This window comes from Bacillota bacterium (assembly GCA_023511455.1).
GTDB lineage: Bacteria > Armatimonadota > HRBIN16 > HRBIN16 > HRBIN16 > HRBIN16.
In genome coordinates this window covers 1-57,671 of the sequence record JAIMBJ010000019.1, presented here as the reverse complement: position 1 = coordinate 57,671, position 57,671 = coordinate 1, and the positions used below count along the sequence as shown (strand labels likewise).

The window sequence follows — 57,671 nt, the reverse complement described above, 5'->3', positions numbered from 1 at the left end:
GTATTACCGGTTCCCTTCTGTGTCCACACTGGCGGCGGCACGCGAGGAGGAGCTGTTCGCTTTGGGATTCGGCTATCGGGCGCGGGTGGTGGTGCAGGCGGCGCGCGCGCTGGCCGAACGGGGCGAGCAGTGGCTGTATGCGCTCAGAGATGTTCCCTATGAGGAGGCGCACCGCCAGCTGCTCACCCTGCCCGGCGTGGGACACAAGATAGCTGATTGCGTCTGTCTGTTCTCGCTGGACAAACCGCAGGCGATACCAGTAGATACCCATGTCTGGCAAATCGCCCGGCGCGACTACCTGCCCGAACTGCAGGGGCGCAGCCTTACCGAACGAGTATACTGGCAGGTAGGCGATTTCTTCCGGGCGCGGTTTGGTGCATACGCGGGCTGGGCGCATAACGTGCTGTTCGCGGCGGAATTGGCGGCGTTTCGGCAGAGGGTGCAGGCAGGAGAGGTCTCCGCTTAACGCGAAACCTTGCTGTAGCAATCCTGCAACACACTGGAGGCTTTTTCAGCATGGCACGAGTGGTCGTGGTCGGCAGTGCAAACATGGACATGGTGGTGCGCGCCCCGCGCATTCCACGACCGGGCGAGACCATCGTCGGGACGCAGTTTGTCATGGTGCCCGGCGGAAAGGGCGCGAACCAGGCGGTGGCGGCGGCACGTCTCGGCGCGCACGTGACCTTTGTGGCGCGGGTGGGCAACGACCTCTTTGGCGACCATAATCTGGAAGGCTATCAGCACGAAGGGATCGACTGCCGCTTCATCGTGCGGGATGAAGAGACCCCGTCCGGAGTGGCGTTGATTGCAGTGGACGCGGAAGGGCAAAACGCGATTGTGGTCGCGCCCGGCGCCAATATGCGGCTGGCTCCGGAGGATGTCGAGCGGGCGGAGGAAGCCATCGCAAAGGCGGACGTCGTGCTGGCGCAGCTGGAGGTGCCCATCCCCACCGTGACCCGAACCGCCGATTTGGCACACAAGCACGGCAAGCGGATGATTCTGAACCCAGCCCCTGCGCCCAGACAACCCCTGCCTTCTGAGCTCTTGCGACACGTAGACATCCTGACGCCCAACGAAACCGAGGCACAGAGCATCTGCAACGCGCCCGCGTATGCCTCTGCGGAATCGATGGGGCAGGCGCTGCGTGCGCTGGGCGTGCCGACAGTGATTATCACCCTGGGCGCGGAAGGAGTACTGCTTCAGGACGCCACAGGTGCCCAGCGGATGCCCGCCTACCCAGTTCAAGCCATAGATACAACAGCTGCCGGGGATGCCTTCGCGGGCGCGCTGGCGGTTGCGCTGGCGGAGGGCAAGGGCATCGAGGCCGCCGTGCAGTTTGCCCAGCGCGCCGCTGCCCTGTCGGTGACCCGCCTGGGAGCGCAGCCGTCCCTGCCCTACCGCGCAGAGGTGGAGGAATAGCCTGCCTCCTTTACGGCCAAATCTGGTGGTTGAGGTGTTGCATCACCAGCAGGTTAGGCGTGACGTGCGCGGGCATCTGCAGCAACTGGATGATGGCGTCCGCGACGTCCTCGGGTTGTAACAGCATGTCCGCACGCGGTTTGCCCGGAATGCCTTCCCAGAACGGACTGTCTACGCCCGAAGGACAGATGACGCTGACCCGAATGTTCTGCCGACGCAGCTCGTGCGACAGCGACTGGCACATGCCCACCACCGCGTATTTGCTGGCAGCGTAGATACTGCCGTTCGCCAGCGGCTTGATGCCCAGTATGCCCGCGATGGCGACGATGTGCCCGCCCCCCGCTTGCGTCAGATGGGGCAACGACACCTGAGCGATGTGGTAAAGCCCTTTGACGTTGGTATCGAAAAGGCGGTCGTAGGTCTGTTCATCGGTGTCGGCAAACGCGCCCAGATGCCCCACCCCCGCCGAGTGTATCACCATGTCCAGCCTGCCGAAATCTAACACGACTCGCTCCACAAAGCGCTGGCAGTCCTCACGAGAGCGCACATCCGCCTGCATGGCGATGAGCGAGTCGCCCGAGGGGTCTAACGCCGTCACCCGTGCTATCCCCTCTGCCGACAGCCCACACACGCCCACATTCGCTCCTTCATCCAGCAGGCGTTTGGTGAGCGCAAGCCCGATACCACTCGTGCCTCCCGTGACGATGGCAACCTTCTCCGACAGCATGGTTACTGTGCGTGACCTCCTTTATAGTGAAAAGCGTCGAATAGCAGCAGAAACGCTCCCTGCAAAGTTATACCCCATCCGAAGCCGTGCAGTAGCGCACTGCGTCCCCAAATCACCATGCCCAGCCCTACCAGCACGTAACCCACATCGAGAAAGACGTTCACTTTCAGTAACCGCAGCAGCTTAAGGCGTTCCGCCTCCTCATCGGCGATACCCCGACGCTCCTTTTTCAGCACGCCATACAGTCCTGCCGAAGCGATAAGCAGGTTGACGAACCCCCATGCCGCGTTCATGCCCCCGAAAGCCTGCCAGAACGAACGTTCTGCGGAGAGCAACGCAAGGAGACCGCCTGCGAAGATGCTGAGCAATGACCACGCGGTGAGCTGTTTGAGAAGCCGAAGTTGGAAGGCTAAAATGGGTATTGACGACATGCTTTGAAAATACGTGCAGGAGGATACGTCCTCCTGCACGGGTCGGTAGGTTAGTAGGTCTTCTTCTGTGTCTGCTTCGGAGGCAGAATCACGGTGTCGATGACGTGAATCACGCCATTGGTGCACATGATGTCTGCCTTCACCACGTTCGCTTTGTTGATGCGCACCTTGCCGCGCGAGGTGGCTATCTTAATCTCCGCTCCCTGCAGGGTCTTCGCGCTCTTGAGCTTGACGACCTGGTCGGAGGTAACCTTCCCGCTGACCACATGGTACAGCAACACCTGCCTGAGCGCTTCCTTGTCCTTCAGCAGGGCGTCCACCTGCGCCTTCGGCAGTTTGGCGAACGCCTGGTCGGTCGGAGCAAACACGGTGAAGGGACCCTCACCACGCAGGGCGTCCACCAGCCCCGCTTCCTGCACCAGCTTCACCAGCGTGTTGAACTGACCCGCTGCAATAGCGGTGTCCACGATGTCCTTCTCCGCCGCGCGAGCGGCAGGCATTACCAATATTGCCAGAACCATCGTCACTGCTCCGGCGGCAATCAGCTTCCGCAAAACCTTCATCTCCTCCTCCACGATGCGATTTATTTAGACATGCTAACTACATGTCCGTTTCCTCTATACGGAAGCGCGCCCGCGAAGGTTCCCCACGTGCCACGAAGAAGTGGATTGCTACCCATCATCCAGCGGTGGAAGTTCGCGCGGAATCGAGTTGTGGGAAACGTTCATCTGGGAAACGCAAGATGATGAATCAGCTGCCAAAAGCTTGCCTATCACGAGCTATAATATATCCGTCAATTGAGGCAACGGTGCGACCATGACACCACAAGGCACTGTGCTGTTAGCAGGCGGAGGAGTAACCCTACCTGAGACAGTGCGAGCGTTCATTCGGTTTGCTGGCGGTGTGGACGCGCGTATCGTTATTCTGGCGCACACACAATCGGACCTCCACGAGGCTGGCGAGCAGTCGGTGGCTCTGTTCGAGCAGCATGGCGCCCGCAACGTGGTAGCCCCCGATTCGATGCAGGCAGAGACGCTTGCCAGCCACCTTCACGAAGCCAGTGGGGTATGGATTCCTGGCGGCGACCAGAACCGCTTGATGCGGCTGTTGGGACACTCCAGTGCGTTCCGTCAGGCGATACAGGGGGTGTTGCGTCGCGGCGGCGTCGTTGGCGGAACCAGTGCTGGTGCCTCGCTAATGGGTCGCTGGATGCCAACCGGCGAACGCAACGCCAGAGAGGCTGTGCGACGGGGGGCAGTCTCGCTAGGACGTGGGTTAGACCTGCTGCCGAACACCATCGTGGACCAGCACTTCATCCGCCGCAATCGGTGGGCGCGGCTGCTGTGCGCGGTGCTGGAACATCCCGACTGTGTGGGCATCGGTCTGGACGAAGGGGCATGGGCAGTCGTGCAGGCTAATCAGTTGCGCGTATACAGAGGGCAGGTGGTGGTGCTTCGGGCAGTTACTACCCCGCGTGAAACGGGGCGGCTGATGGGCTGCCGCGACCTTCGGATGAGCCTGCTGTTGGAAGGCGATACTCTCTTGCTGGGCGAGCGGCGTGGCTAAATGTTCATCTTCTTGAACACACGCTCGGGGATGCTGCGCATGACCAGCATCACCAGCCACCACACGGCGGGCACGTAGGCGATGTCTCTGCCGCGCAGGATAGCCTGCACGCTCTCCCGTGCCACCCGCTGTGGCGATGCCAGAAACGGCAGCTTATCCCGCCCCCACGTCATCCGCGTATCGATGAAACCGGGCTTGATGGTCGTGACCTGTACCCCCTTCTTGCTCAGCCGGTTGCGCAGACCCTGCAGGAATAGCGACAAACCACCCTTCGCTGCGCCGTAGGGGTAGTTCTGCCCGCGCCCGCGGTCGCCCGCCACCGAGCTGACCCCCGCGATGAACCCCGTTCCCCGCTGCTCGAAGTAGCAAGCCGCCAGCGTTAGTAGCGACGCTGCGCCAGTGAAGTTGACGTCTATCAGCCGCCGCACCGCCTGTGGTTCACGGAACGCCTCTTCCAGTCCGTCCATGCTACCCGCCACCCACACCACACCGTCCAATCCGTCCATTGCCTGCACCACCTGCTGCCAGAACGCCTCATGCGTCTCGATGGCGGCGGCATCAAAACGTCCGCTGTAAACGGTCGTCCCAAAGCGGATACGCACATCGCTGGCAACGCGCTCCAGCTCGTCCCCATCGCGCGCGGCAAGGAAAAGCGCATCTCCCTGCTTCGCGAACTCGTGCGCCATGTAGCGCGCCAGCGGAGAGGTCGCCCCGACAATCAGCAACCGTCTCATTTGCTCACCTCCACCAGACGCAGGCGTCGCGCCAGGTCGGACTGCAGCAGCCCGTTTGGGTCTACCTGTGCTTTCACCTCGCGCCAGCGCGGCAACAGGGGATACGTGGCGTGGAAGGTCTCTGCCGACATGCGTGCATCTTTTGCCAAATACAGTCGTCCGCCCGCACCCAGCACGATACTGTCCAGCTCGTCCAGCACCTCAAACAGCCCGCGACGCACGGAAAAGTCCAGCGCGATGGTGTAGCCGGGCATGGGGAACGATAGCATCCCGCCGCTGCTCTCACCCATGCGTTTCAGCACCGACAGGAACGGATAGGCGCGTCGCTGCTGGGCAGTTCGCAGGATGTCCTCCAGACTCTTCACGCCGTTCTCATACGGCAGTACACACTGCCACTGCACGAAGCCCCGTTTGCCGTAGGCGCGGTTCCACTGCAGGATGCTGTCCAGCGGATAGAAGTAGGTGTTGTAGTCCACCAGCACGCTGTCACGGGCAGGGTGGGTGGCGTAATACAGGTTGTTGAACACTCGCAACGATAACGGGTTCAGCACGAATTCAGGCACATCGAGAGGAAGCTTTTTGTCCCGCTTGCGCGGAATGCCAAACGGATTTTGCCTCTGGGCATTGGGCAGCTCGCCTGCCCCTGCGTGGCGCCCGAACATCAGCACGCCCCTGCCGAAGCCTCTGCCCTGTGCCACACAGTCCAGCCATGCCACCGAGTAAAGGTAGTCCGCGTCGCGCTCGTGGAAGGTGTTCAAGGTGTCGTCGAGGTCGCGTGTGCGCACGTAATCCACCACAATCCAGGCGGTCTCCACGGGGCGTAGTTGCAGTTCCACCTCCAGAATGATGCCCGTCAACCCCATCCCGCCGACGGTGGCGTAGAAGAGCTCCGAGTTCTGCTTGCGCGAACAGCACACGGTTTCACCACCCGGCAACAACAGCGTCAATGAACGCACGAAGTTGCCGAGGGAGCCGTCGTGGTGGTGGTTCTTGCCATGCACATCGCATGCCACACACGCGCCGACCGTGCAGAACTTGGTGCCGGGCGTCACTGGTAGAAACCAGCCGCGAGGCAGGAAAGTGGCGATGATGTCCGCCAGCGCAACGCCTCCCTCACACCGCAGCAACCCCGTTTCCGTGTCAAATGCGAGGTAACGGTCGAGGCGTTCCATCAGCAGCACGCCCTGCTCGCTGTTGAGCGCGGCGTCGCCGTATGCCCGACCGAGCCCTCTTGGCAGGTAACTGGACATCCCGCCATGCTGCAGCACCTCCGCCACCTCCCGCACCCGCTCGGGGCGAAAGAGGTAGCACAGGGCACTAGCGTAACGACCCCAACCACTAAGGTACACCTGCTTCTTGCAAGGGATTGACTTAAACATTGACTGAGTCCGAACGTGCGAGCGGGGTCTTTTGGGATACACCTTCCAGAGCGGCAATAAGCGACGGCGCGCTTAAGAGAAACACGAGGGGATACAACTCTAGCAACCCGCGAAACTCATCAATCCAAGCAAACATTACGTATAGGGGTAGGAGGAAGACGCAGGAAAGCGCGAAGAGAGTGCGCAAGACTACAGGTTTTTGTCTCCAACGATAGGAAATAAGCAGCAAAGCTGCAGCGATGACGAGTCCAAAACGCACATGTTTGAGACCAAAATCAGTGAAGAATGGTAGATTATAGTCAAACAGGTGAAACTCCATGTTAACTCCTGCGTTACTCCCATAAAAGCGCAGAAGGTAGTATCGCCACACGCCCCACACTGCGAGCTGAAGGGCAGTCTCGCCCAGCAGTTGGCGGCGAGGCGTACCTCTGGCGAACGCAAACCAAAACATGAAGGGCAGCAGCAATGCTGTCTCTTTGTTCAGAACAGCCAAAACAAATGACAAATAGTATAGCTTTCTATAAGTTGTCAACAAGGCGTATGTCGCTAAAGAGAAGCAGAATAGAGTGGTAGGGTCATACGGGTACGGACCGTAAAGCAGCAGTATCGGTGCGAGACCAACAAGCCCCAATACGGGTAAAACCCAGCACAAAGACGGGGAATAGCCATACAGTTGGCTAAGACTGTGCTTCCATACAACGCCTGAAGCCGCCAGACACAGGGTCATAAGTAATACGACGACAAAATACTCGAAGCGATAAACTGGCGCTTTTCCCAATAAAAGCCAACTGTGCTTTTTTGCAAACCGCTCTACAAAATGCACGGTTTGATGCTTGAGAGGTGCAATCTGACCAACCACGAACGCAGTCTTGGGCACTAGCACCCGGTATACAAAAGGTCTCCACGCTGTACCCTCTATCATTTTAGAGAGATACGCCCTTCCATCTACGTAGAAGCCTCTGCGCAACACTACTGCCAGCAGAATAGCAAAACTCAGCCCCACGTAGAATGTTAGCACAAAACCAATTCGGATAACTGGATTCCAAAGGTCTCGCTCAAACATGCTTCACCTGGAAAATAGCATACTCGTTATCTATGAACTTCGGAAAACTACAGTGCAATTCCTGCAAATCGAGGGAACTTGGATATGTCTACAAGTGCCTACCCCACTCCTTGCTCCCGCAGCACTGTACGCACCCACTCTTTATCCTCTTGACGCAGAGGCATGGGCGGCTCCGCAGTGTAGTCCACCAACGCCCAGTAACGACCCTCCCGATACACCCGGTTCAATACCTCCTGCAGGTCTATCACCACATCCGCGTCGCCCTCCGCCAACGGCACACTCACCCGCGGCAACCGGTCCCGCAACGACCACAACCACACCCACGCAGTGCCACCTTCCCAGCCCGCCTTGTGCAAACACACCACGTAGTCCCACTCCCGCTGCACCAGCAACCCGCGCGGCACCAAAACCGTATGCTCCCCCACGTGCAACAGGTCAATCTCCATCAGGTGCGTGGTACTGCGGATGAGGTCGCGCTGCTTTTGCAGATACAACTCCCTGCCCTGCGCGCCGGGCGTCTTATTGGCAGGGCTGAGCAGTTCAATCACGGTAACCAGTTCGCGCCTGCCCTTGCGGATGGCGTAAATCTGGATGAAGGGTTCGCGCACGGGGTAAGGGTGCAGTTCCACCTTCACGGGCGGGTCTGCCAGCGCGACGGTTTGCGCCGCTGGTGGGCTGCCTGGAGAGCCAACGGGGCGCGAGATGGTCACGTCGGGATAAATCACCCGCGCTGTATCCGCACGCTCCACATACACCCGCTCATCGATGTCGGCGGCATAGCCTTCAGGAAGGGAAACGTTCAGCTCATCCGCAAGGTATGTAATGAATCGGTGATGCACCCCCGACCACAGGCGCGGGTCTTCCAGATATGGGTTCATGCCAGGAAACGGGTTCTCGGTCATCAGCAGCCCACCAGCCTCATTATACTCACTCTCAAATCATAGACGTGATGCCCCACGAAAGCGTCAAAGATAGCCCTACCAACACCCATGCCCACCACTTCCACCTGCGCGTCGTGAACACCTGCAGAAGCAGCACCGCCCCCATGATGGTCAGCAGTTCCACCGCAACCCGACCCTGCGGGTGATTTTGGGGTTCACCCAGTACGCCCAGATAGGTGCCCGTCGCCGACAGCCCCGTCAGCATCAGCAGCACTGCGCCTAACCGCTCACCAGAACGAAGCTGCGCTCCTACGGTGATCAATGCCAGCATCGCGCCCAACAATCCTGTTAACTCCAGACCGATAGGCATCCATCGCGCCCATTGCGCCGTACCCAATACCACCGTGAAGAGCGGTATCAGGCAGGCAACATACAGGGGTACATACCAGTGTGCCACCTGCCCGAACTGTGGGCGCGGCGGCAACACCTCCAGCTGTACCGGTATCACAATGCGATGTCCTCCATTGAGGAATTGTACCGTGTCCGCCAGTTTGCCCTGCGCAGAGACCATGCTCGTGTCGGCGGTCAGGGTAACCACCTGCTGTTTGCGGCGTAAGACGGTGGGATGCACATACAGCCATCCCGGTTGCGAGACCAGCTGAGCGTCCAGCGGCTTCCTGTTGGTGGAACGCACCGACACCTTGGCCATACACCGCTCTCCCTGACGGACGGGACCCAGCAGTACCTCCTTTGGCTCCAGACGGACGATGGAAGGCTGTGGGCTATGGGGTGTCCCGCCTGCGTGCTTCCGTTTCTGCTGCACGCCATACGCCTGCGATGAGACGAGGGCGATGGTTTCCCCGTCCTCTGCCGGTAGCAACGCGCGCACCTTGCGCAGGGCATCCGCGAACTCGCTGGCGGTGGCGTAGCGGTCTTCCTTGCGCTTTGCCAGTGCGCGGTCTATCACTGTCTGCAAAGCCGCGGGCACATCGGCTACGGACTCCTGTAAGGGCGACGGCTGCTGTTTCTGCACCGCCTCCTGCCACGAGAAGGGGTTCTTCGGATTGGCGGCGTTAAACGGGCGGCGACCAGTCACCATCTCATACAGCGTCACTCCGACCGCCCACAGATCCGAGCGATAGTCGGAATGCTCTTCTTCTTCGAAGTCCTCGGGCGCCATATACACGTAGGTGCCCGCTCCGCCCGCATATGAGCCTGTGCCCAGAATGGTTGCCAGCCCGAAGTCCACCAGCTTTACCACGTCGTCTTTGCGTATCAGGATGTTACCCGGCTTGATGTCACGGTGGATGGTGTGGTTCTGATGGGCGTAGTCCAGAGCGTCCAGCACCTGAATCGCGATGTCCAGCGCCTTCGAGACAGGTAGTTTGCCCTGCTGCCGCAGCAGTTCCTGCAGGTTGACGCCGGGCACATACTCCATCGCGATGAGGACTTTGCCGTCCACCTTGTCTACGCTGTGCACCTGCACGATGTTCGGGTGACGCAGGCGGTCCAGCAGGCGCGCCTCTTCCAAAAACCGCTCCATATCGCCCGCCTGCACGTTAATCTCCTTCAGCGCGACCTGTTTGCGCAGCAAGGTGTCCCACGCGAGGTAAACGATGCCCGTCGCGCCGTAGCCCAGCACGTCCACACGCTCGTATTTACCGATGGGGCTGAGAGCCATTGTCGGTTCCCTCTGGTATGGCGCGGAAGACGGTCAGCCTGCCCGCATCGATGACGTATACTGAGCCGTCCGAACCCACTGCCAGCGCCGCTGGTCGCTTCAGCTTACCCTGCCCGATGCTTCCCAGCAACGCCCCGTCGGTACGGTACTTGAGAATGCGTCGACCGGTGCGGTCGCACACATAGAAGTTGCCCTGTGGGTCGGTTGCGAAGTAGACCACATCGGGCTTGATTTCGGGGTTTGCTGCCGCGCTGAAAGGCTGGCTGGAAACCGTTAGCAACTTCCCCTCCGGCGAGATGCAAAGCACTCTGCCCTGCTCGCTCATGGCGTAAATCCTGCCCTGCGGGTCGACGGTTAAGGGTGCGCCGCGCAGCGGTTTGTTCAGCAGAACCTTCGGCTCAGCGTAACGCAACCGGGCAAGGTCCAACACTGGCGGGGGCGGCGGCAGCTGTGGGGCGGGTTTCGGTTTTCTGACAACGGATACCCATGCCAGCACGCCTGCCATTATTAAGACCACCACAATCCCAATCGCCGCAGGCCGAGGCGAGATGCGCTTTACCCAGCGGGCTACCTGCCGGAGAGGGTCACGAACCGTAGGCAGTTCGGAGACCGTCTGCAGCTCTTCATCGTCGGATGAAGCGGCTATCTCGCGCATGTCTGCTGCCAGCAACACGGTGATATTATCCTGTCCCCCCTGTGCGTTGGCGGCTTCAATCAGGCTGCGACAGGCGCGTTCGGGGTCGCGACGGTGTTTGCGCAGCAGGCGCACTATCTCCTCTTCCCACACCATATTCGTCAAGCCGTCGGTGCAAAGCATCAGCACATCGCCCGACTCCACCCGCGTGGAAACTACATCCGGCGTGTAATCCACACTGGTGCCGACGGCGCGCGTGAGCATGTGCCGAAAACGGCTGTGGCGAGCCTGCTCAAGGCTCATACCTCCGGCGCGCACCTGCTCGGCGACAAAGGTATGGTCCTCCGTGAGGGGCAGCAGCTGTTCGCCGCGAAGGATATACGCCCGGCTGTCCCCCACGCTGGCTATCCACGCCTCCGTGTCCCGGACCAGCGCCATCACGAGGGTCGTGCCCATACCTTCGTACTCGGGATGCTCTTCTGCGCGTTGCTGGATGGAGATATGCGCCGCTTCCACCGCAAAACGCAGCAGGGAGGAGGCGTCCACATACCTCGCGTTGTTCAATATTGCTTGCGATGCTGCCTCTACCGCCGCACGACTGGCAACCTCCCCGGCGTTACGTCCACCCATGCCGTCCGCAACGATGAGCGCAAAGTCGTACGCACCACGCAGCTGCGCCGAATTCAATATGGCGTAACTGTCTTCGTTATGCGCTCGCACTTTGCCCACGTCTGTGGCGGCAGCAACCTGCCAGAGAGGTTTCTTTCCCGTCACCAGGCTTGCCATTCGTCTACTCCACATCCTGTCGAATAGTCCACGCTACGTACAGCACAAACAATACCAGCGCTGCCAGCAGCACAAACCGAAGCAATCCCGCCAGCACGTTCATGGCGTTGCCTCGACATCGAAGCGTAGAATCGTTTTGCCTACGACAATGAGGGCGCCGGGCTGCAGAGCCAGTGGCTTGCGCGGGGTGAGAATCTTTTCGTTCACGGCGGTGCCCGATGTGCTGCCCAGGTCCTCTATCTGCCACTCGTTGCCGTTCCAGCGAATCACCGCATGGCGCATGGCAACATCCGGCTCTTCGATAACGATGTCCGCCGTCAGCGCACGCCCGATTAACGCCTCGCTGGGCAGAGGGATGACCTCCTCCTGGGGAGTGTCCGGATACAATGTCAGCGTGGCTGCGGGGCGTGCTACCGTCTCTGCTACAGCGGATGTGTCCTGCTGCTGGGAGGGCGGTTCGCTGCTTTCAAAAACGAGCATCGTCTTGCCCAGGCGGATGCGGTCGCCGGAGCGCAGCACCCTGTTGTCCACCCGCTGCTCGTTGACAAACAGCCCGTTGGTGCTTTGCAGGTCATAGATGACATAGTTGCCTGCGGAGGCGTCCCACTCAATTCGTGCGTGTCTGCGGGACACCTGCTGGTCGCCGTCCAGCACCAGGTCGCACCCTGCATTGCGTGACCGCCCGATAATGACCGGACGGTTCGCCAGCGACAGCAACACGTTGCCGTCCGCGCTTTTCAGCACGGCGCGCGCGCCCATGCCCGTTGCCACATCGGTGGTGGCAGTAAAGGGCACGCTGGCGACGTTAGTTGCCTCTTCCGGTGGGATAAACTGCGGAGACGGCGTTACCAATGGCAGGGGGACAGACGGGTCGAACTTCGCGGTAATGCGCAGCGCCTGCCTCGGCGCGTTTGCAGGTGAAACCGGCTGCGCCACCACCTCGCACACGATGCCCCCGCGCAGGCGATAGCCCTCCTCCTGCAGCTCCTGCCACAGCGCATCCGCCAGCTCCTGCGGTTGCAGGAAGGTGAGATGGGCATCCTGTTCTTCCGGGTTCTGCAGGGCGATTTCCAGCCGGTAGCGGTTGGGCACATACATCTCGCCATCCAGCCCCTCGATGCGGTGCTCCTCTGCCGCAATCACCAGCCGACGCAGCACCTCGCGCGGATGCAGCTCGCCGCCCGCGCCGAACAGCCCCTCGTACCAGCTGCCAAACAGTGTGTTGATGCGCTCGAACAGCCTGCGCACGTGGTTCTCACCTTCCTGCAAGGACTGCTTTCCATTATATCCTTTGCCGCACAGGGCGTCAACGTTTGCGATACTCCAGCAACAGTGAACCCGGCGCGCGGTCTATCCGAACCAACAAACCTTGCAGGAGATCGCTGCCGCTCGCCTGACTTACCGTGTGGCGCAGGTTCTCGTCCGTCATGCGTATTTCGTAAGTTTCTTCTGGGTTCAGCGCACGCAGGCTGATCGTCTGCTCGCGCGGCCAGCAACGCGCCCTTCGGAAGACCAGCGCAATGCCCGCATCCTTCTCTGGCAGGTGGAACTGGTAAGCCATCCACGCATCGTCGGCGGTGCTGTAGGGCGTCAGGGGATAGAAGTCGCCAAAGAAATAAGCGCGCACACGGCGAAACTCCGCCGCCAGTGCCTTTGCCCGTCCGCTGGGGAAGCGGTGCCCAGCCTGCCACGTGGCTTCTGGCGGCAGCAACCCCCGGCACTCCTCATCGGGGGCAGCGTTCACCCACGCTTTCCACAGCAGTAAGCCGTTGTTCATCGCGCTGCGCAGGAGGTAGGCGTCGGGATAGCCGCATACGGAGCTGGTAGTGGGCAGGTAGCGACTGATGCCCATGGTGTGGCACTGCTGACTGACGGGCTCGAACGACATGTAATCGGTGCGCCACAGCGCCACACTGCGCGAGACGGTCTCCAAATCAATACGTCTGCCTCCAGAGGCGCAATTGTCGATAAGCAGGTCAGGGTGGCGTTCTCGGAGGGTGTCCCACAGCGTGTACAGTCCCTCCACATAGCGTATCTCGGCGATGCCCTGCCGGTCGGGGGCATCGTGGGCTCGCCAGTATGGTAGCGGCTCGATGTTGAAATCGTGGCGGTAAATATCGATACCTTCTTGCACAATCATTTGCGACAGATGTTCGGTAAGCCAACGCACGGCATCGGGGTTGCCGAGGTTCAGCAAGCCGTTGGGTTCGTTGGGAAGGCGCAGCACCCAGTCAGGATGTTCGCGGTCAATCCAGGTGCTCCGAAAGACGCGCTCGGGCTCAAACCACACCAGCAGCCCCTTCATGCCCACCTCTCGCACGCTATCGGAGAGCGGTCGCAGTCCGCGTGGAAAGGCGTCCTTACGCGGGAACCAGTTGCCCACGCCGTCAGGCCATAGCCCCTCGAACCAGCCCGCGTCCACCCAGAAATACTCCACCCCAAGGGGCGCGAACTGCTGGGCGAGCTCAATCTGGTTCTGCTCGGTGGCGGGGTTCGCCCACTCTGGAGGTCCACAAAAGGTGCAGGTGAAGGGTAGGGTCACCGGCTTGCCTCGACGTTGTGGCACGTGGTGTCGCAACAAAAAGCGGCGCAACCGGTTGAACCCCACGAACTCGTCCTCGCCCTGCCAGAAGAGCAATAGGATACGCGGTGTGCGTATCGCTTCGCCAGGGTGCAGCTTCAGGTGCGTCTGTTCCATACCAGACCGCAGGCGCAGTGTGTTGCCGTCCTCCACCCAGAAGTCTGCCGCCCACTGCCCCGACCAGCCGATGGCGAACGCGACTCCACCGTCGTCCGTTTGCAGGTTGAAGAAGGGCAGGGCAACGGTGTTCGAGGATCGCCCTCCCACCGGCGCAAGGTGCACCGTTTTGCCGGGCGTCAGGTCGTCCACCAGTGGAGCAAAGTCGTCTTTCTCTGCACTGCTGCCCCGTGCCCGGTGCAGCTTCCAGTGGGTTGCGCCCGAAAGCGCGGTGTCTATCGCTTGCAGATTCGCCAGAACAGGGCTCTCCTGCGTGCTGGTGTTGCGAACCCGCAGGAGCCACTCGATGGCGGGGAAATCCGCAAACAGCGTGCATTCGCATTCCACCTGCAAGCCCGTGGCAGGGTCCGTGTAAATGAAGGTGTGCAGAGTACGCGAACGAGCAGGGCGACGGCTGTGATGTTGAAGTTGCCATTGAGGCAAGAGTTCTGCGGACGACCTGTTCCCATACTGAAACGAAAACGGCGGCACCGCCCCAGCGGCGAACTGAGCGAACATCCACTCCTGAACCTCGTCCGGGTCAGTCATGGAAGCTACCAACGAGCGCATGGCTTTGATTCCTCCTGAAAACGGATTTTCGGTGGAGTGATTCCTCACCGGACCGTGTGCTCCTGCACGCGGTTTGAACTTCTGAACCCGCCTGATTACGGAACTTCACACCGCCTTAACATTGCTGGAGGTATAATGAAATTTAGTTAGTGGCGCGGGTTGCAGAATCAAACTGGACAACCACGATTAAACGCGCGGGAGGAGGCAAATGGCATCTTCTACACTGTCACGGCGGGAACTGTTGCAGGCAAGTACGGTAGCCCTGTTCAGCGGTGGTTTGCTGGCGCGGCAATCGTCAGCGCAAGGGCGTTCGCGAGCTCCCAAAAACATCATCTTCATGGTCTCCGACGGCATGAGCATGGGCGTGCCATCGATGGCAGAGCCGTTCTCTCGGATGGCACGTGGCAAAGGCACGCGATGGTTCCAGCTCTTGCAGGACCCGGAGGCGGTTGTGGGGCTTTTCGAGACCAGATCGCTGGACTCGCTGGTGACCGACTCGTCGGCGGCGAGCAGCGCGTGGGGCAGTGGCTCAAGGGTGTTCAACGGAGCCGTCAACGTACTGCCCGACGGCACCAAACTGACCCCGATTGCACACCTGATGAAGCGGGCGGGCAAACGGGTAGGGCTGGTAACCACGACGACCATCACCCACGCCACCCCAGCCGGTTTCGCAGCGGTGACCCCCAACCGCGACGACGAGCATATTATCGCCACGCAGTATTTAGATTTGGTGGACGTGCTGATGGGCGGTGGACGGCGGTTCTTCGACCCTGTGCAGCGCGCGGACAAACGCGACCTTATTGCCGAATACCAGCAGAAGGGCTATGCCTTCTGGGAGAGACGGGAGCAGGTGACCGGGCGCGAACGCCCTGAAAAGGTACTCGGGCTGTTCTGGTCAGGACATGTGCCCTACACCATCGACCACAAGAACGACCCGCAAATCTGGGCGCAGGTGCCAACGCTGGCGGAGATGACACGTGCCGCGCTGGAAATGCTTTCCCGCTCCCCGAAAGGTTTCCTGCTTCAGGTGGAGGGCGGGCGTGTAGACCACGCCGCACATGCCAACGACCCCGCCGCCATCTTGTGGGACCAGCTCGCCTTTGACGATGCCGTGGCAGTAGCGCTGGAGTTCGTGCGCCGAAATCCCGACACGCTGCTCATCGTCACCAGCGACCACGGCAACTCCAACCCCGGCTTGAACGGCATGGGCGAAGAATACCGCGACAGCGAGAAGTGTTTGGAACGCATCACAAAGGCGAAGGGCTCTTACGTCGCCGTTCAGGAACAGCTGCGGAAGGCGGGTGCGCCCACTGCCGACAGGGTTCGCGAGGTCATCCGCGAAGTCATTGGTGTCGAAATCAGTCGTGAAGAGGCGGAGGTTATTGCCAATGTGGCTGCGGGTAAGCCTGCGCCGACACTCAACCGCGCCCATGCTAGTTTAGTCGGGGTGATGGGCGAGGTGCTGGCTAACTACTTCGGCATCGCATGGATTGGCACGCAGCACACGGGCGACTGGACGCTGGTGACCGCATTGGGGGCGGGAAAGGAGATGTTTGCGGGTATTCAGCCCCACAAGGAGGCTTTCCACCGGATGCTGAGGTTGTCCGGTATCTCCTTCCGCAACCCGGAGATGACCCCTGAACAGGCGAAACGCTATCTGGCACGTGCGCCCCGAGTACGCCCGGTACACTGGACCTAAATCCGTCTGCGCACGCACATCCGTTACTCTCAGCCGGTGGCTGCGTTCCGATGTGGCTGCCGGCTGAGACTTAAGCGCGGAAACGCCTTCAGACTCCATCAGGATATGACTTCGCATAGGAGTTCTCCCTCAGGAGCAGGAGATTCAACGTCTTGTAAAGAACCTGTTCTTCCCAAATGCGCCGGAGCGTGGGTTATGAGAACCACAGGTTCGCACCATAGCCCTGCTCCTGGTGGTGGAGAAATGAGTATGGATTAGCAGTGGGTTTCTATCAGGAGGGGCAATGGGAGCTTTTCTGGGCTTGTCGGCGGAGTGTGCGGGGCTGTCTCGCCCCATGTGCGACGATGTCACGCTCGTAGACCAGCTGCTGGGCGAGGTGCTTCAAGAGCAGGAGGGCGAAGAACTGTTGCAAGTCGCGCGTGTGCTGTACGAGGAAAGCGAGACGGAAGACCCTCATACCCTGATGGAGCGCATCCCGCAGTTGAGAAACCCCTACTTTGTGCGTCAACTGTTGCGGGCATATACCGTGCTGTTCCAGCTGCTGAACATGGTGGAACAGAAAGAGATTGTGCGGGTAAACCGCGAGAGACAACTGCAGGCCACAGGTGAACCTCGCCCCGAGTCGATCCGTGAAGCGGTGCTGCGTTTGAAAGAGAGCGGGATGACCGCCGAACAGATGCAGCAACTGCTTTACCAGCTGGACATCTGTCCCACCATTACCGCGCATCCGACCGAAGCCCGTCGTCGTTCCGTGCTGGACAAGCTGTACCGGATTGTGCAACACCTGTCGGAGCGTTCGCTTCCTCCGAGTGCTCCTCGGCTGGACATGCCTCTGGATATGGTGGGCGTCACCGAAAGCGAGCTGAGGCGTGCGCTCACTGCCCTGTGGCAAACCGATGAGTTCGGCTCCGCCACCGTCACCCCCTATGACGAGGTACGCAACGCCCTGTATTTTTTCCAGCACACGATCCTCGACGTGGTGGCGTGGTTGATGGAAGACCTGCGCACTGCCCTTCGACACGCTTATCCAGATACAGTTTTCGAGATACCTCCATTTATTCGCTTCCGTTCGTGGGTGGGTGGCGACCGCGACGGTAACCCCAAGGTCACTCCGGAGGTGACCTGGTGGACGCTGTTAATGCATAAGAAGGTGGTACTTCAGCACTACTTGCGCTGCGTTCGGGAATTGCGGCGCGAGTTGACCCAGAGCACACGCCTGGTGCCTGCGAACGAAGAGTTGTTGCTCGCCCTTGATGACGACCGCGAACAGTTCGCTCTGCCCGCACATATCCTGCACCGTCATGAGCGCGAGCCTTATGCGCTGAAGCTCTGCTTTATCGAGGTTCGCCTCCGTGCCACCCTGCGACACCTCAACGCGCTGACCGACTTCCACGCGGAGGGACCGTCGTTCGTCGCCAGATTTCCTGCCTATCAGAACAGTCAGGAGCTTCTGGCAGACCTGTTGCTGTTGCAGCGGAGCCTGCGCGAGAACCGGGCGCGTGCGCTGGCTGAAGAAGGTCCTCTGGCAAAGATGATTGCCCAGTGTCGGGTGTTCGGTTTCCATCTGGCAACGCTGGACATCCGCCAGCACAGTGATGAACACGCCAAAGTGATTGACGAGATTCTGGAAGTGGCGAAAGTCTTGCCAGGTGACACGCGCTATTCGGATTTGCCGGAAGAAGAGAAGGTGCGTCTACTGACCCGGGAGCTGTGCAATCCGCGCCCCCTGCTGCCTCGCGAATGGACAGGCACGCCGCACGCTCAGTCGGTGATGCAGGTGTTCGAGGTGATGAAGCACGCCCTTCGCTACATTTCACCCGACTCGGTGCGGGCGTACATCATTTCCATGACGCACGGCATCAGCGACGTGCTGGAGGTGTTGCTTCTGGCGAAAGAGGCGGGTTTGGTGTCCTGGCAAAATGGACATATGAAGAGCGATATCGATGTGGTGCCACTCTTTGAAACCATACACGATTTGAGCAACTGCCACACGCTGATGAAGCAGCTGTTTGGTAATCACGCCTATGAACACCACCTGCGGGCACGTGGTCACTTTCAGGAGATTATGCTGGGCTACTCGGACAGCAGCAAAGACGGTGGCTATCTGGCAGCGAACTGGTGGCTTTACGAAACCCAGGCTCGCCTGGCGGATACCTGTCGTAAAGCAGGAGTGGATTTCCGTCTGTTTCACGGGCGGGGCGGCACTGTCGGACGGGGTGGGGGAAGGGCGAACGTAGCCATTCTCTCGCAGCCTCCGGGAAGCTTGAACGGTCGCATCCGCTTCACCGAGCAGGGTGAAGTGGTCTCGTTCCGCTACGGTCTCATACCCTTTGCCCATCGGCATCTGGAACAGGTGGCACACGCGGTGATGCTGGCTACCGCAGGTCGCATCCGTAAGCGCATTCCGCGGCGCTGGTACTCGGCAATGGAAAGCCTTGCCAGACACTCCCTGCAGGTATACCGCGCGCTGGTGTATGAGGATCCGGATTTCTGGGCGTTTTACACCCAGGCAACGCCCATCTCTCATATCAGCCGACTGCCCATCGCCTCGCGTCCGGTGTTCCGCCCTCGAGCGGACACCGTCGGGCTGGAGAACCTTCGAGCCATCCCATGGGTATTCGCCTGGGTGCAAAGCCGGTATGCGATACCGGGTTGGTACGGAGTGGGCAGCGCGTTACAATGGTTCTGCTCCGAATCGCCCGACAACCTCGCGCTGTTGCAGGAGATGTATCGGGCGTGGCCGTTCTTCCGGATGATAGTAGACAACGCGCAGCTGGAGCTGATACGTGCTCACATGCCTACCGCACGGCTCTATGCGTCCAGGGTACAACCCGTTGATCTGGGACGGAGATTGCATCTCCTGATCGAAGAGGAATTTGAGCGCACGATGGACTGGATACTGCGCATTACCGGGCAAACGGAGCTGATGCAGAATGCGATGGTGGTGCGACGCACGGTAGACCTGCGCAATCCGGCGGTAATGCCCCTGAACAAGCTCCAGCTGGCACTGCTGGACATCTGGGAGAAACACGGGGAACAGGATGTACAGAGTGCCTGGCATGATGCTATCCTGCTGAGCATCGCAGGTATCGCCGCCGCCATGCAGAGCACAGGATAGCGTAGAGCGGGGCAGACACGGAGTTCTGCCCCAACGGTGTTGCACAGGAGAACGGCGATGCCGTTAAGAGGCAGGTTTGCTCTTCGGGTCACCGGGCAAAGTGCCTGCTTTCAGCTCGTTGCCGTTGGAAACCCCATCCTTGTCCGAGTCGACATTCTCGATGGACTTGAGAATCTCGGCGGTCAGGTCCTTCGTCTTCTTCTCCTGCATTGCCTTCTGAACGTCCTTGCCGTAGACGTTCAGCTCCTTGCCCTTGACGTGACAGGCCATGCACTTTGCTTTCGCCAGCGCGCTGTCTTTGGGGGCAGGGTACGTCTTGTTGAACAACACCTGCATCTTGGGTGTTGCCAGCGCACTCACCATCAGCCCCAGCGCAAGCAACGTACTCACCAGCATCCTCACTCTGTTCATGCGGTTACCTCCTTTGGGTGTCCTTCGTTGTTCGGCACAGCAAAGGGTTTGCCGTGACGCTCTACGGCTTACTCTTTGGGTCGCCGGGAAGCGTACCGGCCCGGATTTCGTTGACGTTCAAGACACCGTCCTTGTCCGAGTCGACCTTCTCAATAGATTTCAAAATCTCGGCGGTCAAATCCTTCGTTTTCTTTGCCTGCATCGCCTTCTGCACGTCCTTGCCGTAGGAGTTCAGCTGCGTCCCCGTCGAGTGGCAGGCATTGCAATTCGCCTTCATCAATGCGCTGTCTTTGGGCGGACGGTAAGTTTTGCGAAATGTTCCCAGATAAGCCGGCGTTGCCAGCACACCGACCATCAGCCCCAGAGTCAGTATAGTGGTTGCAAGCAGTTTCATTCGCACAGTGAGAGACCTCCTTTCGCACGTCGGGTGTTTTTCTCCTGTATTATGTCACACTCTGCCCCTGATTACCAAGTGCCCGCTTCGATGGATACCCTGCATTTCACACCTCTAAATAGACGCTGGGGCATGCGTCATTGTTCTGCAAATCTTCCGCTCCACAAAGGTTTACCTGATACCGATGGTGAATAACATTCATAATAAGAATAGAGGGCAAGGCGCTCATCGCCTTGCCACTATGGGTGAACAAGAGGCGTAGCCATGCAAGTGCAATTCCGTGACATGGAGGGTTCGCTGCCACAGGCAGCGCGCGAGTACATTGGGAAGAAGATAAGCAAGCTGGAGCGTCATTTCAAGAACTTCCGCACCGCCACCGTGGTGCACGAGGAGATCCGCGGCAGACACACCATCGAGATCACACTGAACGGCGACGGAATCACCCTGCGTGCGGAAGACAGCACCAATGACCTCCGTGCTACCGTAGACCGCGTGGTGGACAAACTGGAAGCGCAGCTGGCACGTTTCAAGGGCAAGCGCTTCCGCTCGCTGGCGAAGCGCGACCGGGAGGATATGTTGCACGCGGAAGAGATTACGCTGATGCTGGAAGCCACAGGGGAAGAACCTGCGACCGAGCCGGGTGAAGAGGAGGCTCCCCCCTTCCGCATCGCGCGCATCAAGCGCTTTACGCTGAAGCCTTCCACGCTCGAAGAGGCAGCGATGGAAATGGAGATGTTACAGCACGACTTCCATGTCTTTCTGGACATGGAGACGCAGGGGGTGCGGGTGCTCTACCGCCGCAGGGATGGAACCTACGGCTTGCTCATCGGGGAAGAGTAACGCTCTCCTGCTACTGTGCCGAAGCCCCTCCCGCGTGGAGGGGCTTTTTGTGCTACTGTTATAGCAATTTTGCGACTTGTGCTGTAAGATATACTCGATAAAAGCGTGGAAAGAGAGAGGCGACAACGATGACAGACAGCAAATCTCCGCTACAGCAAGCACGAGCATCGTATCAACCCAAGTTACCACCCGCTCTGCGTACGGGCAACATCGCCGTGCAGCTGGGTGAACCCACCGAACCGGCAACCGACAAGGAGGAAATCCGCAAACTCTTTCCGCTCACCTACGGTCAGCCCATCGCAACGCTGGTGGAAGGGAAGGGAGACCTCAGCACCAAACCGCTCAAGGTCGGGGTGGTGCTCTCGGGTGGACCTGCGCCTGGCGGACATAACGTCATCGCCGGGGTATTTGACGCCCTGAAAGCGGCAAACCCCGACAGCAAGGTATACGGCTTCCTGAAGGGACCCGCAGGCGTTATCAAGGGCAAGTACATCGAACTCACCGCCGATGTTGTCGACCAGTATCGGAACACCGGTGGCTTCAACATGATTATGACCGGGCGCGACAAGATCGAAAAGCCGGAAGAACTGGAAGCCTGCCGAAAGAACTTTGAAGAGATGGGACTGGACGGACTGGTCATCATCGGCGGGGACGACTCGAACACCAATGCGGCGGTTCTCGCCGAGTATTTGCGCTCCGTCGGTTCCTCCACCTGCATCATCGGTGTGCCCAAGACCATCGATGGCGACATGAAGAACGAGCTCATCGAAGCCTCGTTCGGTTTCGATACCGCCAGCAAGGTGTACGCCGAGCTGATTGGCAATATCGCCCGCGATGCCACCTCCGCGGTGAAGTACTGGCACTTCATCCGCCTGATGGGACGTGCTGCCAGCCACGTCACGCTGGAATGCGCCCTGCAGACCCACCCCAACATCGCGCTCATCTCGGAAGAGGTGCAGGCGAAGGGCATCACCCTGCAACAGATTGTGGAGCAAATCGTGGACTCGGTGGTGAAGCGGGCACAGGCGGGCAAGAACTACGGCGTCGCGCTGGTGCCGGAGGGACTCGTGGAGTTCATCGCCGAGATTAAGACGCTCATCGATGAACTCAGCGCGATACTCGGTCAGGAGGAAGAGTACATCCACAGCCTGCCCGACCATTCGGAGCGTGTGCAGTACCTGAGCAGCAAGCTCAGCGACCACAGCGCCCGAGTATACGGCTCTCTGCCTCAGGACATTCAGGAAGTGCTTCTGCGCCGCGACAGTCACGGCAACGTGCCTCTGTCACAGGTGGAGACGGAGCGGTTGCTGATTGACCTCGTCTCCGACCGCATCCGCGAGATGCAGGCGAAGGGCGAGGCGAAAGAGGTGAAGTTCAGTCCTCTGAGCCACTTCTTCGGCTACGAGGGGCGATGCGCTGCTCCTTCTAACTTCGACGCCGACTACGCCTACACGCTGGGCTACGCTGCGGCGCAGCTGATACGCGCCGGATTGACGGGTTACACCGTTTACGTGCGTCACCTGACCAGGAGCGCAGAGGAATGGGTAGCGGGCGGCGTGCCGGTGACGATGATGCTCAATATCGAGGTGCGCAAGGGCAAACCCACGCCTGTTATCCGAAAGGCGCTGGTGGACCTCAACGGCAAGCCGTTCCAGACCTTCGCCGCGCAGCGCGACAGGTGGGCGGTGGAGGACGATTATCGCTTCCCCGGGCCCATCCAGTATTTTGGTCCGAGCGAGATTTGCGACGCGCCAACGCTGACCCTGCAGCTGGAGCGCGGGTAACAGGTACCTCTTGGAGGGCGAGGCTCCCGCCGAGTCGTTCGCCAAGTGTTCGGCTCACCGGGAGGTTCGCCCTCCAGTTCATGAACCGATTGCCTATTGGAAGGCGAGGCTCCCGCCGGGTCCCTTACTCGTCCCCAATCAGCCCGAAATTGCGCACCAGAACGCCGAAATCGAACAGGCTGATCTCCTCGTCGCCGTCGAAGTCGGTGGCGGGGTCGAAGTGGGGGTCGCCACGAAACGCGCCAAACGCCGCCACCAGCCTGCCGAAGTCGAACAGGGTGACTTCATTATCTCCATCGGCATCACCACCCAGCAGGGATACGCTCAGCGTGCCACTGAAGGGCACATTGACACTGCGCGACACCCGGCGCAGGGAACGGTCTGCCTTAAACGCCACATCCCACGTGCCGACCGGCAGGGCGAGTTGCACACTTCCCCCTTCCGAGAGCGAAACCGTTTGCGTCTCCAGGGGTTGCGTATCGTCGGGCTGGCGTATCTCTACCTGCAGAGCCACCAGCGAGTAATCGCCCACGAAATCGGTGAGCGTGACGGCGCAGGCGGTGTTTGAACGGGGCATGGCGGGAGGAATGCCTGTGCCTATCGTGACGTCATCGAAGTAGAAATCGGTGGCGTTGCTGGCAAGTCCCCGAATGCGCACCGTCGTGGCGCCATACGCCGGGTTACGCGGTTCCGTCTTCAGCACGCCATCGACGATGAAGAGAACCTCATCAGGTTTCCAAAGCCAGATAGCGGCGTGATGCCAGCCCGCACTGCGGGCGGTACCGGCAAAGTTTGCCCATGTCGCCGCCCCACCTCCCTGACTGGCGAACGAGTCGGGCGGATAGTAGGCAGGGTCTGAAATGTCTCCTCGCACCTGATAGGTGTTGAGATTTGCCTTCGGGTCGAAGCTTGCCGCGCCCAGTGAAAACGAGGTCACCTGCCCGGTGGTCACTCCCGCTCCCACATCCAGTAACCCTGTGCTGTAATACAGCAGTTCCACCCAGGCGTTCGCCTGTTTACCTGCGGAACCGGTATCATAAAACCACCAGTCCACGTATGCCCCGACGCCCAGTGGCGCGGACAGGTTCAGGAAGTTGGCGCGGTGCGCACCCGCTTTCAGCCACAGGCTCTGGCTACCGCGTGCTTTTGCGTCGGAGGGCTGAGGCAGGTAAGGGTCGCCCGGGTAGGCTGGATGCACATAGGGATTGACGATGTGGACCAGCTGCAGGTTGGGAGGGGCAATCTGCCCGTGCCACACGTTGCGTGTTAGCCAGACAGCGTCGAACAGGTCGTTCGGGTTGTCATACTGTTCAAACTGCTGCTGACCCTGATAGCTTTCGAAATTGTCCGAAAAGACCACCTGAGCAGATGCACTGTTTATCCACAGGATGATCGATATCAAGACCATGGCGATATGCATGGCTACATCTCCTTTCCAAGGGTGCGCCGCGCGCGACTACATGATGGTTTGTCAGTCATGGCTGCTGTCATTCTGAGCGTCAGCGAAGAATCTCCGGGATGCCTCACCGCGTTCAGCATGACGATGGTCAGCATTGCTATTGGGCACCAGAATCTTATCACGCCATACCATCGCTGTCAAACTGGTATCTCTGCGAGTTTTCAGGTATCTTAATAACACCGAACAAGCGACGGCAGGATATGGAACAACCGGTACAGCAGAGCTGGAGCAGAAGAGGGATTGCGATGGGAGTGCGATGGCTGTGGATGCTCGGTCTGTGGTGCTATGTATCCACTACGGTGTGGGCGGCTGGCAGCAGTGTGCAGCTGATTGCCACCACCGTGCAGAACATTCCGGTGAAAATCATTCGCGTGAATATGAACGATGAAAACGTGAAGGTGACGGGCATGCTGGCGAAGCAGCAGCGTGGACGCACCGAGCCGCTGGAGAGCATGGTAGCGCGCGCCCGACCGACCGCAGCAGTTACCGGAACCTTTTTCGGTACGCGCTCCTATCTGCCTGTGGGTGATATCGTGATAGAGGGAAGAATGGTGCATTTCGGCGGTATCGGCACTGCGCTTTGCATCACTCCCGATAATCAGGTGGAGTTTGTGGATGTCCAGCGCAACCGCCGGGAGGACTGGAGCGCGTACAACTTCGTCATCCGCTCGGGGCCGCGTCTGGTGAGGGCTGGCAGAATCGGGGTGTATCCGCGTGCGGAGGGTTTTCGCGACAGGAACCTGCTCCGTCCGGCATGGCGGCTGGCGGTGGGCTTGACGCGCGAGAACCACCTGCTGTTTGTCGGCACGCGCAAACCCATCACGCTGAGGCAGATGGCGCTGGTCATGCACCGACTGGGCTGTGTGGACGCCATCAATCTGGATGCCGGTTCCTCCACCGGCATGTACTACCGCGGTCAGATATTGATGCGCCCCCTGCGTCGATTGACCAACCTTGTTCTGGTATACGAGAACCGCGAGCAATTTGAGCAACGGAAGTACTCGATACTGCCCCTGCGCATCAGGCGGTAGTGCACCGTGAAGCCTTCGCCTCGGAGGGCGAGCCTCCTGCTGAGCCGTAAACCCTTCTCCCCACCCGCGGGGAGGTCGCATGCGGATTCGGCTCACTGGGAGGTTCGCCCTCCACCTGTGCTACGGTATCTCGTTACGCTCCAGCGGGCGCGCCGAGGGGATGATTTCCGCAAAGGCAAAGGAGCGACGAACGTCCAGCAGGCGCGCTTTCACCCGTTGCCCCGCGTATTCTGCGCCGTCCGTGAGGTCCAGCAGGAAGCCGTCCGTCCAGCCGATGAATTTCAGGTTGCCGTCCGCAGCCAGCGAGGACGGTTCCACCAGACACTCTACCACCTGCGCGCGTCGGAAGCCCAGCCAGGAACGGTCGAAGTCTGCCATCGTGCCCGGTCGGATATCGTAGCTCTCCACGTGTCTTTCCGGGTCGCTGCGCACATAGATAGCGCAATGCAGGGCGTGTTCCAGTTCATCCACGTTTTCGCCCTCGGGACCGATAATCAGCTCCGCCACCTTCGGGTGCGCGATAACGAGGTAGGCTTCGGCGTGCTCGGCGGTGGCGCGGCGGGTGAGGTCTCGCTCGATGTCCAGACTGACCGATTCGGGAGCGATGATACGCCCCCGCCCACCACAGTAGGGACACGGCTCCATCAGAAGCTCCACCACCGACTCGCCCGTTCGCTTGCGCGTCATCTGCACCAGCCCCAGCGGGCTGATGTGGCTGATTTTGGTGCGGGCGCGGTCGCGTTTCAAGGCGCGTTCCAGGGTGCGCATCACCTGCTGGCGGTCATGCGCGTTGCTCATGTCGATGAAGTCGATGACGATAATCCCGCCCAAATCGCGCAAACGCAGTTGCCGTGCTACTTCCTCGGCGGCTTCGATGTTCGTACGCACGATGGTGTCTGCCAGACTGGTGCTGCCCGTAAACTTGCCCGTGTTCACATCGATGGTGGTCAGCGCTTCGGTTTCGTCTATCGTCAGGTAACCGCCCGACTTCAGGTACACCTGCCGCTTCATGAGGCGGTCTATCTCCTGCTCGATGCGGAAGTGGTCGAAGATAGGCTCGTCCTTGTCGTACAATTCGATGCGAGACTTGAGTTTGGGCGCAAAGCGACCGGCGAGCTCCACTGCCTTCTGGAACTCCTCCGGGTCGTCAATCACCATACGGGTTGTGTCCGAGCTGAAGATGTCGCGTACCGTCTTGAACAGCAGCGAGTAGTCTTTGTGAATCAGCGCGGGCGCTTTCGCCTTGCGGGCGGTCTCCTGAATCTTGCTCCACTGCTCCAGCAGCCACTCGATATCCTGCAGCAGTTGCTCTTCACTCTTGTCTTCCGCTTCGGTGCGGATAATCAGCCCGAAGCCCTCCGGGCGCAGTTCGCGCCCCAGCCGTTTCAGTCGCTCGCGCTCTTTGGGGTCGGTGATTTTGCGAGAGACGCCCAGATGCTCGCCTTCCGGCGTCAGCACCACGTACCTGCCAGGCAGGGTAATCCGTGTGGAGACGCGGCAACCCTTCGTGCCGCGCGGTCCTTTGGTGACCTGCACCAGTATCTCCTGTCCCACGCGCAGGATCTCCTTGATGTTGCGGTTGCGCAGGGCGGAACGACGCATCGACGCGGGGGCAGGGGTTTCTTCGCCGCTTTCGGGCAGGATATCGCCCACATACAGAAACGCATTGCGCTCGAGCCCGATATCCACAAAAGCCGCATCCATGCCGGGCAGCACGTTTGCCACACGCGACTTGTAGATACTGCCCACGATGCGCTCTTCGCGCTCCACATGCAGCTCCATGAGACGGTCGTCTTCCAGCACGGCAATGCGCGTCTCACGGCTGCCCACGTTCACGATGATTTCCTTTTTCATCTGCCTGCCTCACCTCCTTTCCGAGGCTGTTTTCCACCGTTGCCACTCTTGCGGGGTGTTCAGGTTGACGAAGCACTGCCCGTCGGCATCGAAGCGGCGTATGACCTCTTCCTGTGCCCACTGCAGTATACCCGCCTTCTCCATTTGCTGCAGGACGCGCCACATGGCGTACTCCCCCTCCCGCAGGCTCGACTCTAAGAAGGGTGCCGCCTCGGGAAGCCACGCCGCGTGCAGAGGTTGCGCCTGCCCCAGCCAGCGCGGCACATGTACCGCGGCGCCCGCCGCGTTCTCCACTAACCACCTGCCGAACTCCACATGCACGAAGGGCATATCGCAGGCGCATACGAAGCACGGTTGCTGCAGATGGTGCAGGGCAGTCAGTATGGCTGCGGCTACACCTGCGCCCGGTTGTTCATCCGGTACCCACTCCACGCCGGGCGCGGTGACCCACGCCGCCTCTCCGCCAATCACCACTACCTGCGAGAAGGCGGTCTGAAGACGGGTCGCCACATACTCCAACAGCGGACGCCCTTGCCATTGTAGCAACGCTTTGGGCGTGCCCATCCGCCGGCTACTGCCCCCTGCCAGTATCGCTGCTGCTCCCGGTGCGTTCACGCCTATCGCAAAGCGGAGTCTGTTTCTGGAAACACCTTCACCAGCCGCACCGCCACCGCGGGGAAAAGTAACCACTCGCCCTTGTCGTTCTCGATGGCGACCCAGTTGTTGGCAATGGCGCGGAGAATGCCCTCGTCCTTGTGCTCAGCGCTGCCAGAACGCGACCAGACCTGCACGCGCCTGCCGATGAAAGAGTTCGGCGTCTGCTGCATGTTAACGCACCTTGCTTCCAACAGGTACAGGCTTGTCAGGCGTCAGCAGGATGGCTTTACCGTCCACTTCCGCCGCCAGCAACATGCCCTGCGATGGCACGCCGCGAATGGTGGCGGGTTGCAGGTTGGTCAGCACCACAATCTGCCTGCCGATGACATCCTGTGGGCTGTAGGTCTCGGCGATACCAGCCACCAGCGTGCGCTCCTCTCCGCCGATATCGACGGTGAGTTTCAGCAGTTTGGACGTGTTCGGAACGGGTTCCGCCGACTTCACCTCGGCGATTTTGATTTCCAGCTTCTGAAAATCCTGAATGGTAATCAGGTTGCTCTGCTCCATGTCGGTCTCCTTTTCCATCTTCACTGTCACCGCTTCATCCGTAATGCGCGGGAACAGGGGCTGTGGCTGCTGCACGCTCGTGCCCGGTTGCAACCGCCCCCACACGCTTTCCGCCTGCCAGCTCGCCTGCACCGCCGGCGTATCGATGCCCAGCTGTTGCCAGATGCGTGCCGTCGCCACTGGCATGGTGGGTGCCAGCCACAGGGCGCACAGCCGTACTCCCTCCAGCACATCATACAGCACGCCCTGCGCACGCTCGGTCTCGCCGTTGCGGTAAAGGCTCCACGGTGCCTGCTCATCCAGATACTTGTTCAGGCGCGACACCATCCGCCAGATTTGCTCCAGCACGCCGTTGAGACGGAAGCGGTAAACCTCTTCCTCAATGTCCCTCTCGATGTCCGCCGCCAGCTGCGCCAGTTCCGCGTGGTGTTCGAGCGGTTTGGGCACCCGTCCCTGCGCGTAGCGCCAGACCATGTTCAGCGTGCGATTGAGCAGGTTGCCCAGGTCGTTGGCAAGGTCGCTGTTATAGCGTTTGCGGAAGGATTCCTCCGAGAACTCGCTGTCCAGCCCGAACTGCATCTCGCGAATCAACAGGTATCGCTCGGCGTCCACCGCGAGTTCGAAATCCGCTCCCGACCACGCGGCGATATCCTTCGCCAGCTGCACCGGGTGGGGCAGGTTGCCTTTGGACTTGCTCCCCTTCTCGCCGCCGATGGTCCACCAGCCATGCCCGAAGATCCGCTCCGGCACAGGCAGACCCAGCGACATCAGCATGGCAGGCCAGAGGGTGGCGTGGAAGCGCACGAAAATCTCCTTGCCCATCAGGTGCACGGCGGGCCAGAGCTGCCGGTAGCGTTCCATATCTTCGGGCCAGCCGGTGGCGGAGACGTAGTTAATCAGCGCGTCGAACCACACGTAGATGACCTTATCCGGCTCGCCGGGCACGGGGATGCCCCAGCCCGGGTTGGCGCGGGTGACGCTCTGGTCGCGCAGCCCCTGCTTGATGAAGGCGATGACCTCGTTCTTGCGAAACTCCGGCTCCAGCCAGTCGGGATGCTCTACGATATATTGCAGCAAGCGGTCCCCGTAGGCGGAAAGGCGGAAGAAGTAATCCTCTTCCTGCACCCACTGCAGAGGGCGACGGCACTCGGCGTTGGGGCACAGTTTGTCCTCGCCCACATCAGACGGGGCGAAGAAGGTTTCATCCGACACGCAGTACCAGCCTTCGTAGATGCCCTTGTAGATATCGCCCTTTTCGCGCATCCGGCGGAAAAACTCCTGCACCACGCGCACATGGCGTGGCTCGGTGGTGCGGATGAAGTCATCGTATTCGATGTGCATCACCTTCCATGCCTGCTGGAACTCGGCGGCGAGCTCGTCCACGAACTGCTGCGTGGGCACGCCCCGCTCCTGCGCGGCGCGGTGCACCTTGATGGCGTTCTCGTCGGTGCCGGTGAGGAGCCACACCCTGCGCCCGCGCATCTTCTGGTAGCGCGCCAGCACGTCCGCTGCCAGTGTGGTCAATGTGCTGCCGATGTGTGGCGAACTGTTCACGTAATAAATCGGGGTAGTCACATAGTACGCCTTTTCACTCCCCATAATGTCCATTATCTCCTTCTTCCGGTTCGCGTGCTTCTTTTGCTTCCGCTAACACCTGCTGAGCCTGTTCCAGTTGGTCCTGCGGTACCAGGATTTCCATTCCCCATGTGACGTAAACGTGTCCCAGCGTGCGTACAAACACCTTCACCCCTGCGCTGCGCAGCAGGTCTACAATGATGTTACCCTCCATCACGTTCGGGGTGGAGTACAAAAGCACCCATTGCTGGCGAGAGTTGTGGCGCATCTCACGTCTCACAGGAAGGACAACGCCCCGGTTCGCAAAACGGAGGCGGATTGCCTCCCGTGCATCTGTCGCATCCGATCACACCCATATCTTTGCTCACCTTCGGCGAGAAAAACAGCGAGATAAGGCGCGATACTTCCGTTGACCCGCACTGGGGACAGGTCACCCCGGAGACATCGGTGCTGGAAAACCTCTGCTCGAACTTCTGACCGCACCCTTTGCAGCGAAACTCATAGATAGGCATCGGTATCCGGCACCTCCTCGTCGACGATGGGCTCTTCTTCCACCACTTCGACAGCACCGCCAGCAGCGCAGGCGCAACCGGTCACCTGTTTCTCCCACTGTAACTCCGATGCGGCATAAGTGATGATTGTCCCATCGGGAAACTCCACCATCACCTCTTCCTTAAGGATGTTCAGGTCGCTCACGCGCCCCTCTCCGCGCGGGGTCTGCACGGTGTCGCCGATTCGGGGCAAGCGCGACCGGGCGTCCTTATACATGTCATGCTCGTATTGCAGGCAGCACATCAGCTTGCCGCACACGCCCGAGAACTTCACCGGGTTCAGGAACAGGCTCTGGTCCTTCGCCATCTTCATCGAGATGGGTGTGAACTCCTTCAGGAAGGTGCTGCAACACAGCGTCAGTCCACACGGACCGATGCCGCCCATCATCTTCGCCTGGTCGCGGGGACCAATCTGCAGCAGCTGGATGCGCGTGCGGAAAGTGGCGGCGAGGTCCCGCACCAGCTCGCGAAAGTCCACACGGTTCTCCGCCACGAAGTAGAAGGTGAGCTGCGTGCGGTCAAAGGCATACTCACAGTGAACCAGCTTCATCGGCAAGCCGTGTTTGGCTATCTTGTCCCGGCAGATGCCGAAAGCCTCTTTTGCCATATACAGGTTTTGCCTGTACTGTTCCAGGTCTTCGGGGGTGGCTGGGCGCAGGATGGGCTTCAGCGGTGCCTGCAAATCCTCGTCGACGACCTCGCGCGGAGGGATACGCACCGTGCCCATCTCCTGACCGCGTGCGGTCTCCACGATGACCTTATCCCACTCCTTCAGTTCGTACCCTGCCGGGTCAAACCAGTACGAGCGCGCCACGCGCTTGAAAGCTATTCCAACCGCAATGGGCATCGTTCCCCCTGTGATGGTAAAGACTGCTTGCATTTTCATTTTAACATAATCAACAGGTGCAGGCAAACGGTGGTCAAACGAATGTCTGCCTTCCTGTAGCCGCAGGTTTTAGACTGCGATAGGCTTAACGCCCCCCTGAAAGAGTTCGGCTACGCGAGGTAACCCGGCGATTACAGGTGGCGGGCAACGCAGGAACAAAACCTGCTGATGCCGGTTTCCAGCCTCCCAAGAAGGATTGTTTTTCAGGTTGTCCGTAACTTCCAGATGCTGGACGGTATCTTTCTCGAACATCCCCGCAAAATCCCTTGCCAAACACGCTGACCCTGTGATATACTGTCTCCAAAGAACCAAATGAAGAAGGGGGAACCATCATGAACCGTGTTCGCAAACGCTTTGTGACCAAACCCCTCGCGTTGGCTCTTTCTGTTGTATTCCTGCTTACAAATGCGAGGGGGTAACCACGCTTAGTAACGTCCTCGCAGCAGCTGCCTCGCTGGGGATTATCCTCGCGAATACGACCACTGCCTGTGCAACCACGCTCCACCACCTGTGAAACCAGACCATCCTCGTTGCTGCCCTACGGCCACCATCTGGCGGCAGCACAACCAACTCGGGTATCGGCATCGGCGATGACGAACCCCTGCCCAATGAAACCAACACCGGCAACCCCTACCGATGGCAGGCACAGCTCGCCGACACCAACACCCTGCACGGCAACAAACTGACCACTGTGCCCCTTGTCGGCTGGCAAGCCAGAGGCGGAATGCCCGTGCAGTTCACTCTCTACCACAACAGTAAAGCCACCATCAACCGCGAGTTGGGGCAGAAGTGGTCACACACGTATCTGCTCTACCTGCTGGTGGACAGCCCGACGGGAAACGTTACCGTGCACTGGGGCGATGGCAAGTGCTACACCTTCATCCGTCAGCCCAATGGCAGTTACCTGCCTCCCGCAGGCATCTACGACACCCTTGTTGCCAACGGCAGCCCCATCAGCAGTTATGACCTCACCACCAAAGAGCAGATACGCTACCGTTTCACTAATCCCAACGGCACGGGATGGTTCTGCACCAGCATCACCGACCCTAACGGCAATACCATCACCCTCACCTACAATAGCAGCAACCGCCTCACCCGCCTGAGCGACCCCACCAACCGCCAGCTGAACTTCTCCTACAACCTGTCGGGCAGGATGACGGCGGTCACCGACCCGCTCAACCGGCAGTGGACGTTCACCTATGACGCCTACGGGCGTTTGACGCAGGTGAACTTTCCCACCCTCAACGGCAACACCTATCGTCTGCAGTTCGGCTACAACGCCAACCACAACATCACCAGTTTGACCGACCGGCGGGGTAACGTGTGGCAATACAGTTATGATGTCTCCAACCGCCTGGTTTCGCAGAACGACCCTGCGGGCAACACCATCACCTTCAGCTATGGCACCAACCAGACCGGTGTCACCGACCCCAACGGGCACACCACGGTGCACACCTACGATGGCAACGGACGACTGCTCTCGGAGCAAGATGCGCTGGGATACATCCAGAGTTACAGCTGGGATGCCAGCAACAACCTCACTGCCCTGACCGACAGGCGGGGTAACGTGTGGAGTTTCACCTACGACAGTCGGGGTAATGTGCTCAGTCAGACCGACCCGCTGGGCAATACCAGCAGCTTCACCTACAACGCCCGCAACCGCGTGCTGACTGTTACCGACCCTCTGGGGCATCAGACGGTGAACACCTATGATGCTACGGGCTGGAACCTTATTCAGACACAACACAAGGACAGCAACGGTGCGGTCATCAGCACCGTCGGTTACACTGTGAACAGTTACGGACTGGTTACCAGCAAGACGGATGCGGGCGGACACACCACGCAATATGGCTATGACACGCACGGCAACCTCAGCAGCGTCACCACGCCGCTGGGCAAAGTGACCCAGTACAGTTACAACCTGCTGGGACTGCAGACCGCCCGCACCGACGCCATGGGGCGGACCACCACCTACAGCCGGGACAACTGGATGCGCCTGGTGCAGATAACCTACCCCGATAACAGCGTCAAGACCTTCAGTTACGATGCCAACGATAATCTGGTGGGCTGGACGGATAGCACGGGCACCTGGGCACGCACCTATGACTCTACCAACCGCCTCACCAGCGAGTCGTGGAACGGGGTGGTTCAGGTCAGTTACAGTTACGATGCGTCCGGCAAGCGGGGACTGCTCAGCAGCATGAGTGACCTGAGCGGTCGCACGGTGACCTACAGTTACACCGCGCGCAACGAGCTGGCATCGGTAACGGAGCCGACCGGCACCACCAGTTATACCTACGACGCCAACGGCAACGAGGTGAGCATCACCGCTCCGAACGGGGTCACCACCAGCAAGAGTTACGATGTGGCGAACCGGTTGACGAGCATCGTGCATCGGCGCAGCGACAACAACGTGATAGCCTCCTACAATTACAGTTACAACGCGGACGGGTTGCGCACGCAGGTGGTGGAGGCGGATGATTCCACCGTTACGTACACCTACGACGGTGCGCACCGTCTGGTGGGCGAGGTTCGCACCGGCACGGCACCCTATTCCATCAGTTACACCCTGGACGCAGAGGGCAACCGTCTGAGCCAGACGGTGAACGGAGTGACCACCACCTTCAGTTACAATGCCGACGACCAGTTGCTCTCCACGAGTGGCGGTTTCAACAACAGTTACACCTACAACGCCAACGGGGAGCAGGTGTCCCGTGTGCTGAACGGGGTGAGCTATACGCTGAGCTGGGACTACGACGGTCAGCTGGTGGGCATCAGCGGCAAAGGCAGTGTGGTAACCTTCAGCTACGATGCGCTGGGACGTCGGGTTTCGCGCACGGTGAACGGCACCCCTTGTCAACTGGTGCATGACGGTGATAAGATAATAGTGGAACGTCAGGGCAGCGCGGTCACTGCCGTCTACAGTTACGGCAACGCGCTGGTTGCCCGCAACGGGGAGGTGGTGCTGCCAGACGGGTTAGGCACCACGCGGGCGACGGTGAACAGCCTTCAGGCTTTGACCAGCACGTTGACAACCGAAGCCTTCGGCAACGCGGTGGCGCAGTGGGGCAGCAGTGCTAACCCCTACCGCTTTGCGGGGGCGTGGGGCTACCGCGACGACGGCGATGCGGGGTTGTTGCACGTCGGTGCGCGCTACTACGACCCGCAGGTAGGGCGGTTCATCTCGCGGGACGCGGTGCTTTCTGAGCATCCGTATCTGTATTGCGAGCATGAGCCGGTGAATAGGGTTGATCCGAGTGGAAGGAAGACATATGAATGGTTGGAGGTTGCAGGGGGACTTATCGCAAGCGTCGGTGGCCTAGTAGCAATAGTCAACCCACCAGCCGGAAGTGTGATAGCCTTTGTGGGTGCATTGGTGGGGGGTATTGGTTTAGGACTGCACCTCGGCGAACTTATTGCCGATGCGCTGTTCCCTATAGACGAGGAACATTTATACATTCCGCCACCAAGCATTCCACCTGTCCCGCAGCCTCCACGTTCTTCGGAAGATGATGGCAGGCTGCTACCGCCGTGGCACGACCCACTCAATCCGTATGCTCCGACGCCTACTCTATCTATGTAGGCTCGGTCAAGTGCGTACAGAATCACGCCTGTTAATGAAACTTGGGGATTGCTTCGTGTGCGCAGAGCGAAATGAGACATGCTTCGTGTCATTAGTGTTGGCCGCGACCGAAGCAATCTCCAACCATGGCACGGAGTGCAACAAAAGTAGAAGACTCAAAGTGAGGGTACCCTATGTATGTCTTGAGTGTTGTCGTCGGAGGCAGTTTCATTTCATATCAACTGCGTGCCCACGCCCGAAAGGACAGGCCTTCGCCTGTGGGACACGTCTATGGGTACGTGTAAAACACGCGGCAAAAGCCGCATCTTGAGAATTCATAGTAGTGGTTTCTCAGCGCGACCACGTTGAGGAATGCAGGCGACGAGGAGGTGACGTGTGGAAATGTCAGACGGCATTTGGCTAGTTGTCACATGCGTTGTATGGGCTGCAGCTGTCGTCCAACTTATTTGGTGGCGGCTGGCTCACGTCAGCGCGTCAAACCGGGCATCGGCTTCACCGGTCCTTTTTCTTCCCACTCTGCTTTGGGCTACAGGTTTGAGTCTTTTATACTCAGGAAGGAAATTCGCCCTGAAGGAGGCAGAAGTGGTCGGACTATTCGTTGGATTAGTTGGAACTATCGTCATTTTGCGGGGCGTACTAAAGTACGGTCGCAACCGACGGTGACCCACAACTGCATCTGTATTGCGAGCATGAGCCGGTTAATAATGTGGATCCGAGTGGGATGTTTAGCCTGCGTAAAGCTATCGTAGGCGCACTAATGGGAGCTATAGGCGGCAGCCCTGGTGGGCTACGGTGGATGGTCCCCGGCGCCATCGCAGGGTTCTTCGGCGGCGGTTACGAGGAAGGGCATGAAGTACGCGTGTGGGAGTGGGCCAAGCAAAAGTATAGAGACATGGTCCGCTGGTATGCCGATCATCCGCCTGTGTGGTGCAAATGACTGACTCAGGCACCAGTGGATGTTCCAGACGGGAGGCGCAAATTCCATGAGGCTACTTGGTGCACCATCAGAGCCCGGTATCCTGCTGCGGCTAATCTGTGAGACCATAGTGGTCTTCGCTGCCTTTTTTGCCATTCTGCTGTTGTGTGCTGCGGGCGCTTCCGCTCTATTGGCTACAGCAGAAGGGCAGCCGGTCACGCTGGGGTGGCTATCTGGTGAACTGAAGTTCTTCTTGGAGCGCACCGTCTTTCCGTTTGCTCTGCTGGCTACAGTGTTGTGGTGGCGGAGGCGTACGAAGGGGATATGAAAGACACGGGACCAAAGTGGGCTTCCTGTGTCAAAACGCTGATAAGAGTATGACCCTTTCCTCTCGCGGGATGCGGTGCTGAGCGAGCATCCGTATCTGTATTGCGAGAACGACCCGGTCAATTACGTGGATCCGAGTGGGCGGGCTGGGATACTGGTGTTGTTAGCGGCTGCGGCGCTGGTGTTTATATTGCCTGGATGCGGGCGTGTTACCCAAGGTCCCCCCCCAGCAACGGGGACGACAAACCCAGGACGCGATAGCGACGGGGATCGCCATCCAAATATTGTGGATTATGATGACGACAACGACGGCATTCCGGATAACATGGATCCTTTCCCGACAAATCCAGGAGCTGCGCCCAACCCTGGATTCCAACCATCCCAACCGAGCAGTGCGGTACCGGTGCCGGATACCGCCCTCTTACCTGTCGTGTGAGGTAGTTGCGTCGTGCAGGGTGGTCTACCTACCCTGCACTTACATCAAAACGAGACGGAGGATGGAAAATGTGCAGGTTTCTTCTATTTTTCGTAATCACCTGGCTGTTGTGCGACAGGCAAGGCGCTTGCCAGACGGAAGTCGCAGCTGGTGTCCCTCCGTCTTTCGCTGAGGTGCACCGATTGAGCTTGATGTCTCAAGAGCGAAACGACCGACTGGGACGTGTCAAGCCTTCTCATGTGCGGGAACTTCTCAAACAGACCGAGCAGGCGTTGCAGAAGTATCCGGGTGACATGAGCCTATCGTGGTTCAAAGCCACTTGTCTATTAGACCTGAAGCAACTGGACGAAGCGGAAGATGTTTTTCGTCAGATGCTGGCTCAAACCTCCTCGTCTGCTTGGCGCGGTGAGGTCCGCAAGAAACTGGCAGAGGTACAATGGAGAAAAGGGGACTATCTGGCAGCCTGGCAGCTACTTCCAAAGAAGGAGATAGTGGAATGGCTCGCCAAGGTGTTCCTGCCTTTCTTAGTGCTGGTTGGCTTTGCCGCGCTCGCTAGACGCTGGGTGGGTGTCTGGGTGCTCCCACAAGCAATCGCGATGCTATTGCTATACCTGTGGAACGTCGTCGCGGCTTATCTGCTCGCCTGGTTGACTTTCGGAGTGCCGCTCCCCAGTGCAGAGGGAAACACGAACAGCTACCAACTGCTTACCGAAGCCGGCTTTTGGCTTGGACTGGCAGCCATAGCAACATTCTATCGGCGCAGGTATGTGCAGGGAGACACGACCCCGATGTGGCAACCACCTCGCTGGTTGTTAGCACTTGCTCTTACACTTTACGCAGGAATGTTGCTGGACCAAGCTTACTGGCTTCACATGGTAGTTGTCCATACGGATGTTCCGCGTGTGCTGCGCCACATTACCGTACAGTCGGTGATTTTTCTGACTGCAGGCATCCCCATCGCCGCAGCCATCTTTACATGGTGGTTTATCGGCACAGTATACACTCAGGCACGCGAACGTTTGCACCACATGGAACTACCCGGTGTCGCGGTGGCTGTGGGATGGACTGTTCTGCTTGTTCTCACCTTTCTGACGGCGGGCGGAGCGATGAGCATCTCCAGCATGTTGTCATCGGCGATAATAGTGCTTGCTTGCGTCACTACTTATGAAACGTGGAGGCGGCTATGGGTGCCTTCACTGTTGTTTGCGGCGTACTACTATGTGCCGTTTGTCAACCGCTTGATGACTGCTGTCGGAAATCTGACTTAGATAGTGGGGGCAGACACGGGGGTCTGACCCTGCGTTTATGGCGATTCCTCTCGTGGGATGCGGTGCTGACCGAGCATCCGTATCTCTATTGCGAGCATGAGCCGGTTAATTATGTGGATCCAAGTGGGAGGGTTTATGTTGACATCAACGTCTCGTTCACAACGATAGTACTTGTTCATACAATACCGGTTCCCTTCACTTTTGGTGGAGGCTTCCAATACGGCAATACCCACCCAGGAGGTAGACTGGGTTGCCATCCTTACCTGTTCTTTGGGTTCGGTTTGCCACCAGGATTAGGCTGGGGGTTCAACAGCTCGTGGGACTACATTGCACCAGGACCGTTCATTGGATATGGGGGCTATATCCCCAAGCGATTTTGGTTACCCCGGTTGCCCGCCCCTGGTTTCCAACGCGGCTGGAGCCCTGGTGGCGGTGCGTTTAGGGAGGTCGGTATAGGCAGCCCTAGCGTAAGCGTCGTCTTTGGTTGGGTGATGTAGGGTGATGCAACATGCCGAACGTTGAGTGCATGGTCGCTGGCGTCGTACTGATAGTAGGGGGAGTAGACGCCCTTTTGAGCAAAGAACCAGAGTATCGTGGGACGCCTCAGTACCGTTCCTTGGAGTGGCTGTCTGATTTGCCCACCCGTGAGCGTCTGATGTCCTGTTTGTCTCTTGTGTGGTTGTCAGCGGCCGCAGGTGGTATCCTGTGGACATTAAGTAGAGGGCGTCTGTCTACCCTTGCCTACATCGCATTTAGCGCCGCGTTGTTTGTCGTAGGGTGGCTGCTTCGTACGAAGCTTGATCGCCTCTGGGCGCGAGCACTACAGAATAGTTTGAATTACCAGTACGCTCGCATAGGCGGAGGAGTGATGGTTGCGATTGGCCTCGCCTTGTGTATTGCGGGTCTCATACTGTAGGTCATTTAGAGACGGTTAACCAATTATACGAACATAACCAGCAGGTTGACAACCGAAGCCTTCGGCAACACGGTGGCGCAGTGGGGCAGCAATGCCAATCCCTATCGCTTTGCGGGGGCATGGGGCTACCGCGATGACGGTGATGCGGGGTTGTTGCACGTCGGGGCACGCTATTACGACCCGCAGGTGGGGCGGTTTATCAGCCGGGATGCGGTTTAGACCAAAGGAACGTCTCATGGTATAATGAAGTGATGATGCCTGTGAGCTGGGGGTCGGAAAACATGCAAAGGACCTCTCCAGACGAACGAGAACAACTGCTTCGTCAAATCGATACGCTTATCTGCAACTTGCAGAAACTGCGTACCCAATTGGTCACCGAACCACCCTTGCGTGCGAGCCGGGTGGCTGATCTTTTCGGTAAGCTGGGCACGGGTTCGTGGCAAGAGTATGATGACGATGCTGACTGGAAGAGGTTCGCTCTGTGAACCTGCTTCTTCGCGATTTTGCCGGAGATAGTGTCTATCTGGATACGATGTTGCCTTATGCCCTTCTGCGCGGGTTCGACGAGCAGGTCAGGCTTTTCTTCGAGCGCGTAGAGGCAGGGGCTATTCAGGCGTACACTTCAGTGCTTACGTTTGATGAACTTGCCTATCGCCTGATACTGGCACTGGTTCGGGAACGGTATGGTGGTTCCCCGCTTGACGTGTTGCGCGAGCAGGAGGTCACCGTGCTGCGGGAGATTGTCCCACCCGTACGCGCAGCGTTGGAAGAACTCACTCGCTTACCCAACCTCTACGTGGTTGAGGTTGTTGCAGATGACCTGTCGGTGATGACCGACAGCATGGAGCGTTACCAATTACGCCCGCGTGATGCCTTGCATTATGCGGTAATGGTTCGACTTGGATGTCTGAATATAGCAAGCAGGGATGCCCACTTTGACCGCATTCCCGGGCTGACTCGCTACGTACCCTGAGCTGACCAATCCACGCCCTAGAAGTCGGGCGGTTTATCTCGCGGGATGCGGTGTTGAGCGAGCAGGGGCCGGTGAATGGCTGGGAGGCACCTGACTGCGTTTCGGCAACTCCGTGCTGACCAGGGCTTGCCTGATTGCCTTCTCGCCCACCGTCCTGTTATTGCCTTACGTCTCCTGCCTCACTGCGCTCCTGTGCCTGACAACCTGCTACCCCAAACGGGGCGGCGGTGACGCTTTCGGTGTGCAGTTGACCCTTCGTCACCCTGAGCGTCACAAACCCCTGCGGATGGCGGGTGAAGAGGTCGGGGTGGTCGTTCAGCAGCCGCTCCTGTTGCTCCTGCGGCAACATGCTCAGCCCGCGGAAGTAGTGATAACCGTTGCGCTCCACATGTTCGATGCCGAGGTTCGCCATCAGCGCGAGGTCCTGCTGCAGGGAAACTGGCGGGACAGTGGTCAAGTCTTCGCCGCTCACCAGCACTTGCTGTCCCTGAAGGCGCAGATGCTCGGCAAGACAGGCGTTGGCAATGCCCTTGAAGACGCCTTTGCAGCTCTTCACACTGCACCCCGAGTAACCATACTGCAGCGCAACCGCCAGGGTGTGCAGCTCCGCGTCGGATTCGTCGATAATCACGGGCGGGTGGTTTTTCCAGCGGTACAGCTCCTCGCGGGTGCGTTCGGTCAGCGCCTCGTCGCGGTGGAGAGGTTGCTCCACGAATATCAGCCGTTGCAGAAAATCGCGCAGGCTCGCGTCCGCCTGCAGCTGCTCCCAAAAAGCGCGGAAGGATTGGATATCGGGATACATCTCGTTGGCGTCCAGCGTGAAGCGATAGGAGGGACACTCCTGCGGCAGCAGCCGTGCTAGCTGTCGCAGCCGCGCGTGGTCGAACTGCGGGTCGCCGCTCAGTTTGACCTTGAAATGAGTCAGCCGATACGTGCGGATGCACGCCTGCAACGACTGCGGCAAGCCGTCATCCAACCGCTCTTCGGGAGCGATGTCTGTTTCGGTCAGCGGGTCACTTAAGCCGACAGTGTGGCGCACGGTGATGCGCGGTCGCGGTTCGGTGGGCAGATAGTCGCGCGGTTGCGTGCCTGCCAGCGCGGGGTAAATCCGTTCCAGCTGCACGCCCAGTGAGCCGTCGTGCAACGCCCAGCCGAACGGCTTTCCTATTGCCGTGCAGAAGGCGTGGATGACCGCCCGCTCCACCAGACTCACCCCAAAGGCTGCCACCAGCGGGGCAACGCCTTCCGCCCGCGCCCAATCCCTTTGGGCGTGGTAGACCAGCCACCACAGGTCGAAAGGCGTAGAAACCTCTCCTGCCTCACGGGCAAGGTCGGCGGCATGGTGGATGGAGCGCAGCAAAAGTTGTCGCTCCTGACCCGCGCTGAGACTGGGCTCTTTCACAAACCAGCGAGGCGCGAGGTGGTCGGCAGAGCAACCTTCTACCCGCCGCCCGTTCACGGCCATGGTGACGCGCAGGACGGCATGATGCAGCTCGTGCACGGTGGCGATGCCGTAGCGGAAGGGCATCCGCGTGCGCAGCGGCAACAGGTGCAGAGCGGTATTGTATATCTCAAGAGACATAATGGCTCGTCTGTGAGTTACGCAGTTGAAAGACTATCGATGATTTTGCTTGATAAAGCGACATCAGCTGTCATTCTGAGCGAAGCGAAGAATCTCAGAGATGCTTCACTGCGCGTTCAGCATGACAAGAAATGGCCTCTCCGCTTGCTGAAAAAGCATGACTGCTGGGTCTACACCGCATTGACATAACTCCTATCCATTATACGCCTCTTGCCGCTGCTGCGTCCAGCCACCAGATGAGGTCGCCCTGCTCCGGCTGCACCAGCGCGGCGGGCAACGGCTCCTGTTCCATCAGCACCCGGCGCACGGTCTCCGCCTTGTCCTCCCCCGTCACCACAAAGTACACGGCGTGTGCGGCGTTCAGCACGGGTAGCGTTAACGTGAGGCGGATACGGGGTTCCGACGGGGCTTCGCCGACGGCTACCCAGCGGATGCGCTCCTGCAGGGCGGGCGTGCCCGGGAAAAGGGAAGCGGTGTGTCCGTCTGCGCCCATACCCAGCAACACGAGGTCAAAGCGCGGTTCTGTGCCGAAGAAGCGGCGCAGTTCCTGTTCGTAGCGGAAGGCGGCCTCATCGGGGGTCGGCTCGTCGGTGGGCATCGGATGCACGTTTTGCGATGGGATGCCCAGAGGGTCTATCAGCGTCTCCCGCGCCATCCGGTAGTTGCTGGCGGGATGGTCGTGCGGAACGTATCGCTCATCGCCCCAGAAGAGATGCACGCGGTTCCACTCCACCCGCTGGCGATACTCCTGTGCCAGCAGGCGATACAGTGCGCGCGGAGTATTGCCGCCCGACAGAGCCAGGCTGAAACTGGCCTGCCGGGAAAGCACCTCCGTGACCCGTGCGGCTATCGCTTCCGCAACAGCCCGGATGAGTTCGTCTGCGCTGTCGGCTACCTGCACTCGGAGCCGACCGGTTCGCCTTTCAGAGGTCGCCATTGGTGAGTCGATGAGTCCAGTATCCGTTCCGCCTCACGCGGTCCCTCGCTGCCCGCCGGGTAAAACGCCATTGGCACGTTCTGCGTCTGCCACGCCCGCAGCACCGGGTCCAGTATCTCCCACGCCATTTCCACCTCATCGAAGCGCAGGAAGTAGGTGCGGTCGCCCTGCAGGATGCTCAACAGCAGGGTTTCATACGCTTCGTAGCCCTCCTCACCCACCTCGCGGTAACAGGCACGTAGCACAATGGTGCGTGCGCCCATCTCCAGTCCGACGGTTTTCGCCTGCGCCACCAGCAACATGGCTTCCGAGGGCTTCATCTCAAAGACCACGCTGTTGGGTTCGACATGGTCCAGCGGGGTGCGCCGGAACAGCTGTACCGGTGGTGATTTGAACCGGATGGCGATTTCGCTGCGCTCCGCCGCCAATCGCTTGCCCGTGCGCAGGTAGAAAGGCACCCCCTGCCATCGCCAGTTGTCCACGTACAGCTTGATAGCGGCATACGTTTCGGTGGTGGAGTTTGGCGACACACCGGGTTCCTCCAGATAGCCCGGCACCTCGACGCCGTCCAGCCTGCCACGTGTATACTGTCCACGCACTGCAAACGCCCCCACGGCATTCTTCGGGATGGGACGCACGCACTCCAGCACTTTCACCTTCTCGCTGCGCAGGGCATCCGGGTCCAGGCTGGCGGGAGGCTCCATCGCGGTCAGGGTGAACAACTGCGTCAGGTGGTTTTGTACCATGTCGCGTAGCGCGCCCGACTGGTCGTAGTAGCCAGAACGGTCTTCCACGCCAGCGGTTTCAGCGGCGGTAATCTGCACGCAATCCACGTAATTGCGGTTCCACAACGACTCCATCAACAGGTTGGCGAACCGGAAGACCAGGATATTCTGCACCGTCTCCTTGCCCAGATAGTGGTCAATGCGGAAGACCTGTTCCTCGCGCCAGTATCGGCTCACGCGCTGTTGCAGATGGTGTGCGCTTTGCAGGTCCTGCCCGAAGGGCTTCTCGATGACCAGCCGACGGTAGCCCGATTTCTCTTCGTGAAGCCCTGCCAGGGCGAGATACTCCGCCGCCTCCGCGAACAAGCCGGGCGGCAGAGCCAGGTAGAACACCGCGTTGCCGTCTATCCAGTCGCGCAGCTGGCGCACTCCCTCTGCGTCCAGCCCGCCCTGCACATAGGCGACAAAGCGGCGCACAAACTGCTCCCACGCGCTCATGTCCCTGCCCGTCTCGCGCAATGCGCTCTCCATGCCATCCAGAAAAGTCTCCAGCGTCAGGGGGCGACGGGCATAGATAACGATTTGCAGGTCGGGCTCCAGCAAACCGGCGCGGTGCAGACGGTAAAGCGCCGGCACCAGAAACCGTCGCGTCAGGTCCCCGGTCGCGCCGAATATTACCAGTCGGGTACTGTGCATTTCGCTGTTACCTCGTTAACCGCTCAATCAGTTCGCGGTGCTGCGGATAGCGTTCTATCAACTCTTCGCGATGACCCAGCTCGAAGTCCTCGAACTCGAAACCGGGTGCTACCGTACAGCCCACCAGCGTGTAACCGTCGGGTGCGTCCACTGTTGCTCCGAACCAGCAGCCAGCTGGTACCATCACCTGCAACGATTCGTCGTTGTCGATATCTTTTCCCAGCTTGACTTGAGAGAGATTGCCCTGCGGGTCAATGATATACAGGGTCAATGGGCTGCCCGCATAGAAATGCCATATCTCATCGGAGCGCAGGCGATGCAGAGCGGAAAACTGCTCACCCGGCAAGAGGAAGTAGATGGCGGTTGCCGCGACGCGTGGTCCCTCGTGCTGGGAAAGGCAACACCCCAGCAGTCGCTGGCTGGAGCGGTAAGTTTCCCGATAGTAACCTCCTTCGGGATGCGGTTGCAACCGTAGCGCTTCGATCCAGTGTTGCGCCTCAGCGTTCATCGTGATGACCCTCTGCCAGGCAAGTAAAAAGCTGTTGCTGTACCACACTGCATTTTACCTCTTTCGCCAAAGTTGTAGCACCTGTAAGGGTATTCTTTTTGCGCGGATTTCTGCCATAAAGGGGTGTGAGTGCGAAGAGGCGTTCGTTCTCCGCCTTTTGTACCATTGTCTGCCCGGATGAAAGCCCGCCAATAAGCAAAAGCCTTTCTGTTACCACATCAACAGGAGTGTGTATTGTCTGAGTTTGTCTTTACGCTTTCAGCGCGCGCCGCACTACCGACAGGAATCTTCCGCTGAAAAGCGAATCCTGTGCTAAAGACTGCGGGAGGCTGAGACCATGATACACAGCACGGCAGACACCTTAGCCGTTGAGGGGGGCACGCCCGTACGCGCACGCGGCTGGCCTACCTGGCCCGTCTTTGACAGGACCGAAGAAGAGGCGTTGCTGGAGGTGGTGCGCAGTGGTAAGTGGTGGTCGGTCGAGGGTACGAAGGTGCGGGAGTTCGAGGCAGCCTTCGCCCGATTTCAGGATGCGCAGTTTGCCGTGTGCGTCACCAACGGCACAGCGGCACTGGAGGTAGCTCTTCGTGCGGCACATATCGGCTGCGGGGATGAGGTCATCGTGCCGCCATATACCTTCATTGCCACGGCCACCGCAGTGCTGTCAGTAGGCGCGACACCCGTGTTCGTAGACGTGGAGGAGGAGAGCCTGAACATCGACCCCACGAAAATCGAGGAGGCGATTACCCCACGCACGAGGGCGATTATTCCCGTGCACATCGCTGGATGCCCGGCAGACATGGACGGCGTGCTGGAGGTCGCACGCAAACACAACCTGCTGGTGATTGAGGATGCCGCGCAGGCGCACGCTGCCGAGTGGAAGGGCACCAAAGTGGGCGCGATTGGCGATATGGGGTGTTTCAGCTTTCAGGCGAGCAAGAACCTCAACGCGGGCGAGGGCGGTGCGGTGCTAACCAACGACCCCCACTGGGCGGACCAGGTGTGGTCGGTGCACAACGTGGGCAGGGTGCGCGGCGGACGCTGGTACGAACATCACGTGCTGGGCAGTAACTTCCGCATGACCGAGTTTCAAGCAGCGATTCTGCTGGCACAACTCCAGCGCCTGCCTGAGCAGACCGAACGGCGCACCCAAAACGCACGCAAGCTCACCGAGATGCTGTCGCAGATTCCGGGCATCCGACCACCCCGACCGGATCCACGCGTGACGCGACACGCCTATCACCTGTACATCTTCCGCTATGACAAAAGCCATTTCGGCGGACGTCCGCGCGAAGACTTTCTCAAAGCATTGAGCGCGGAAGGCATCCCCTGCACGGCAGGATACGTGCCGCTGTATAAAGAGCGCGTTTTCCTGAACCGCCCTATCTCTAAAGACCTGTGCCAGCTCAGCACGCTGAAGGATTATTCGAAGGTACACTGCCCAGTGTGCGAGCGGGCGTGCTACGAGGAGGCAGTGTGGCTGTACCAGAACATGCTGCTCGGCGATGAGCAGGACATGGCAGACATCGCTACAGCGGTGGCTAAGGTACAGCGTGCGTTTACACGGTGACAGCCAGGCAAAAGGGCGGTATAATGGTATGTATGGAACCCACCCCCACATCCCCCTTCCCTGCGAGGGAAGGTAGAGCAGCACACCCCTCTCGTTCTAGGAGAGGGGTCAGGGGTGAGGTGACCCAACTTCAAATGACGATAGATGTGGAACACGGGAGTGAGATGAGCCAGTTATGCAGTCTGACCATCCATGAGGCGCACGACCTGCTGCGCAGGCGGGAGATAACCAGCCGTGAACTCACTCAGGCGGTGCTGGAGCGCATCGAAGCTGTGGAGCCGAAGGTGCGCGCCTATATCACCCGCACACCCGAACTTGCCCTGCAACAAGCAGAGGAGGCGGACCGCCTGCTGCAGGCAGGTGAGGGCGACGCGCTAACGGGCATCCCGCTTGCGCTGAAGGACAACCTCTGCACGCGCGGCGTGCTGACTACCTGCGCTTCTAAGATACTGCAAAACTTCGTGCCGCCGTACGACGCCCATGTGGTGGAACAGCTCCGCCAACGGCACGCGGTGTTCGTGGGCAAGGCGAACATGGACGAGTTTGCCATGGGTTCCTCCACCGAGAACTCGGCGTTCTTTGTCACGCGCAACCCGTGGAATCTGGATTGTGTGCCTGGGGGCAGCAGTGGGGGCTCGGCGGCGGCGGTGGCAGCGGACATGTGCATTGCCGCGCTGGGTTCCGACACGGGCGGCTCCATCCGGCAGCCTGCCGCGTTGTGTGGTGTGGTGGGGATGAAACCCACCTACGGGCGCGTCAGCCGATACGGGCTGGTGGCATACGCCTCTTCCCTCGACCAGATTGGACCCATTACCAAAGACGTCACCGACTGCGCGCTGTTGCTCAACGCCATCTGCGGCAAGGACTATCGCGACTCCACCAGTGTGGACGTCCCCGTGCCCGATTTCACCGCTGCGCTGGTGCCGGAGGTGCAAGGGCTGCGCATCGGCGTGCCGAAAGAGTTCTTCGCGCAGGGAGTAGCTCCCGAAGTGACTGACGCTGTGTATCAGGCGGTGCGCCTGCTGGAAAGTGTGGGAGCCGTTGCGGAAGAGACCTCTTTGCCCTACATTGAGTACGGGCTGGCGTGCTACTACATCCTCGCCCCCGCCGAGGCGAGTTCCAACCTCGCCCGCTATGATGGCGTCAAGTACGGCTGGCGCACGCAGGAGCTGAAAGGACACATCGACATGGTGGAGCAGACTCGCGGCGAGGGCTTCGGTGCGGAAGTCAAGCAGCGCATCATGATAGGCACCTATGCGCTGTCGGCGGGCTACTACGATGCCTACTACCTGAAAGCACAGCAGGTGCGCACGCTCATCCGCCGAGACTTCGACCGTGCGTTCGAGCGTTACGATGTGCTCCTCACCCCGACGTCGCCCACCGTTGCTTTCCGAATCGGCGAAAAGGCGGAAGACCCGCTGGCGATGAAGCTGGCGGATGTGTGCACCATTCCAGTGAACATCGCGGGCTTGCCTGCGCTGGCAATGCCCTGCGGGTTTCAGGACGGATTGCCGATTGGTCTGCAGATTATCGGCAAGCCGTGGGACGAGGAGACCATCCTGCGCGTAGCCTACACCTATGAGCAGGCAACCGACTGGCACCGGCGCAAACCGGCGCTGTAAGGTAGGAGCGACCATGTTCCTGCGTGTCTGGCTGGAAAGGTGGAGACAGTGGCAAGCAAGGCGGTTGCGACACGGACGCACGCAGGCGTTGTGGAAGCAGGCGAAGGAGCGTGCTGCCAGAATCCTGCGCACCTACCGCGCTCTGCCGCAACACAGCCGCGAATGTCTGCGCGACCTGCCCGACAGCCTGCAACGGTTGCAGGCGGGTATTTATGAGCACCTGCTCCAGCAAGACCGCATCCTGATACACCTGCCGCCAGACCGGTGGTTTCAGCGGCTGTGGTTCACTGGGCTGGCATGGTGGTATGAGCATCGCGGAGAGCTCGAGCTCGCTATCACTTACCAGTTGACCCTGAAACAGCTCGACGAGGCGCGTCGTCAGCGCAATCGCGCTCTGCTGGTGGCGAGGCAGATCGAGGCGCAGGTGCATCAGTGGCTGGTCGCGCTGGATGTGCTGCACGACAAAGTACTGCTGCTCCATTCGCAACCGCGTGTCGCTCCGGAGCCGCCCGAGGGCTTGCTGGAAGCTTTAACGGCACTTCAACAGGAGATTTCCAACTACCAGCAGAGCGTCGAGGAGGTCGAGGAGTGGCTCAATCAGCACCAGAGATGAGGTGGCGACAATGACCCTGCGCGAGTTCACCAATACCACCCGAAGGCAGATTCTGGAGGCGTTGCAGCACAAACAGCCACCGCCTGTCGGGCGATTCGACCAGAAGACCTATGAAGAGGCGATGCAGATGCGGGAGATGCAGATGAGCAGTGCGCATTATACCCCGCATAGCGTGATTCTGGAGTTCCTGTTCTGGCACGACAATCCAGGTGCGCCGCTGATTCTGTGTGTGGAGGTGGATACCCCCGAGCCAGTGGTCTTCATGCCTGTGCCCGACTGGGTGCAGCAGGACGTCTGGCAGGGCGAGGTGAAGGGCACTTTTCGCTTGCGCTCAGAAGCGGAGCAACTAATTGAAGCCTTCCGACACCATGTATTGGAGTGCCAAAACCCGGATTACTTCGAGGAGCGTCCCGCCCCTCGACGAGAATGACGCCAACGCGCAGGAAGAGGTTGGAGCGAACCTAACCCCCCAGCCCCCTTCCCTGCAAGGGAAGGGGGAGAGCCTGCTCCCCTCTCCCGCAGCGCTGGGAGAGGGGTCGGGGGTGAGGGCAAACACCGAATCCTGAACAAACACACGAAAACAGAGGAACTATTATGCCGAACGTGAGTTACGACCACCGTGCTGTCACCATCGATGGCAAACGGACACTGTTGCTGAGCGGAGCGATACACTACCCCCGCAGCACCCCCGGAATGTGGCGGTCGTTGATGGAGCGCAGTAAAGAGGCAGGGTTAAACACCGTCGAGACCTACGTCTTCTGGAACCTGCACGAACGCTTCCGCGGGATATACGATTTCTCCGACAGGCTGGATATCCGCCGCTTTCTGGACATCGCACAGGAGCTGGGACTGTATGTTATCCTGCGCATCGGCCCCTATATCTGCGCGGAGACCAACTACGGTGGTCTGCCAGCCTGGCTGCGCGACGTGCCTGGCATCCGGATGCGCACCGACAATGAACCGTTCCTGCGGGAGATGGAGCAGTGGGTGAGGCTGCTGTGCGACTACGTGCGTCCGTACTTCGCGCCTCAGGGCGGTCCCATCATCCTTGCGCAGATTGAAAACGAATACGGCAACATCGCGTGGCGCTACGGGGAGGAAGGCGAACGTTACCTGAACCGCCTTGCCGAGATGACGCGGACCCTGCAGGTAGGCGTGCCATGGGTGATGTGCAAAGGCGGTGCGCCCGGAACCATCGAGACCATCAACGCCTTTTACGCGCATCGCGAGCTGGACGATTACTTCGCCCGCTACCCCGACAAGCCCGCGCTGTGGACGGAACACTGGCCCGGCTGGTACGACCTGTGGGGATACCCGCACAACCGCCGCACGCCCGAGAACGTGGCATACGCCGCCGCACGATTCTTTGCGGCTGGTGGAACAGGCATGAATTACTACATGTGGCACGGCGGCACCAACTTCGACCGCGACGGCAGCTTCCTGCAAACCACCAGCTACGACTACGACGCCCCACTGGACGAATACGGGCTGCCCACCACCAAGATGTACCATCTGGCGCGTCTGCATCGCATCCTGCGGGAATACGCGACGGTGCTGGTGGAGAGCGAACGCGCCCACCCGGAAACGCTATCCGAGGGCGTTCTGGTGTACACTTACCGACATGATGGGCGGTCGCTGGTTTTCCTGTGCAATGATGACACGCAAAGGACGGTGTCTGTCTCATACCAGAGACATCGTTACCAGCTGCCGCCGCAGTCGGTGACACTCATCGGCGACGGCACGCCTCTGATGAACACGGCGCAGGTGGAGCCGCGCGATGTCATAGAGCGACGCTTCGAAGTCTGCGACCCCAAGCTCGCGCCATTCCAGTGGTGGGTAGAGCCGCTTCCCGGCAGCGAAGCGATACCGTTGCACCCGCCCGTCCTTTCCGACAAGCCAGTGGAGCAACTGCAGTTCACCCGCGACCAGACCGACTACTGCTGGTACGTTGCCAAACTGATGGTGCTGCCGCATCAGGAAGGCAAAGGCGTGCTGGAACTGCAGGGGGTTGCGGACGTGGTGCATCTGTTTCTGGACGGGCAGTTTGTCGCCACGACACAACCGCCTTTGCCCGAGAACCGCAACCTGGACGACCTGGACACCTTCACGCAGCGGTTTGAAATCGAGATGAGTACAGGTGAGCATACCTTAGCCATCCTGTGCTGCGCGCTGGGACTGGTTAAGGGCGACTGGATGCTGGGCGAGCGCAACATGGTGGACGAACGCAAGGGTTTCTGGGGCAAGCTGCTGTGGCGTGGTGAGCCTCTGGAAGCACCATGGCGTATCGAAGCGGGGCTGAAAGGCGAGCATCACCGTGTCTATGCCGAAGGCAGCGCGCTGGTACGCTGGGAGAGCAGCATTGAGGTAGCGCGTGGGAAACCGCTTTGCTGGTGGAAAACGACCTTTGAACGTCCCAAGAGCAGTGCTCCGCTGGCTTTAGACCTGAACGGAATGACGAAAGGCATGGCATGGCTGAACGGGCGATGCGTCGGGCGGTACTGGCTGGCGCCTGGCACCGGCAAGCCGGAGGAGTGGCTGCTGCAGGCGGTGTATCAGGAAGGCGAGGGCTTACCCACGCAGCGCTATTACCACCTGCCCGCCGACTGGCTGGTGGAACAGAACGTGCTGGTGCTTTTTGAAGAAGTCGGCGGCGACCCCACGCAGGTGAGATTGTGCTACAGAGTGTAGGGGGATAATTTCTGTGCTTGACGCGGTTCCGGAAATGTACCAAAATAGATACAGGGAAGTTTGCGAGGGGATAACATGGAACTCTTCGAATTCGGTGAGGAACCAGCTCTGTTCTTGACTTCGCCTGGGCAGGGAACGCGTCGAGTCGACCCACTGGTGACGCGCAACGGGCGATCGCGAACCCGCAGGCTGATTGCCTTCGGATGGTATGGGGGAAAATACTCTCACCTTGACTGGTTGCTACCACTACTTCCGCCAGCACATCATTACTGTGAGCCATTCGGAGGGTCTGCTGCGGTCCTGTTGAATAGAGAACCCTCACCGGTGGAGACGTACAACGACTTGGACGGTGAGGTGGTAAACTTTTTCAGGGTGCTTCGTGAGCAAACAGACGAACTGATTAAGGCGATAGCCCTGACACCGTTTTCACGGGAAGAGTTTGAACTGGCTATCTCCCCGCCTGAGGAGGATATCTCCGACCTTGAACGAGCCAGACGCTTCTACGTCCGCGCCAGGCAAGCGCGCACGGGGCTCGCGCAGACAGCAACATTGGGCAGATGGGCAAACTGCATCAATACCTCGAGGAGAGGAATGTCCGGTGCCGTGTCGCGGTGGCTGGGAGGGATAGACCTGCTGCCAGACATCGCACAACGCCTGCTTCGCGTGCAGATTGAAAACCGCCCTGCTATTGAGGTCATTCGACTTTACGACTCCCCACGAACACTGTTCTACTGTGACCCGCCGTATGTGCCAGATACGCGCGGCGATAGACGCGCCTATGGTTTTGAGATGGACGCCTCCGCTCACAGGGAGCTGGCGAAGGTGTTGCACGAATGCAAGGGAATGGTCGCGATATCGGGGTACCGCTGTCCACTGATGGACGAGCTTTATGGGGATTGGGAGTGTATTCTCGCGCCAGTAAAAACCTGCCACTCGGTGAAACAGCCGCGACAAGAAGCCCTATGGATCAATTATCGAGTGCCTGTTTGAAGAGGTTCAAAAAGCGGTGGCAATACGCATCGATTTAGAGACTGCCCAGAGATTACTGCAACACGAGTTCGATATGGCCGAACGTGCTTACCTTAGTGCATCTCCTATTGATGTAGACCCTATCCTTCGCGACGCAGCGGACATTCTGTTTACCACACGTACTCAGGCTTTTCGTGAGGCTTTATTGGGTTGTGCGTTAGCTCGTGTTATCGACTCCCGCATCGATATCACATTACCCTATGCAGGTCATGGTAGCAACGCCTTTAGTGGGCGTACGCTAGACGAACAGGTAGTCAACCCTTTCCTTGTTTCGCGGCAAGTTCCCTGCTCCAAAGGTCCATATCTCGCCGTATTCCGACGAAGCGTACGGTTTGTCCATGAAACGCGTGAAGGACTGCGCGACAAGACGGGCTACGACGCTTTCTTGCGATACATTGAAGTGCTGAAACAGGCGGACCCTGACCAGGCGAGAATCCTTCTGCGCTACCTGCTGTATCGTTTCGTGGAGCTGCGGGAGAGTTCAAGAGTTCCTGTTGGTGCTCTTGATCGGATGAGCTTAGATCAAATTGCCCAGGTAGTTGCAAATCTCCTGTCCCGCCCAAGCGGGGGTGTGTTGCCTGTCCTAATCACGGTGGCTCTTCTGCGCGCTATGAAACAGGTGTATCGCCTGGCATGGGATATTAAATGGCAGCCCATTAATGTTGCCGACCGGACCTCTGGTGTTGGAGGAGATGTCACAGTATGGGATGGAGGGCAAATATATCTCGTCATCGAGGTGACAGAACGCGAGGTAGATAGAGGCAGGGTTGAAACCACGCTGCGCGACAAGATTTCCCAGCTCGGTTTGCGCGATTATCTTTTCGCTTTCACCAACCTAGAACCTCAAAAAGACGCCAAATTGCTGGCAGAAATGCTATTTGCACAGGGGCATGAGGTTGGCTTCATCCGCGTGCAGGACTGGGTCTATTACAACCTTGCCACCGCTGGGAATGAGGGCAGGAAGGTTTTTCTGAAAGAATTCACGGAGCTGTTGAACGGTGCGCCTGCAGCGATAAAGATGGCATGGAACGATGCTGTCCAGCAGCTCTTCAGTAAGACAATCCCTAACGAGGTGGAGAGATGAACCTGTTCGCGACATCTGTTAGCCGACTGGGATCGCGCTTCACACTGGTGTTCGATCCCTACCATCGTCATGTGTTGCACTCCGCGCTGGGCAGATGGATAGACCAGCCTCTAGACCTGACCATCGGGGTGCAGACAGAGAGCGGTGAGGTGGTTGCCCTACCGTTTACCCGCGAGGCGGAGATGTTCGACGCGGTGGAACAGGAGCTGCGCCTTTGCGGCGTGCGCTATACCGCGCATTCCGTCAAGTACGGCGTTCGCTTGACGCTGGAAGTAACCGCTCCCTTCTATCCGCACGACGTCTCCACCTCCATTGCGCCAGTGCTCTATTTCACCCTGCGGGTGCAGCCACAGCATCGTCTCTTCTGGACAAACACCCAAAATCCCTTGCAGCAGGGCAGGCTGTTGGTGCGTCTGAAACGGGAGGGCTTGCAGTTCACCGCCCTGCCCGACGCACTGGCGATGGAATATGTTATCTCGCAGGTGGCGGACGACCGCTTCTCCATCAAAGACTTTATTGTCGGTGATACGCCACCGACGGCGCACGAACGGCTCGTGCCATTGACCGACGGAGCATCCATCGACAACGACGGGCTATCACTTCCCTTTGACTTCTCTCGCGGCGAGGAAGCCACTCTGCGCTTCGCGTGGTGTGCATACGTGGATGCACCCGTGCTGGAAGTGTTCGGCAAGCCGATGCGGTTCCTGTACACACGCCATTTCGCCAGCGTGGAGGACGTGGCACGCTTCGCAAGGGAGCAACAGGACACCCTTCTGCGCAAGACGGCATTCACCGAGAGCCTGCTGGACGAAGCAAGTCTTAGCAAATCGCAGCTGGACCTCATCCGCTTCTCGTTCCAGAACTTCCTGCTAAACAGCTGGTGGGTGGTGGACGAGCAGGGCGAAGAGTGGTTCAGCGTATGGGAAGGTTCCTGCTATTTCCACAGTACGGTGGACGTGGAGTACAACAACGGGCTGGTCTACTTCGCCTTCTGGCTGCCTTTGCTGGAGAAGCTGCTGGACGAGTGGGCGCGATTCGAGATGCAGGACGAAGTGGGCAGCTACCTCGCGCACGACATGGGCACGCACGCGCAGGTGGGTTCGCAGGCTTATCCCCATCCCATGCAGGTGGAAGAGAACGCAAACTACCTGCTGATGCTGCACGCCTACTGGCGGTGGGCGGGCAACCTGGCGCCCGCGCGTCGACATCATGCGCTGTGCAAGCGACTCGTAAACTACTTCGAGCGCAGCGATACCACTGGTAACGGCTTCCCAAACGAAGGGGTAGCAAACACCATCGACGATGCCTCCGCCGCGGTGCAGTACGCGCGAGAGCAGGTATACCTCGCGGTCAAAACGCTCTCCGCGTGCCATGCCGCGGCGCAGCTGGCGAGCGCGCTTGGAGATGCCGAATGGCAGGCGCAGTGTGAGCGCATCGTCACGCGCATTCGGGAAACTCTCGACGCACACGCCTGGCTGGGCGACCACTATGCCGTCTGCCTGGAGCGCACCGCCGAAGGCTTGCACGACCCCTGGACGGGCGAGCCGTTGCACGGCGAGCTGAGCGGCTGGGACGCCTACTCCATCTACACCGCCAACGGCTTGCTCTACCTGCTGATGAGCGGACACACGCCGCCCGTGGACCTCTGGCGCATGAAACAGGACATCGCCAACGCCTATCGGCATGCGCTCACCGAGTACGGCTGCACGCACACCAGTGCGGACAAAAGCAACGTGTGGCTTTCTCAGAATCTGTGGCGCGACTACATCGCTGCCTATCTCGACGTCGGCTTGCCCGATAACTCTTCGAGGTACATGGCGATGGAGCAACTCATGAACACCGCGGGACTGAACAAGGGGTTCATCGACACCTACTTCACCAACAACCTTTGCTTCTACCCGCGGGGTATCACCTCCATCGGCTACCTGTTCGCGATGTGCGGTCTGCAAATAGACCGTACGCAGGGAGTGGTGCGTCTGCGCAGGACAGCCCCGTATCCCTGCCGCGTGCCGCTGTTGCCCCTGGCAGACTGGCAACAAGGGGAGGTGCCGTTCGTGACCTATCACCTGACGGATGCAGGGGTGACGGGCGCGCTGGAAGGCGAGAAGTTGCCGGGCGGCTTGCGCGTGGAGTGGTATTGAAATCAAGCAGGATAACGACAGGGAGGAACGGCCTGGTGCAGAACAAAAGGCTTCACGCCATCGGTAACGCGCACATCGACCCCGTGTGGCTGTGGCGGTGGACGGAGGGGCTGGAGACCATCCGTGCCACCTTCGCCAGCGTGCTGCAGCGCATGGAGGAGTTCCCGGAGTTCCACTTCACGGGCAGCTCGGCGGCGTTCTACTGGTTGCTGGAGCAGACCGACCCCGAGATGCTCGCTGCCATCCGCCAGCGGGTGCAGGAAGGACGCTGGGAGATTGTGGGCGGATGGTGGTTGCAGCCCGACTGCAACGTCCCGTGCGGCGAGTCGTTCGTGCGCCATGCCCTTTACGCCCAGCGATACTTCCAGAAGACCTTTGGCGTCACCGCCACCGTCGGCTACAACCCCGATTCTTTCGGGCACGCGGGCACCTTGCCCCAAATCCTGCGCAGGGCGGGCTTGACGCGCTACATCTTCATGCGCCCCGGTCCGCACGAGAAGAGCCTGCCTGCCAACGTCTTCTGGTGGCAATCACCCGACGGCTCGCGCGTGCTGGCAGCGCGCATCACTCGCTCCTACGCCACCTGGGGCGATGACCTTGCCGAACACGTGCAGAAATGCGCGGAAGGCAGCCCCGACTTCCTGTCCGATTACATCGTCTTCTACGGCGTGGGCAATCATGGCGGCGGTCCTACCATCCAGAACATCCGCTCCCTGCTGGCAATGGCGCAGCAGACCGATGCCCCAGAGGTCCGCCTCAGCACGCTGAAAGCCTTCTTCGAAGCAGCAGAGGCGCAGGCGGATGCGGGCGCAGCCATACCAGTCGTCGCGGAGGAGCTGCAGCACCATGCGCGCGGCTGCTATACCGCCCACTCAGAGGTCAAACGCCAGAACCGCCGCGTGGAACACCTGCTGATGACCGCCGAGCGCGTGGCATCGATGGCGTGGCTGCTGCTACAGCGTCCCTATCCGCAGGCAGCGTTCACCGAGGCGTGGCAGAGCCTGCTGTTCAACCAGTTCCACGACATTCTGGCGGGAACCAGTCTGCCCGAGGGCTACGAGGACGCCCGCGACCTGTTCGGGCACGCGGCGACGCTGGGCGGTTACACCCTGCATACCCGCCTGCAAGCACTCACCCGCTCGATAGACACGCGTGGCGAGGGAATGCCGCTGGTGGTGTTCAACCCGCTGCCGTGGGAGGTGAAAGCGCCCGTGGAGGTGGAACGGTGCGATGTGGGGTTGCAGGACGAAACCGGCAAGCCGTTGCTTGCCCAGCGCATCGCTTCCAGCACCGTTGCCGGTCAGCCGCGCGTGGTCTTCGTGGTGGACTTACCTGCTATGGGCTATCGCGTGCTGCGGAGGGATGTCGCCGTCTCGGCGGACGCACCCGAAGGGATGCTGGAGATAGAGGCTACCGATTCAGCCGCAAGGATGGAGAACGCTTTCTGGCGTCTGGAGGTCAACGCCGACGGACACCTGTCCCGCCTGTTCGATAAGCGCAACCGCGTGGAGGTCTTCTCCGCACCAGCGGGTGTGGGCGTGGTTATCGATGACCCCAGCGACACCTGGAGCCATGACGTCGATGCCTTCCGCACCTATCTGGGGCGGTTTGCAGGCGCGAAGTTGGTGATGGAGGAGGCAGGAGCAGTGCGGGCGTGCCTGCGCATCGAGAGCCGCTGGGGCAACTCCGAGCTGATACACCGCCTGTATCTCTATCGCGACATAGACCTGCTGGAGAGCCGCATCACGGTGAACTGGCAGGAGCAATATAAGATGCTGAAACTCGCCTTCCAGTTGCGCCTGCAGGAGCCGCAGGTAACCGCCGAAGCCCCTTACGGTTTTACCATTCGGACACCTAACGGAGAGGAGGAACCCTGTCAGCAGTGGGTGGATTTGTCTGGCTGGACGACCGACGAGGACGGCAGCCGCATCCCCTACGGCTTCGCCCTGCTGAACGACAGCAAATACGGCTACGACGCACTGGGTTCGGAGCTGAGGCTGAGCCTGCTGCGCAGCCCCGTCTATGCGCACCATGACCCCTACCGACTGGACCCTGAACGCCGCTACCCGACGATCGATCAGGGTATTCAGACAGTCGTGTGCCGCATGGTGCCGCATCGGGGCAGCTGGCAGGAGGCAAATGTAGCGCGTCGGGCATGGGAGCTGAACGTGCCGCCCATCACTGTCAACGAGTATCTGCACGAGGGCAGCCTGCCCAAAGCGGCTTCTTTCCTGCGGGTGGAGCCGCAAAACGTGCTGCTGACGGTGTGCAAGAAGGCGGAGGACGCCGACGCGCTGATTGTGCGGGCATACGAGAGCGCAGGGCATCCCTGCACGGTGAAAATCGAGATGCCAGTGCTGGGGCTTCGATGGGAAGCCCCCATCGGCGCGTGCGAGGTGAAGACCTGGAGGGTAACGGTAAGCAAGCCAGCAGAGGTCATGGAAGTAAATCTTCTCGAAAGGACCTGACGCTTTGCAACGCTATTGTTTGGATGGCGATGTGACATTTCACATTAGAAACCACCCACGAATCTGAGAAAACCTGAGGGTGTTCGAAATTGGTGGTTGGAGGATAGATCACCTAACCCCCTTGCCCCCTTCCCTGCGAGGGAAGGGGGAACGCCCCTCTCCTCGTAGGAGAGGGGACGGGGGTGAGGTAAGACAAGGGGTAGCAAGAACGCCTC

49 protein-coding genes (1 of these 49 running past the window's edge) are annotated in these 57,671 nt (G+C 59.7%); 23 read left to right on the top strand and 26 right to left on the bottom strand.

From position 1 onward, the window contains the following. Together K6U75_11055 and rbsK are read left to right on the top strand one after the other, a co-directional pair. On the top strand, window positions 1-466 hold the 3' portion of the coding sequence (locus K6U75_11055; protein ID MCL6475576.1) for a hypothetical protein. The gene continues 395 nt to the left of window position 1, outside the view; 466 of the gene's 861 nt are visible here — the last part of the coding sequence; its start codon lies beyond the left edge, outside the window; its stop codon occupies window positions 464-466. A gap of 50 nt (window positions 467-516) precedes the next feature. Further along, window positions 517-1,419, top strand: a complete 903-nt coding sequence (gene rbsK, locus K6U75_11050; protein MCL6475575.1) for a ribokinase — start codon at window positions 517-519, stop codon at window positions 1,417-1,419. A 10-nt stretch (window positions 1,420-1,429) separates the two neighbouring features. On the opposite strand, the gene K6U75_11045 is transcribed toward rbsK, so the two are convergent. The 3 genes from K6U75_11045 to K6U75_11035 all read right to left on the bottom strand — a co-directional run bounded on the left by K6U75_11045 (window position 1,430) and on the right by K6U75_11035 (window position 3,140). Next, the gene (locus K6U75_11045) at window positions 1,430-2,146 is read right to left on the bottom strand and encodes an SDR family oxidoreductase (protein MCL6475574.1); all 717 of its coding nucleotides are present in this window, start codon (window positions 2,144-2,146) and stop codon (window positions 1,430-1,432) included. Between the two features lie 2 nt (window positions 2,147-2,148). Further along, window positions 2,149-2,439 (bottom strand): hypothetical protein, encoded by a 291-nt coding sequence (locus tag K6U75_11040; GenBank protein MCL6475573.1) that lies wholly within the window; start codon window positions 2,437-2,439, stop codon window positions 2,149-2,151. 188 nt (window positions 2,440-2,627) lie between these two features. Next, entirely contained in the window at window positions 2,628-3,140 is a 513-nt protein-coding gene (locus tag K6U75_11035; protein ID MCL6475572.1) for a fasciclin domain-containing protein, read from the bottom strand. Window positions 3,141-3,393: 253 nt separating this feature from the next. Between K6U75_11035 and K6U75_11030 the strand changes: the two genes are divergently transcribed. Further along, window positions 3,394-4,143, top strand: a complete 750-nt coding sequence (locus K6U75_11030) for a cyanophycinase (protein MCL6475571.1) — start codon at window positions 3,394-3,396, stop codon at window positions 4,141-4,143. Here K6U75_11030 and K6U75_11025 read toward each other — a convergent pair. The 8 genes from K6U75_11025 to K6U75_10990 form a co-directional block, all read right to left on the bottom strand. Continuing rightward, window positions 4,140-4,877, bottom strand: a complete 738-nt coding sequence (locus K6U75_11025; GenBank protein ID MCL6475570.1) for an SDR family oxidoreductase — start codon at window positions 4,875-4,877, stop codon at window positions 4,140-4,142. The two genes, K6U75_11030 and K6U75_11025, sit on opposite strands and share 4 nt — an antisense overlap. Further along, a complete protein-coding gene (locus K6U75_11020; protein ID MCL6475569.1) occupies window positions 4,874-6,256 on the bottom strand; it encodes an FAD-binding oxidoreductase in 1,383 nt (460 codons plus the stop codon). Before K6U75_11020 ends, K6U75_11025 begins: the two co-directional genes overlap by 4 nt. Then, window positions 6,249-7,319 carry a hypothetical protein gene (locus K6U75_11015; GenBank protein ID MCL6475568.1) on the bottom strand — a complete coding sequence of 357 codons (1,071 nt, stop codon included), beginning with the start codon at window positions 7,317-7,319 and terminating at the stop codon, window positions 6,249-6,251. Before K6U75_11015 ends, K6U75_11020 begins: the two co-directional genes overlap by 8 nt. A 98-nt stretch (window positions 7,320-7,417) precedes the next feature. Beyond that, entirely contained in the window at window positions 7,418-8,221 is an 804-nt protein-coding gene (locus K6U75_11010) for a DUF4058 family protein (protein ID MCL6475567.1), read from the bottom strand. Between the two features lie 31 nt (window positions 8,222-8,252). After that, the gene (locus K6U75_11005; protein ID MCL6475566.1) at window positions 8,253-9,881 is read right to left on the bottom strand and encodes a serine/threonine protein kinase; all 1,629 of its coding nucleotides are present in this window, start codon (window positions 9,879-9,881) and stop codon (window positions 8,253-8,255) included. Next, window positions 9,859-11,301, bottom strand: coding sequence for a Stp1/IreP family PP2C-type Ser/Thr phosphatase (locus K6U75_11000; protein ID MCL6475565.1), 1,443 nt, complete (start codon window positions 11,299-11,301; stop codon window positions 9,859-9,861). The genes K6U75_11005 and K6U75_11000 overlap by 23 nt, the downstream gene beginning before the upstream one ends. Before the next feature lie 99 nt (window positions 11,302-11,400). Then, window positions 11,401-12,549 carry a DUF3662 and FHA domain-containing protein gene (locus K6U75_10995; protein MCL6475564.1) on the bottom strand — a complete coding sequence of 383 codons (1,149 nt, stop codon included), beginning with the start codon at window positions 12,547-12,549 and terminating at the stop codon, window positions 11,401-11,403. 58 nt (window positions 12,550-12,607) lie between these two features. Further along, window positions 12,608-14,608, bottom strand: coding sequence for an alpha-galactosidase (locus tag K6U75_10990; GenBank protein MCL6475563.1), 2,001 nt, complete (start codon window positions 14,606-14,608; stop codon window positions 12,608-12,610). Window positions 14,609-14,816: 208 nt separating this feature from the next. On the opposite strand from K6U75_10990, the gene K6U75_10985 reads away from it, so the two are divergent. After that, window positions 14,817-16,307, top strand: coding sequence for an alkaline phosphatase (locus K6U75_10985; GenBank protein ID MCL6475562.1), 1,491 nt, complete (start codon window positions 14,817-14,819; stop codon window positions 16,305-16,307). Between the two features lie 283 nt (window positions 16,308-16,590). Beyond that, window positions 16,591-19,425 carry a phosphoenolpyruvate carboxylase gene (ppc, locus tag K6U75_10980; GenBank protein ID MCL6475561.1) on the top strand — a complete coding sequence of 945 codons (2,835 nt, stop codon included), beginning with the start codon at window positions 16,591-16,593 and terminating at the stop codon, window positions 19,423-19,425. Window positions 19,426-19,488: 63 nt separating this feature from the next. On the opposite strand, the gene K6U75_10975 is transcribed toward ppc, so the two are convergent. Together K6U75_10975 and K6U75_10970 are read right to left on the bottom strand one after the other, a co-directional pair. Continuing rightward, the gene (locus K6U75_10975; GenBank protein MCL6475560.1) at window positions 19,489-19,836 is read right to left on the bottom strand and encodes a hypothetical protein; all 348 of its coding nucleotides are present in this window, start codon (window positions 19,834-19,836) and stop codon (window positions 19,489-19,491) included. Between the two features lie 61 nt (window positions 19,837-19,897). Further along, entirely contained in the window at window positions 19,898-20,236 is a 339-nt protein-coding gene (locus K6U75_10970; protein ID MCL6475559.1) for a hypothetical protein, read from the bottom strand. A 258-nt stretch (window positions 20,237-20,494) separates the two neighbouring features. Between K6U75_10970 and raiA the strand changes: the two genes are divergently transcribed. Then, complete coding sequence (gene raiA, locus K6U75_10965; GenBank protein MCL6475558.1) at window positions 20,495-21,070, top strand: ribosome-associated translation inhibitor RaiA; 576 nt, start codon at window positions 20,495-20,497, stop codon at window positions 21,068-21,070. Between the two features lie 128 nt (window positions 21,071-21,198). Continuing rightward, window positions 21,199-22,854 (top strand): diphosphate--fructose-6-phosphate 1-phosphotransferase, encoded by a 1,656-nt coding sequence (locus K6U75_10960; protein MCL6475557.1) that lies wholly within the window; start codon window positions 21,199-21,201, stop codon window positions 22,852-22,854. 124 nt (window positions 22,855-22,978) lie between these two features. On the opposite strand, the gene K6U75_10955 is transcribed toward K6U75_10960, so the two are convergent. Beyond that, the gene (locus K6U75_10955; GenBank protein MCL6475556.1) at window positions 22,979-24,274 is read right to left on the bottom strand and encodes a hypothetical protein; all 1,296 of its coding nucleotides are present in this window, start codon (window positions 24,272-24,274) and stop codon (window positions 22,979-22,981) included. Between the two features lie 284 nt (window positions 24,275-24,558). Here K6U75_10955 and K6U75_10950 point away from each other — a divergent pair, with 284 nt between their 5' ends. Continuing rightward, on the top strand, window positions 24,559-25,344 hold the full coding sequence (locus tag K6U75_10950) for a phosphodiester glycosidase family protein (protein ID MCL6475555.1): 786 nt from the start codon (window positions 24,559-24,561) through the stop codon (window positions 25,342-25,344). A gap of 120 nt (window positions 25,345-25,464) precedes the next feature. Here the strand turns inward: K6U75_10950 and K6U75_10945 are convergent, their stop codons facing one another. The 8 genes from K6U75_10945 to K6U75_10910 all read right to left on the bottom strand — a co-directional run bounded on the left by K6U75_10945 (window position 25,465) and on the right by K6U75_10910 (window position 32,125). Further along, window positions 25,465-27,198 carry an Rne/Rng family ribonuclease gene (locus K6U75_10945; GenBank protein MCL6475554.1) on the bottom strand — a complete coding sequence of 578 codons (1,734 nt, stop codon included), beginning with the start codon at window positions 27,196-27,198 and terminating at the stop codon, window positions 25,465-25,467. A 9-nt stretch (window positions 27,199-27,207) separates the two neighbouring features. Continuing rightward, window positions 27,208-27,813, bottom strand: a complete 606-nt coding sequence (locus K6U75_10940) for a molybdenum cofactor guanylyltransferase (GenBank protein ID MCL6475553.1) — start codon at window positions 27,811-27,813, stop codon at window positions 27,208-27,210. A 2-nt stretch (window positions 27,814-27,815) separates the two neighbouring features. Further along, a complete protein-coding gene (locus tag K6U75_10935) occupies window positions 27,816-28,025 on the bottom strand; it encodes a hypothetical protein (GenBank protein MCL6475552.1) in 210 nt (69 codons plus the stop codon). 1 nt (window position 28,026) lies between these two features. Beyond that, entirely contained in the window at window positions 28,027-29,961 is a 1,935-nt protein-coding gene (gene metG / locus K6U75_10930; GenBank protein ID MCL6475551.1) for a methionine--tRNA ligase, read from the bottom strand. After that, entirely contained in the window at window positions 29,951-30,205 is a 255-nt protein-coding gene (locus K6U75_10925; GenBank protein ID MCL6475550.1) for a DUF2007 domain-containing protein, read from the bottom strand. The genes metG and K6U75_10925 overlap by 11 nt, the downstream gene beginning before the upstream one ends. A 1-nt stretch (window position 30,206) precedes the next feature. After that, window positions 30,207-30,449, bottom strand: coding sequence for a zinc ribbon domain-containing protein (locus tag K6U75_10920; GenBank protein ID MCL6475549.1), 243 nt, complete (start codon window positions 30,447-30,449; stop codon window positions 30,207-30,209). Further along, window positions 30,436-31,335: a stage 0 sporulation family protein gene (locus K6U75_10915; protein MCL6475548.1), complete on the bottom strand. Its 900-nt coding sequence runs from the start codon at window positions 31,333-31,335 to the stop codon at window positions 30,436-30,438. The genes K6U75_10920 and K6U75_10915 overlap by 14 nt, the downstream gene beginning before the upstream one ends. Before the next feature lie 577 nt (window positions 31,336-31,912). Next, window positions 31,913-32,125, bottom strand: coding sequence for a hypothetical protein (locus tag K6U75_10910; protein MCL6475547.1), 213 nt, complete (start codon window positions 32,123-32,125; stop codon window positions 31,913-31,915). On the opposite strand from K6U75_10910, the gene K6U75_10905 reads away from it, so the two are divergent. The 6 genes from K6U75_10905 (at window position 32,066) to K6U75_10880 (ending at window position 39,793) form a co-directional block, all read left to right on the top strand. Continuing rightward, complete coding sequence (locus K6U75_10905; protein ID MCL6475546.1) at window positions 32,066-34,957, top strand: DUF6531 domain-containing protein; 2,892 nt, start codon at window positions 32,066-32,068, stop codon at window positions 34,955-34,957. The two genes, K6U75_10910 and K6U75_10905, sit on opposite strands and share 60 nt — an antisense overlap. Window positions 34,958-35,940: 983 nt before the next feature. Beyond that, window positions 35,941-36,201: a hypothetical protein gene (locus K6U75_10900; GenBank protein ID MCL6475545.1), complete on the top strand. Its 261-nt coding sequence runs from the start codon at window positions 35,941-35,943 to the stop codon at window positions 36,199-36,201. Between the two features lie 626 nt (window positions 36,202-36,827). After that, on the top strand, window positions 36,828-37,904 hold the full coding sequence (locus tag K6U75_10895; GenBank protein MCL6475544.1) for a tetratricopeptide repeat protein: 1,077 nt from the start codon (window positions 36,828-36,830) through the stop codon (window positions 37,902-37,904). 961 nt (window positions 37,905-38,865) lie between these two features. Beyond that, window positions 38,866-39,039 carry a hypothetical protein gene (locus K6U75_10890; protein MCL6475543.1) on the top strand — a complete coding sequence of 58 codons (174 nt, stop codon included), beginning with the start codon at window positions 38,866-38,868 and terminating at the stop codon, window positions 39,037-39,039. 62 nt (window positions 39,040-39,101) lie between these two features. Then, window positions 39,102-39,305, top strand: a complete 204-nt coding sequence (locus tag K6U75_10885; GenBank protein ID MCL6475542.1) for a hypothetical protein — start codon at window positions 39,102-39,104, stop codon at window positions 39,303-39,305. Then, entirely contained in the window at window positions 39,302-39,793 is a 492-nt protein-coding gene (locus K6U75_10880) for a type II toxin-antitoxin system VapC family toxin (protein MCL6475541.1), read from the top strand. Before K6U75_10885 ends, K6U75_10880 begins: the two co-directional genes overlap by 4 nt. A gap of 157 nt (window positions 39,794-39,950) precedes the next feature. Here the strand turns inward: K6U75_10880 and K6U75_10875 are convergent, their stop codons facing one another. From K6U75_10875 to K6U75_10860, 4 genes are all read right to left on the bottom strand, one after another. Further along, window positions 39,951-41,375, bottom strand: a complete 1,425-nt coding sequence (locus K6U75_10875; protein ID MCL6475540.1) for a hypothetical protein — start codon at window positions 41,373-41,375, stop codon at window positions 39,951-39,953. A gap of 199 nt (window positions 41,376-41,574) precedes the next feature. Then, complete coding sequence (gene pgl, locus K6U75_10870; protein ID MCL6475539.1) at window positions 41,575-42,312, bottom strand: 6-phosphogluconolactonase; 738 nt, start codon at window positions 42,310-42,312, stop codon at window positions 41,575-41,577. Next, complete coding sequence (zwf, locus tag K6U75_10865) at window positions 42,267-43,733, bottom strand: glucose-6-phosphate dehydrogenase (GenBank protein ID MCL6475538.1); 1,467 nt, start codon at window positions 43,731-43,733, stop codon at window positions 42,267-42,269. The genes pgl and zwf overlap by 46 nt, the downstream gene beginning before the upstream one ends. A gap of 7 nt (window positions 43,734-43,740) precedes the next feature. Then, window positions 43,741-44,241: a cupin domain-containing protein gene (locus K6U75_10860; protein MCL6475537.1), complete on the bottom strand. Its 501-nt coding sequence runs from the start codon at window positions 44,239-44,241 to the stop codon at window positions 43,741-43,743. Window positions 44,242-44,578: 337 nt separating this feature from the next. Here K6U75_10860 and K6U75_10855 point away from each other — a divergent pair, with 337 nt between their 5' ends. The 9 genes from K6U75_10855 (at window position 44,579) to K6U75_10815 (ending at window position 57,456) form a co-directional block, all read left to right on the top strand. Continuing rightward, window positions 44,579-45,811: a DegT/DnrJ/EryC1/StrS family aminotransferase gene (locus tag K6U75_10855; protein ID MCL6475536.1), complete on the top strand. Its 1,233-nt coding sequence runs from the start codon at window positions 44,579-44,581 to the stop codon at window positions 45,809-45,811. A 164-nt stretch (window positions 45,812-45,975) separates the two neighbouring features. After that, window positions 45,976-47,433 (top strand): Asp-tRNA(Asn)/Glu-tRNA(Gln) amidotransferase subunit GatA, encoded by a 1,458-nt coding sequence (gene gatA, locus K6U75_10850; protein ID MCL6475535.1) that lies wholly within the window; start codon window positions 45,976-45,978, stop codon window positions 47,431-47,433. Window positions 47,434-47,446: 13 nt separating this feature from the next. Next, a complete protein-coding gene (locus K6U75_10845) occupies window positions 47,447-48,046 on the top strand; it encodes a hypothetical protein (protein ID MCL6475534.1) in 600 nt (199 codons plus the stop codon). 10 nt (window positions 48,047-48,056) lie between these two features. Next, window positions 48,057-48,476 carry a hypothetical protein gene (locus tag K6U75_10840; protein MCL6475533.1) on the top strand — a complete coding sequence of 140 codons (420 nt, stop codon included), beginning with the start codon at window positions 48,057-48,059 and terminating at the stop codon, window positions 48,474-48,476. Window positions 48,477-48,640: 164 nt separating this feature from the next. Next, the gene (locus tag K6U75_10835) at window positions 48,641-50,734 is read left to right on the top strand and encodes a beta-galactosidase (GenBank protein MCL6475532.1); all 2,094 of its coding nucleotides are present in this window, start codon (window positions 48,641-48,643) and stop codon (window positions 50,732-50,734) included. 75 nt (window positions 50,735-50,809) lie between these two features. After that, on the top strand, window positions 50,810-51,724 hold the full coding sequence (locus K6U75_10830; protein MCL6475531.1) for a DNA adenine methylase: 915 nt from the start codon (window positions 50,810-50,812) through the stop codon (window positions 51,722-51,724). A gap of 16 nt (window positions 51,725-51,740) precedes the next feature. Then, window positions 51,741-52,847 (top strand): restriction endonuclease, SacI family, encoded by a 1,107-nt coding sequence (locus tag K6U75_10825; protein ID MCL6475530.1) that lies wholly within the window; start codon window positions 51,741-51,743, stop codon window positions 52,845-52,847. Beyond that, window positions 52,844-54,988: a DUF4965 domain-containing protein gene (locus K6U75_10820; GenBank protein ID MCL6475529.1), complete on the top strand. Its 2,145-nt coding sequence runs from the start codon at window positions 52,844-52,846 to the stop codon at window positions 54,986-54,988. Before K6U75_10825 ends, K6U75_10820 begins: the two co-directional genes overlap by 4 nt. Before the next feature lie 35 nt (window positions 54,989-55,023). Continuing rightward, window positions 55,024-57,456, top strand: coding sequence for an alpha-mannosidase (locus K6U75_10815; protein ID MCL6475528.1), 2,433 nt, complete (start codon window positions 55,024-55,026; stop codon window positions 57,454-57,456). The last annotated feature ends 215 nt before the right edge of the window (window positions 57,457-57,671 follow it).

What these genes read in the sequence shown, in the direction of transcription:
- K6U75_11035 (MCL6475572.1), bottom strand. Translation starts at nt 3,140, where the DNA reads ATGAAGGTTTTGCGGAAGCTGATTGCCGCCGGAGCAGTGACGATGGTT.
- K6U75_10900 (MCL6475545.1), top strand. Translation starts at nt 35,941, where the DNA reads ATGAGGCTACTTGGTGCACCATCAGAGCCCGGTATCCTGCTGCGGCTA.
- K6U75_10975 (MCL6475560.1), bottom strand. Translation starts at nt 19,836, where the DNA reads ATGAACAGAGTGAGGATGCTGGTGAGTACGTTGCTTGCGCTGGGGCTG.
- K6U75_10895 (MCL6475544.1), top strand. Translation starts at nt 36,828, where the DNA reads ATGTCTCAAGAGCGAAACGACCGACTGGGACGTGTCAAGCCTTCTCAT.
- metG (MCL6475551.1), bottom strand. Translation starts at nt 29,961, where the DNA reads ATGGGGAGTGAAAAGGCGTACTATGTGACTACCCCGATTTATTACGTG.
- raiA (MCL6475558.1), top strand. Translation starts at nt 20,495, where the DNA reads ATGCAAGTGCAATTCCGTGACATGGAGGGTTCGCTGCCACAGGCAGCG.
- K6U75_11040 (MCL6475573.1), bottom strand. Translation starts at nt 2,439, where the DNA reads ATGAACGCGGCATGGGGGTTCGTCAACCTGCTTATCGCTTCGGCAGGA.
- zwf (MCL6475538.1), bottom strand. Translation starts at nt 43,733, where the DNA reads ATGCACAGTACCCGACTGGTAATATTCGGCGCGACCGGGGACCTGACG.
- K6U75_10855 (MCL6475536.1), top strand. Translation starts at nt 44,579, where the DNA reads ATGATACACAGCACGGCAGACACCTTAGCCGTTGAGGGGGGCACGCCC.
- K6U75_11025 (MCL6475570.1), bottom strand. Translation starts at nt 4,877, where the DNA reads ATGAGACGGTTGCTGATTGTCGGGGCGACCTCTCCGCTGGCGCGCTAC.
- K6U75_11000 (MCL6475565.1), bottom strand. Translation starts at nt 11,301, where the DNA reads ATGGCAAGCCTGGTGACGGGAAAGAAACCTCTCTGGCAGGTTGCTGCC.
- K6U75_11005 (MCL6475566.1), bottom strand. Translation starts at nt 9,881, where the DNA reads ATGGCTCTCAGCCCCATCGGTAAATACGAGCGTGTGGACGTGCTGGGC.
- gatA (MCL6475535.1), top strand. Translation starts at nt 45,976, where the DNA reads ATGAGCCAGTTATGCAGTCTGACCATCCATGAGGCGCACGACCTGCTG.
- K6U75_10860 (MCL6475537.1), bottom strand. Translation starts at nt 44,241, where the DNA reads ATGAACGCTGAGGCGCAACACTGGATCGAAGCGCTACGGTTGCAACCG.
- K6U75_10935 (MCL6475552.1), bottom strand. Translation starts at nt 28,025, where the DNA reads ATGCAGCAGACGCCGAACTCTTTCATCGGCAGGCGCGTGCAGGTCTGG.
- K6U75_10845 (MCL6475534.1), top strand. Translation starts at nt 47,447, where the DNA reads ATGTTCCTGCGTGTCTGGCTGGAAAGGTGGAGACAGTGGCAAGCAAGG.
- K6U75_11020 (MCL6475569.1), bottom strand. Translation starts at nt 6,256, where the DNA reads ATGTTTAAGTCAATCCCTTGCAAGAAGCAGGTGTACCTTAGTGGTTGG.
- rbsK (MCL6475575.1), top strand. Translation starts at nt 517, where the DNA reads ATGGCACGAGTGGTCGTGGTCGGCAGTGCAAACATGGACATGGTGGTG.
- K6U75_10875 (MCL6475540.1), bottom strand. Translation starts at nt 41,375, where the DNA reads ATGTCTCTTGAGATATACAATACCGCTCTGCACCTGTTGCCGCTGCGC.
- K6U75_10840 (MCL6475533.1), top strand. Translation starts at nt 48,057, where the DNA reads ATGACCCTGCGCGAGTTCACCAATACCACCCGAAGGCAGATTCTGGAG.
- K6U75_10990 (MCL6475563.1), bottom strand. Translation starts at nt 14,608, where the DNA reads ATGCGCTCGTTGGTAGCTTCCATGACTGACCCGGACGAGGTTCAGGAG.
- ppc (MCL6475561.1), top strand. Translation starts at nt 16,591, where the DNA reads ATGGGAGCTTTTCTGGGCTTGTCGGCGGAGTGTGCGGGGCTGTCTCGC.
- K6U75_10960 (MCL6475557.1), top strand. Translation starts at nt 21,199, where the DNA reads ATGACAGACAGCAAATCTCCGCTACAGCAAGCACGAGCATCGTATCAA.
- K6U75_10985 (MCL6475562.1), top strand. Translation starts at nt 14,817, where the DNA reads ATGGCATCTTCTACACTGTCACGGCGGGAACTGTTGCAGGCAAGTACG.
- K6U75_11030 (MCL6475571.1), top strand. Translation starts at nt 3,394, where the DNA reads ATGACACCACAAGGCACTGTGCTGTTAGCAGGCGGAGGAGTAACCCTA.
- K6U75_10830 (MCL6475531.1), top strand. Translation starts at nt 50,810, where the DNA reads ATGGAACTCTTCGAATTCGGTGAGGAACCAGCTCTGTTCTTGACTTCG.
- K6U75_11045 (MCL6475574.1), bottom strand. Translation starts at nt 2,146, where the DNA reads ATGCTGTCGGAGAAGGTTGCCATCGTCACGGGAGGCACGAGTGGTATC.
- K6U75_10925 (MCL6475550.1), bottom strand. Translation starts at nt 30,205, where the DNA reads ATGCGCCACAACTCTCGCCAGCAATGGGTGCTTTTGTACTCCACCCCG.
- K6U75_11010 (MCL6475567.1), bottom strand. Translation starts at nt 8,221, where the DNA reads ATGACCGAGAACCCGTTTCCTGGCATGAACCCATATCTGGAAGACCCG.
- pgl (MCL6475539.1), bottom strand. Translation starts at nt 42,312, where the DNA reads ATGGCGACCTCTGAAAGGCGAACCGGTCGGCTCCGAGTGCAGGTAGCC.
- K6U75_10820 (MCL6475529.1), top strand. Translation starts at nt 52,844, where the DNA reads ATGAACCTGTTCGCGACATCTGTTAGCCGACTGGGATCGCGCTTCACA.
- K6U75_10920 (MCL6475549.1), bottom strand. Translation starts at nt 30,449, where the DNA reads ATGCCTATCTATGAGTTTCGCTGCAAAGGGTGCGGTCAGAAGTTCGAG.
- K6U75_10955 (MCL6475556.1), bottom strand. Translation starts at nt 24,274, where the DNA reads ATGCATATCGCCATGGTCTTGATATCGATCATCCTGTGGATAAACAGT.
- K6U75_10950 (MCL6475555.1), top strand. Translation starts at nt 24,559, where the DNA reads ATGGGAGTGCGATGGCTGTGGATGCTCGGTCTGTGGTGCTATGTATCC.
- K6U75_10915 (MCL6475548.1), bottom strand. Translation starts at nt 31,335, where the DNA reads ATGCCCATTGCGGTTGGAATAGCTTTCAAGCGCGTGGCGCGCTCGTAC.
- K6U75_10945 (MCL6475554.1), bottom strand. Translation starts at nt 27,198, where the DNA reads ATGAAAAAGGAAATCATCGTGAACGTGGGCAGCCGTGAGACGCGCATT.
- K6U75_10835 (MCL6475532.1), top strand. Translation starts at nt 48,641, where the DNA reads ATGCCGAACGTGAGTTACGACCACCGTGCTGTCACCATCGATGGCAAA.
- K6U75_10885 (MCL6475542.1), top strand. Translation starts at nt 39,102, where the DNA reads ATGCAAAGGACCTCTCCAGACGAACGAGAACAACTGCTTCGTCAAATC.
- K6U75_11015 (MCL6475568.1), bottom strand. Translation starts at nt 7,319, where the DNA reads ATGTTTGAGCGAGACCTTTGGAATCCAGTTATCCGAATTGGTTTTGTG.